The 57671-nt window shown below is 27.1% G+C and carries 51 protein-coding genes and 1 other annotated feature (1 of these 52 only partly in view); of the genes, 9 read left to right on the forward strand and 42 right to left on the reverse strand.

Translation table 11 applies throughout. From position 1 onward, the window contains the following. Positions 1-134: 134 nt before the first annotated feature. From BLP75_RS11665 to BLP75_RS11700, 8 genes are all read right to left on the reverse strand, one after another. The gene (locus tag BLP75_RS11665) at positions 135-356 is read right to left on the reverse strand and encodes a helix-turn-helix domain-containing protein (protein WP_092726273.1); all 222 of its coding nucleotides are present in this window, start codon (positions 354-356) and stop codon (positions 135-137) included. Between the two features lie 10 nt (positions 357-366). Next, the gene (locus tag BLP75_RS11670) at positions 367-855 is read right to left on the reverse strand and encodes a DUF2975 domain-containing protein (RefSeq protein ID WP_092726274.1); all 489 of its coding nucleotides are present in this window, start codon (positions 853-855) and stop codon (positions 367-369) included. A gap of 266 nt (positions 856-1121) precedes the next feature. Continuing rightward, complete coding sequence (gene aroA, locus BLP75_RS11675) at positions 1122-2381, reverse strand: 3-phosphoshikimate 1-carboxyvinyltransferase (protein ID WP_092726275.1); 1260 nt, start codon at positions 2379-2381, stop codon at positions 1122-1124. Then, positions 2374-3483: a 3-dehydroquinate synthase gene (gene aroB, locus BLP75_RS11680; protein ID WP_092726277.1), complete on the reverse strand. Its 1110-nt coding sequence runs from the start codon at positions 3481-3483 to the stop codon at positions 2374-2376. Before aroB ends, aroA begins: the two co-directional genes overlap by 8 nt. Further along, on the reverse strand, positions 3471-4640 hold the full coding sequence (gene aroC, locus BLP75_RS11685) for a chorismate synthase (RefSeq protein ID WP_092726278.1): 1170 nt from the start codon (positions 4638-4640) through the stop codon (positions 3471-3473). Before aroC ends, aroB begins: the two co-directional genes overlap by 13 nt. A 303-nt stretch (positions 4641-4943) precedes the next feature. Then, positions 4944-5543: a flavodoxin family protein gene (locus tag BLP75_RS11690; protein ID WP_092726279.1), complete on the reverse strand. Its 600-nt coding sequence runs from the start codon at positions 5541-5543 to the stop codon at positions 4944-4946. Positions 5544-5555: 12 nt separating this feature from the next. Beyond that, positions 5556-7328 (reverse strand): GAF domain-containing SpoIIE family protein phosphatase, encoded by a 1773-nt coding sequence (locus BLP75_RS11695; RefSeq protein WP_092726281.1) that lies wholly within the window; start codon positions 7326-7328, stop codon positions 5556-5558. Between the two features lie 27 nt (positions 7329-7355). Beyond that, positions 7356-7829, reverse strand: a complete 474-nt coding sequence (locus BLP75_RS11700) for a hypothetical protein (RefSeq protein WP_092726283.1) — start codon at positions 7827-7829, stop codon at positions 7356-7358. A 115-nt stretch (positions 7830-7944) separates the two neighbouring features. On the opposite strand from BLP75_RS11700, the gene BLP75_RS11705 reads away from it, so the two are divergent. Beyond that, positions 7945-8418 (forward strand): hypothetical protein, encoded by a 474-nt coding sequence (locus BLP75_RS11705; protein ID WP_092726285.1) that lies wholly within the window; start codon positions 7945-7947, stop codon positions 8416-8418. Positions 8419-8568: 150 nt separating this feature from the next. On the opposite strand, the gene BLP75_RS11710 is transcribed toward BLP75_RS11705, so the two are convergent. From BLP75_RS11710 to hpt, 5 genes are all read right to left on the reverse strand, one after another. Beyond that, entirely contained in the window at positions 8569-8739 is a 171-nt protein-coding gene (locus BLP75_RS11710; protein WP_092726287.1) for a hypothetical protein, read from the reverse strand. A gap of 201 nt (positions 8740-8940) precedes the next feature. Continuing rightward, positions 8941-9156, reverse strand: coding sequence for an alpha/beta-type small acid-soluble spore protein (locus BLP75_RS11715; protein WP_092726289.1), 216 nt, complete (start codon positions 9154-9156; stop codon positions 8941-8943). Between the two features lie 103 nt (positions 9157-9259). Continuing rightward, positions 9260-10486 (reverse strand): BaiN/RdsA family NAD(P)/FAD-dependent oxidoreductase, encoded by a 1227-nt coding sequence (locus tag BLP75_RS11720; RefSeq protein WP_092726291.1) that lies wholly within the window; start codon positions 10484-10486, stop codon positions 9260-9262. A 26-nt stretch (positions 10487-10512) separates the two neighbouring features. Continuing rightward, positions 10513-11418 carry a phosphatase PAP2 family protein gene (locus BLP75_RS11725; RefSeq protein ID WP_092726292.1) on the reverse strand — a complete coding sequence of 302 codons (906 nt, stop codon included), beginning with the start codon at positions 11416-11418 and terminating at the stop codon, positions 10513-10515. Positions 11419-11616: 198 nt separating this feature from the next. After that, positions 11617-12141 (reverse strand): hypoxanthine phosphoribosyltransferase, encoded by a 525-nt coding sequence (gene hpt, locus BLP75_RS11730; protein WP_092726293.1) that lies wholly within the window; start codon positions 12139-12141, stop codon positions 11617-11619. Positions 12142-12504: 363 nt separating this feature from the next. On the opposite strand from hpt, the gene BLP75_RS11735 reads away from it, so the two are divergent. Beyond that, positions 12505-13581, forward strand: coding sequence for a pyridoxal phosphate-dependent aminotransferase (locus tag BLP75_RS11735; RefSeq protein WP_092726295.1), 1077 nt, complete (start codon positions 12505-12507; stop codon positions 13579-13581). Positions 13582-13668: 87 nt separating this feature from the next. Here the strand turns inward: BLP75_RS11735 and BLP75_RS11740 are convergent, their stop codons facing one another. The 15 genes from BLP75_RS11740 to uppS form a co-directional block, all read right to left on the reverse strand. Then, positions 13669-15330: a methyl-accepting chemotaxis protein gene (locus BLP75_RS11740; protein WP_092726296.1), complete on the reverse strand. Its 1662-nt coding sequence runs from the start codon at positions 15328-15330 to the stop codon at positions 13669-13671. 233 nt (positions 15331-15563) lie between these two features. Next, the gene (locus BLP75_RS11745) at positions 15564-16760 is read right to left on the reverse strand and encodes a dicarboxylate/amino acid:cation symporter (protein WP_092726297.1); all 1197 of its coding nucleotides are present in this window, start codon (positions 16758-16760) and stop codon (positions 15564-15566) included. Positions 16761-17001: 241 nt separating this feature from the next. Beyond that, the gene (locus BLP75_RS11750) at positions 17002-17394 is read right to left on the reverse strand and encodes a YkvA family protein (protein ID WP_092726299.1); all 393 of its coding nucleotides are present in this window, start codon (positions 17392-17394) and stop codon (positions 17002-17004) included. 65 nt (positions 17395-17459) lie between these two features. Then, entirely contained in the window at positions 17460-18464 is a 1005-nt protein-coding gene (asnA, locus tag BLP75_RS11755) for an aspartate--ammonia ligase (RefSeq protein ID WP_092726301.1), read from the reverse strand. A gap of 115 nt (positions 18465-18579) precedes the next feature. Further along, positions 18580-18834 (reverse strand) — a binding site (T-box leader). 296 nt (positions 18835-19130) lie between these two features. Next, positions 19131-20186: a PTS sugar transporter subunit IIC gene (locus BLP75_RS11760; protein WP_092726303.1), complete on the reverse strand. Its 1056-nt coding sequence runs from the start codon at positions 20184-20186 to the stop codon at positions 19131-19133. A gap of 106 nt (positions 20187-20292) precedes the next feature. Continuing rightward, on the reverse strand, positions 20293-21672 hold the full coding sequence (locus BLP75_RS11765) for a cation:dicarboxylate symporter family transporter (protein WP_092726305.1): 1380 nt from the start codon (positions 21670-21672) through the stop codon (positions 20293-20295). 263 nt (positions 21673-21935) lie between these two features. Then, a complete protein-coding gene (gene ptsP, locus BLP75_RS11770; protein ID WP_092726307.1) occupies positions 21936-23648 on the reverse strand; it encodes a phosphoenolpyruvate--protein phosphotransferase in 1713 nt (570 codons plus the stop codon). A gap of 153 nt (positions 23649-23801) precedes the next feature. Next, the gene (locus BLP75_RS11775) at positions 23802-24062 is read right to left on the reverse strand and encodes an HPr family phosphocarrier protein (protein WP_092726309.1); all 261 of its coding nucleotides are present in this window, start codon (positions 24060-24062) and stop codon (positions 23802-23804) included. Positions 24063-24206: 144 nt separating this feature from the next. Continuing rightward, positions 24207-25418, reverse strand: a complete 1212-nt coding sequence (locus tag BLP75_RS11780) for a patatin-like phospholipase family protein (RefSeq protein ID WP_092726311.1) — start codon at positions 25416-25418, stop codon at positions 24207-24209. A 330-nt stretch (positions 25419-25748) separates the two neighbouring features. Further along, positions 25749-26093, reverse strand: a complete 345-nt coding sequence (locus tag BLP75_RS11785; RefSeq protein WP_092726312.1) for a hypothetical protein — start codon at positions 26091-26093, stop codon at positions 25749-25751. Between the two features lie 66 nt (positions 26094-26159). Beyond that, the gene (locus tag BLP75_RS11790) at positions 26160-27890 is read right to left on the reverse strand and encodes an Eco57I restriction-modification methylase domain-containing protein (protein WP_242872424.1); all 1731 of its coding nucleotides are present in this window, start codon (positions 27888-27890) and stop codon (positions 26160-26162) included. A gap of 94 nt (positions 27891-27984) precedes the next feature. After that, complete coding sequence (locus BLP75_RS11795; protein ID WP_092726313.1) at positions 27985-28890, reverse strand: patatin-like phospholipase family protein; 906 nt, start codon at positions 28888-28890, stop codon at positions 27985-27987. Positions 28891-28983: 93 nt separating this feature from the next. After that, positions 28984-30639, reverse strand: a complete 1656-nt coding sequence (locus BLP75_RS11800) for a putative bifunctional diguanylate cyclase/phosphodiesterase (RefSeq protein ID WP_092726315.1) — start codon at positions 30637-30639, stop codon at positions 28984-28986. Between the two features lie 211 nt (positions 30640-30850). Continuing rightward, positions 30851-31717, reverse strand: a complete 867-nt coding sequence (locus tag BLP75_RS11805) for an N-acetylmuramoyl-L-alanine amidase family protein (protein ID WP_092726317.1) — start codon at positions 31715-31717, stop codon at positions 30851-30853. 112 nt (positions 31718-31829) lie between these two features. After that, a complete protein-coding gene (gene uppS / locus BLP75_RS11810) occupies positions 31830-32474 on the reverse strand; it encodes a polyprenyl diphosphate synthase (protein ID WP_092726319.1) in 645 nt (214 codons plus the stop codon). A gap of 249 nt (positions 32475-32723) precedes the next feature. Here uppS and BLP75_RS11815 point away from each other — a divergent pair, with 249 nt between their 5' ends. From BLP75_RS11815 to BLP75_RS11825, 3 genes are all read left to right on the forward strand, one after another. After that, a complete protein-coding gene (locus BLP75_RS11815) occupies positions 32724-33191 on the forward strand; it encodes a DUF4358 domain-containing protein (RefSeq protein ID WP_092726321.1) in 468 nt (155 codons plus the stop codon). A gap of 165 nt (positions 33192-33356) precedes the next feature. Then, on the forward strand, positions 33357-34733 hold the full coding sequence (locus tag BLP75_RS11820) for an MBOAT family O-acyltransferase (protein ID WP_092726323.1): 1377 nt from the start codon (positions 33357-33359) through the stop codon (positions 34731-34733). Between the two features lie 14 nt (positions 34734-34747). Next, the gene (locus BLP75_RS11825) at positions 34748-35908 is read left to right on the forward strand and encodes a DHHW family protein (protein ID WP_092726325.1); all 1161 of its coding nucleotides are present in this window, start codon (positions 34748-34750) and stop codon (positions 35906-35908) included. Positions 35909-35950: 42 nt separating this feature from the next. Here BLP75_RS11825 and BLP75_RS11830 read toward each other — a convergent pair whose 3' ends face one another. Further along, positions 35951-36469, reverse strand: a complete 519-nt coding sequence (locus tag BLP75_RS11830) for an amidase domain-containing protein (protein ID WP_092726452.1) — start codon at positions 36467-36469, stop codon at positions 35951-35953. A 34-nt stretch (positions 36470-36503) separates the two neighbouring features. Continuing rightward, entirely contained in the window at positions 36504-37142 is a 639-nt protein-coding gene (locus BLP75_RS11835; protein WP_170139181.1) for a DUF3298 and DUF4163 domain-containing protein, read from the reverse strand. Between the two features lie 178 nt (positions 37143-37320). Here BLP75_RS11835 and BLP75_RS11840 point away from each other — a divergent pair, with 178 nt between their 5' ends. Beyond that, entirely contained in the window at positions 37321-38307 is a 987-nt protein-coding gene (locus tag BLP75_RS11840; RefSeq protein ID WP_092726329.1) for an LCP family protein, read from the forward strand. Between the two features lie 87 nt (positions 38308-38394). Here the strand turns inward: BLP75_RS11840 and BLP75_RS11845 are convergent, their stop codons facing one another. Next, a complete protein-coding gene (locus BLP75_RS11845; RefSeq protein WP_092726331.1) occupies positions 38395-40083 on the reverse strand; it encodes a family 10 glycosylhydrolase in 1689 nt (562 codons plus the stop codon). 287 nt (positions 40084-40370) lie between these two features. Here BLP75_RS11845 and BLP75_RS11850 point away from each other — a divergent pair, with 287 nt between their 5' ends. Both BLP75_RS11850 and BLP75_RS11855 read left to right on the forward strand, forming a co-directional pair. Next, positions 40371-41504 (forward strand): hypothetical protein, encoded by a 1134-nt coding sequence (locus tag BLP75_RS11850; protein ID WP_092726332.1) that lies wholly within the window; start codon positions 40371-40373, stop codon positions 41502-41504. Positions 41505-41523: 19 nt separating this feature from the next. Beyond that, positions 41524-42549: a glycosyltransferase gene (locus BLP75_RS11855; protein ID WP_092726334.1), complete on the forward strand. Its 1026-nt coding sequence runs from the start codon at positions 41524-41526 to the stop codon at positions 42547-42549. A 32-nt stretch (positions 42550-42581) separates the two neighbouring features. Here the strand turns inward: BLP75_RS11855 and BLP75_RS11860 are convergent, their stop codons facing one another. The 5 genes from BLP75_RS11860 to BLP75_RS11880 form a co-directional block, all read right to left on the reverse strand. Further along, positions 42582-43721 (reverse strand): C40 family peptidase, encoded by a 1140-nt coding sequence (locus BLP75_RS11860; RefSeq protein ID WP_170139182.1) that lies wholly within the window; start codon positions 43719-43721, stop codon positions 42582-42584. A gap of 146 nt (positions 43722-43867) precedes the next feature. Continuing rightward, the gene (locus tag BLP75_RS18405) at positions 43868-45181 is read right to left on the reverse strand and encodes an N-acetylmuramoyl-L-alanine amidase (protein ID WP_092726337.1); all 1314 of its coding nucleotides are present in this window, start codon (positions 45179-45181) and stop codon (positions 43868-43870) included. Positions 45182-45347: 166 nt separating this feature from the next. Next, positions 45348-46052: a sugar phosphate nucleotidyltransferase gene (locus BLP75_RS11870; protein ID WP_092726338.1), complete on the reverse strand. Its 705-nt coding sequence runs from the start codon at positions 46050-46052 to the stop codon at positions 45348-45350. Positions 46053-46072: 20 nt separating this feature from the next. Beyond that, positions 46073-47002, reverse strand: coding sequence for a DMT family transporter (locus tag BLP75_RS11875; RefSeq protein WP_092726340.1), 930 nt, complete (start codon positions 47000-47002; stop codon positions 46073-46075). 16 nt (positions 47003-47018) lie between these two features. Further along, positions 47019-48863, reverse strand: a complete 1845-nt coding sequence (locus BLP75_RS11880) for an NTP transferase domain-containing protein (RefSeq protein ID WP_092726341.1) — start codon at positions 48861-48863, stop codon at positions 47019-47021. Between the two features lie 256 nt (positions 48864-49119). On the opposite strand from BLP75_RS11880, the gene BLP75_RS11885 reads away from it, so the two are divergent. Beyond that, entirely contained in the window at positions 49120-50379 is a 1260-nt protein-coding gene (locus BLP75_RS11885) for an N-acetylmuramoyl-L-alanine amidase family protein (RefSeq protein WP_092726343.1), read from the forward strand. Between the two features lie 32 nt (positions 50380-50411). Here BLP75_RS11885 and wecB read toward each other — a convergent pair whose 3' ends face one another. The 6 genes from wecB to BLP75_RS11915 form a co-directional block, all read right to left on the reverse strand. Then, a complete protein-coding gene (gene wecB / locus BLP75_RS11890) occupies positions 50412-51515 on the reverse strand; it encodes a non-hydrolyzing UDP-N-acetylglucosamine 2-epimerase (protein ID WP_092726344.1) in 1104 nt (367 codons plus the stop codon). Between the two features lie 133 nt (positions 51516-51648). Then, a complete protein-coding gene (locus tag BLP75_RS11895) occupies positions 51649-52944 on the reverse strand; it encodes a UDP-glucose dehydrogenase family protein (RefSeq protein WP_092726345.1) in 1296 nt (431 codons plus the stop codon). Positions 52945-52969: 25 nt separating this feature from the next. After that, entirely contained in the window at positions 52970-53722 is a 753-nt protein-coding gene (locus BLP75_RS11900) for a glycosyltransferase family 2 protein (protein ID WP_092726347.1), read from the reverse strand. A 586-nt stretch (positions 53723-54308) separates the two neighbouring features. After that, complete coding sequence (gene murJ / locus BLP75_RS11905) at positions 54309-55850, reverse strand: murein biosynthesis integral membrane protein MurJ (RefSeq protein ID WP_092726349.1); 1542 nt, start codon at positions 55848-55850, stop codon at positions 54309-54311. 10 nt (positions 55851-55860) lie between these two features. Next, positions 55861-56670, reverse strand: coding sequence for a LicD family protein (locus BLP75_RS11910; RefSeq protein ID WP_092726351.1), 810 nt, complete (start codon positions 56668-56670; stop codon positions 55861-55863). A 206-nt stretch (positions 56671-56876) separates the two neighbouring features. Continuing rightward, positions 56877-57671, reverse strand: partial view of a hypothetical protein gene (locus BLP75_RS11915; protein WP_092726353.1) — the 3' portion only. Its footprint extends 489 nt past the window's final position; 795 of the gene's 1284 nt are visible here — the last part of the coding sequence; its start codon lies off the right edge, out of view; it ends in the stop codon at positions 56877-56879.

Below are 57671 nucleotides of genomic sequence, written 5' to 3' on the forward strand. Positions count from 1 at the left end.
TTGATAAAAATTTAATTTAACGTTCTTTTTCTTACCTGTATCATATTTCTACTTAATATTTGAAAATCCTTTTATACTATTTTGTTAATTATCATTTAAATTTATTCTTTATATAAAAGGTATTTTTAGGTATATTAATTATCCTCATTTTCATCATCTACATATTCTAATATATCCCCAGGTTGGCATTGTAATATATTACATATTTGATTTAAAGTAGAAAATCTAATAGCTTTAGCTTTATTATTTTTTAATATAGAAAGATTGGCCATCGTAATCCCTAATTTTTGAGATAATTCCGTTGAGCTCATCTTCCTTTTTGCCATCATGACATCTAAATTTACTATAATAGCCATTTTTTTCTCCTTATATTGTTTTATCATTTTCATCTTTTATTTCTATTGCCATTTCAAATAACTTGCTCAGAACTACACTTAAAAATCCTATGGCTAATGCTACAAAAGATATTATAACAGATGGTACCAGAGTTAATGCGTAAAAATACATATCAAATAAGTAATATAATCCAAATTGAACTACATTAAAAATTAAAACTTCACTAAAGGCACACATTGATATTTTTTTCAAATATAAAGGTATATTAGTTGAAAATGGATCTTTTTTAGCTATTAAACCACATAGTTTCTTTAAATAAATTAAAGCTATTAAATATGGTATTGCACATATATATATACCTATAGATATATTAATTGGCATTTTACTACCAACTACTCCATATGCACTTTTCAATATGGCTGTTATTCCTAATGGAGTAAATAAAAGCAGTATAATAGTTAGTGCAATCCCGATTAAAACAATTTTGTCTAAAATATTTTCAGCATACTTTTTATTCATTTTAACTACCTCTTTTTCTAATTTTAAATATAAAATTTTTAATTTTTTAATAATTAATATTAATTTGTATAGTTTTTAACATAAATACAATATTAATTTTATAAGTGTATTTTATCACTTATTTTTTTGTTTAGCAATATTTTTTTATTGTTTTTCAATAAAAAATATATTTTTATTAGCATTTCATATCAGCTATATATTAGGTAGTTTTGCACAAAAATTAGCCATACTTTAATTAAACATTAAAATATGACTAATTTTCACCGTTATTTTGACAGTTGTTTTAATAAATCAAAATATCCAGGGAATGATACATTTACACAATCTTCATCATCTAATTTCACATATCCATCACTAATTAATTCAGCAATAGAAAATGCCATAGCAATCCTATGATCTTTAAAAGTTTCTATATTAGCTCCTTTTAACTTAGTCTTTCCTTTTATAACCATTCCATCTTCAAGCTCTTCTATATCAGCACCCATTAGCTTCAAATTATCTACCATTACTTTTATTCTGTTACTTTCTTTGACTTTTAATTCTTTGGCATCTTTAATAATTGTAGTTCCTTCAGCTTGTGTCGCTAAAATGGATATTACCGGTATTTCATCAATAAGTCTTGGAATTATATCTTTATCAATTATAGTTGATGTTAAATTTGGACTATATCTGACTAATAAATCTCCTACTAGCTCTCCACTAACAAATCGTTCATTTAATATTTCTATATTTCCATTCATATTTTTTACTACGTCTAGTATCCCAGTTCTTGTTTTATTTAATCCTACATTTTTTATAATAACCTCTGAACCTTCACTTATTAAAGCTCCTACTATTATAAATGCGGCTGAAGATATATCACCTGCTACATTTATATCTTGGCTAAACAATTCATTAACTGGATTTATAGTTATACTTAAATCTTCTACTGATATATCAGCGCCAAAAGACTTAAGCATTATTTCTGTATGATTTCTGCTTTTTACTTTTTCATGAATAATACTTTTGCCATCAGCATAAAGACTTGCAAGTATTAATGCTGATTTAACTTGAGCTGAAGCTACTTGCATTTTATAATCTATGGCTTTTAAGTTACCACCATATATCGTTATAGGCGTATAGTTGGCATCATCATTTCCTTCAATATTACACCCCATAAGCCTAAGTGGATCGGTTACTCTTTTCATAGGTCTTTTAGCTATAGATTCATCTCCTACTAAAGTAGCTTCAAAGTTATTACCTGCTAATATTCCGCTTATTAACCTTATAGTAGTTCCTGAATTTCCTACATCTAATATATCACTTGGCTTCTTTAATCCATACAGACCATTTCCTTTTACAAATACATCTTTGTCATTTATTTCTATTTCTACGCCCATTTTTCTAAAACAATCTATAGTACTTAAACAATCTTGACCCATTAAAAAATTACTAATTTTGTTTTTTCCTTTTGATATTGATGAGAACATTATAGCTCTATGAGATATAGATTTATCTCCTATAAGTTCAAAACTCCCTCTAAGCATTATGACACTCCCTTATTACGTTTAGTATTTTACATTCTTCTATATCATTAACTACTTCCACTTTACCTAAATCTGTAGGAAGTATTAAATTAATTTTTCCAAAACTATTTTTTTTGTCACTCTTCATTAGTTCTAGTATATCTTTTGCTAAAAAGCTTTCATCTTCAGGGATTATAAACCCTAGTGGAAGGTTATAGACATTTGATACTTCTATGAATTTTTTGTAATAGTTTTCATCTATTAATCCATCATTAATAGATAATTTAAATGCCATATTCATTCCAATATTAACTGCTTCTCCATGACTTATTTTACAAAGCTTTTCTACTCCATGACCAAAAGTGTGACCGAAGTTTAGTATTCTTCTAAGCCCACATTCTTTTTCATCTTTTTCTACTACTTCAGCTTTTATACTTGCACATTTTTTTACTATATTGTATAAATATTTTTCATCTCTACTTATTATAAATTTATGATTATCAATTAAATAATCTAAAAAATCATAATCATAAATTAAAGCGTACTTTATTACTTCAGCCATTCCACTTATAAATTCCTGCTGTGGTAAAGTTTTTAGTGAAGATATATTTATATATGTAAACTTAGGTTGATAAAATGATCCTATTATATTTTTTGCATTTCCTAAATTGATTCCTGTTTTACCACCTATAGATGAATCAACTTGCGCTAATAAACTTGTAGGAGCCTGTACAACATCTATACCTCTCATGTAAGTTGATGCGATAAATCCAGCTAAATCTCCCACAACTCCACCACCAAGAGCTATAATTAATGATTTTCTAGTTAATCCTATTTTTAAGCAATGATTCATTATATCTTCATATACTTTTAAGGATTTAGATTCTTCACCTGGTTTTACAACATATTCATGAATGTATTTTGTATTTATAGATTTAACAAGTTTATCAGCTTGCTTAATATATAAATTTGAATCAGTTATTATTAAAACTTTATCATATACTTTACATATATCTAAGTCATTTAATTTTACATCTTTATTGAAATAACAAACTGCGTCTTTAAAAGATGTAAAGTCATTATCTATTACGATATTACAAACTGAATTTATTATTTTTTCCATCCTCTTTCACCTAGCCTTTTTATATATGAGTTATAATTAGAATTTATATCTCGTAAATTATCGCCCCCAACTTTATCTAAAAAGTACTTACAAATAACAAATGCGACTACATTTTCACAAACAATACTACATGCTGGAACTGCACAATTATCAGATCTTTCTATACTTGCAGTATAGCTTTTTAATGTATTTACATCTATTGAATTTAATGGTTTATATAGTGTAGGTATTGGTTTCATAGCACATCTAATTATTATTTCATCCCCAGTTGTCATTCCACCTTCTATTCCACCAAGTCTGTTTGTAGCTCTTTTTATACCCGTATTTTCATTGTAATAAATTTCATCCATAACTTTTGATCCTACACTTTTAGATACATCAAATCCAATACCTATTTCTACACCCTTAATAGCCTGAGTACCCATAAGATGCATCGCTAGCTCTCCATCAATTTTCTTATCAAACTGGGTATATGAGCCTAAACCTGGAATAACATTTTTTACCCTTATTTCTATAATTCCACCTAAAGTATCTCCATCTTTTTTTACATTATCAATTTCTTTTATAATTTTTTCTTCTAAACTTTTATTTACGCATCTAACTTCACTATTGTCTACATGTTTTTTTATATACTCAAAATCATATATATTGTCATCACTTATACTTCCTATTTGTACAACATGAGATATAAATTCTATACCAAAGTTTTTAAGAATTTGTTTACAAATAGCCCCAACTGCTACTCTACTTGCTGTTTCTCTTGCACTAGATCTCTCTAAAACATTTCTAGCATCTTCGAAATCGTACTTCAAGCAACCAACTAAGTCTGCATGACCTGGTCTTACATTACTTACTTTTTTACTTTCTAAATCTATATCTTCCATTGGATTCATATATTTAGACCAATTTTCATAATCTTTATTTTTTACTTCTATAGATATTGGTCCACCTAGTGTTTTCTTCCCTCTTACGCCTCCTAATATATTTATTTTATCTTGTTCTATTTTCATCCTAGCCCCTCGGCCATATCCACCTTGTCTTTTTTTAAGTTCATTGTTTATTTCATCTATATCAAGTTCAATATTAGCTGGAACTCCGTCTAATATTGATATTAAACTTTGTCCATGTGATTCTCCACTAGTCAGATATCTTAACATATTACCTCCCATTTTTTTGTTTTATTATGTAAAAAGTCGCTTAGATCACGTCTTCAACGACTTTGTCCGTTAATTAAAAATATATTTTTTATTTTTACAACGGTATTGGCATAACTATAATTCATAGATTATTAATAGTTTCTGATGTATTATAGTGTACTTAAGCTTAAAAAAGCTGAATTATAACTTTCCTCATACTACTAATTCTAAATTCTTAGCTATCCATAATTAAATGTATAGCAGTTTAGGATTACAATAGGAAGAAATTATATTCAGCTTAAATAAAATTGATTAAATATAAAACTATTCTGAAACAGTATCATTTATATCTTTTATATAATGTTTTAAGTTTTGTCTTAGTTTTTTTCTAAATTCTATATTTTCTTCATATTCTACTTTGTCAGTATTATTTAAATGCAGATTATAAAGTAACTTATTATTTACACTTTTAAAAAAGAAATCCATCACTGTTTGGCCACCCATAAATTGAGTCTCATAATTTTGAGATCCTCCTACAGCTATATACATTCCTATACGCCTTTTATTTCTATCTATGGATGGTTTATTTAATACATATTTACTTGCATATATAGCTTGTGTTCTATCAACTACTGTCTTTAACTTTGCAGAAATACAATCAAAATGTACTGGACTGACAATTATAACACCTTTTGCTTTATCAAACATTTCATACATAGGTGTCATATCATCTTTTATTCTACAGTATCCTGTTTTATCACAAAATCCACAAGCAGTACAATAATCTATGTTCATATCATATATATTAAATATTTGACTTGTTAAATTATTTTCTATTAATACATTATTTACTTCATTAGCAATTTTAAAACAATTTTTATTTTTTCTAGGACTTCCATTTATTATTAAAATCTCTGGATGCATACATTATCCCCCTTATTTATCTTTTAGCATAACTACTAGTATATCATCATCATAACTATCCTTACCTGCAAATTCTTTTAACTCTACCTTTAAATTATCTATTACATGTTCTGGTTTAAGGTTAAAGTTTTCTTTTAAGAAACCTTCTAGTCTAGATGTCCCATACTCTTCTTTCGTTGTATTCTTTATTTCTAATACCCCATCTGTATACATACATATCATAGGATATTTATTTATTTCAAAAGTATTGTTGTCATACTCAGCATCATCCATTATCCCTATTGGAATTCCTTTTTTACATTCAATATCTCTACATACCACTCCATTTTCCTCTATTATTATAGGACTGTAATGACCAGCATTAGAAACACTCATAACATTTTTTACAGTATTAACCTTACTTATTAAACAAGTTGTAAATACACCCATTTTATCAAATTCATCATAAAGCATACTATTTAAGTTAGTCATTATTTCTCCTGGAGTTTCGTATTGATTGCAAAGTACTTTAAAAGCCCCTTTTATCATTGCTACTACATAATTTGATACCATACCATGTCCCATAACATCTGCTACTATATAAAATATGTTTTCTTCATCAACTCTCATAGCATAGTAGAAGTCCCCACCAACTACTCTTGCAGGTCTATGATAATAAGTTAATTCTTTTTGTTCATTACAGTCTAACTGACTTTTATCCATTATAAGTTTTTGCTGTTGACTTAGTATATTAAGCTCATTAGCTAATACTCTATGCTTTACTTCTTCTGCATTGTATTGATAAAGTTTCATTCCAACAGCAACCTGCTTAGCTAAGATACTTAATATATTTAAATCATCATTAGTATAATTTCGGCTATTAGCACATACTATACATCCGATTATTTCATTTTTATCTTTTAATTTGTAATAAATATAACTTTCTATTTTACTACCATCTTTACAGTTTACTCCAACATTATTACTATAAGCTCCCATTGCTTCTTGAGATAAAATACTTTCAACTATAGGGTATACATTTATTTTATTCTTATCTTCTGTGTTATAGTAATTAAATACCTTGTTTCGATATTCTTGCTCATTTATTATTATTATAGCTTCTTTACTGTTTGTTATATTACAGGCCTGTTTACTTAAATGTTCTAAGAATCCATTTATATTTTTATTTAAGTATAGCTTTCTAGTCGCTTCATTTATAGAAGATATTGCACCTCTAAGTTTATGTACAAGCAATTGAGTATTATTGTTTTTTGTAGTTATTTCTATAGATAAACTTATCAAAGATGCTACTGATGATATAAAGTCTATATCTTGATCTGTAATAAAATCATTAGCCGTTAAAAAGCATGTCATAAATCCTACTACTGCATCATTTATTATAAAAGGAAATACAATACGGCCTATATATCCTTCTGCTTTAGCTAACTCTCTTTCTTCTTTTGCTCTTTCATCCTCAAATATGTTTTTTATATAAATTATCTTCTTTGTTTTAACTGCTTCATGAACATATCTTGGATATTCACTAAAGTCTATTTTAACCCCTCTTGGGCTATTCATTGGAAATACTTGTGGTATATATTCTAAAGTTTCCGAACACACTAAATAGGCATGTTGGTAGTTATTTTTATAAAATAAGTTAACACATGCCTTGGCTGGATGTACCACTTCAAGCATCTTCTCTACGATTCTATCTTTTATGCTAAAAAAATCTGTTGATTGAGTTACCATAGCAGATATATCTACTAAATTTTTCATCTTGCTAACATCATTATTAGAGTTACCCATATCAGCACACCCCCTAGTTTTATTAGTCTATTTTATATTACTATATATATCTTTTATAGTAAATACAAAAACTACTATAAAACTAAGTATTATAGCTATATTAAAACCAGTTATTAGCCCTATTAAAAGTAGTGTTATCAATACATTTATACCAGCTCTACTTTTTTGGCTGTCTATATTTATTTTAGGTAATTCAATATTATTTTTGACATTTTCTATACTTTCTTTTATCTGTTTTTCAAGTTTTATTTTATATATCAGATAAGCTATTTCTATAAAAAACATTCCTATGCCAAAGACTAAGTTAATATTAAAAGCTAAAATAAGCAATATAATTGAAAACATTAATTTTATGCATTTAAAAAATAAGCTATCTATTTTTAATGTTATGTTTCTAATTTCCTTACATTCATCTCTTAATCTATAATCACTAGATGGCATTCCTTTCATCTTCGTTTTTACTATTTCTGAATAAAATAACTTAATTATACCATTTATCATTAAAAATCACTCCTTTTACATATATTTGTAATTTTTACAATTATAATATTTTTTATACTTGTCAATAATAAAAATATTAAGTATTTTAAGTTCATAAACAAAAGGAGTGTTTTACATGCAGATTGAACAACTTGATCTTGAAACACGTAGTAAAATTTATAGTTATACAAAGAAAGTTCTTAGAAAATATCAAAAAGGAATTATAACAGGAAAACTTACAGCTGATAAATTTGCAGATAATATATTATCAAATGGATCAATAAATGATATTTTAGATGAGCAAACTTTATGTGAAGAAGATTTTAAAACATCTTACATAGACTATATACAAACCTTAATACACATACAAAACGAAAATTTATCAAACAGTAAAAAAAGAAAAAACAAAACTGTACCTGATAAGCCAACTATTACCCAAAAAATTCAACTAAAAAAACTATTAGAATCTACTGGATATTCTTTGTCAATACCATTTGAATATCTAACTGCTGATGATGTTGATAATATTATTAAATACGTAGGAACAGGCTTTATAGATTTAGGTAATGAAAGAATTTTCAATTATGTAAGTAAGTCTACGATTAGTTGATATGCAATAAGTGTTTCAAAACTATTTAAATATATTCTACTTAAGAGTTATACTTATTTAACTCTATTTTAATTAAATTAAAATTTAATAAACATAAAAAAGAGTATTTCTTAAAATTATATTTAGAAATACTCTTTTTATATATATTTATTATCCTAGTGCTTTTTCTAATTTTGATAGATGTTGTATTGGATAATATCTTAGTAGCTCTTTAAACTCGCTTACACTTAATCCTTCTGTAGTTGTATAAATGTGAATTTTTTCATCTAAATCCGCATTTATAAATTTTGTTTTTATTTCTTCAAAGTTTACAGTAGACATATGTACCACTCCTTATGTAATATATTTCTCATTTATTTTATCCATATAAACAGATTTTATCCAACGATAAATATTTTAATTCAATTAATTATATTTTAATTTTAATAATTTTAATATTTAGCATCTACTTAAACACAATAAAAGGAGCTAACTATTAGTTAGCTCCTTTTGTTATGTTTAAACATATAATTAATCTATTTATTATTGTTGTTTCCCAGCCATTTGTTGTTCAGCCATTTCAACTAATTTTTTAGTCATGTATCCACCAACATATCCATTTTCTCTAGCTGTTAAGTTTCCTTTGTCCATTTGTTGGTAGTTAGACATACCTAATTCATTAGCTATTTCTAATTTCATTTGATTTAATGCTTGTTTAGCTTGTGGTACTGCTTTTTGATTATTATTGTTGTTTGACATTGTTGATTACCTCTTTTCTAATGTATTTTGTTTCTTGATAGTATTATATGAATTTATCATTTTTTAATCCGAGGTAACTTTTTCCTTACTTACTAAATACCAACTAACAATAATATCCTGCTAAATATCCTGTTGAAAACGCAATCTGAAGATTAAATCCGCCTGTATATGCATCCACATCTATAACTTCTCCTGCAAAAAATAAACCTTCAACTAACTTAGATTCCATTGTACTTGCATTTATTTCACTTACTTTTATCCCTCCAGAAGTTATAATAGCCTCTTCTATAGGTCTATATCTTTTTAATGTAAAAGTTAAGCTTTTAAGTAATTTAACTAGATTCTTTCTTTGCTCTCTAGATATTTGATGTACTACGGTATCTGGATCTATATCACTTAGTTTTATTATTATAGGTATTATTTTTTTTGGTAATAAATCATCTAATGCTTTTTCAAATTTTTTATTAGTATACTTTTGGAAATCCTTTTGAATTCTTTTATCTAATTTTTCCTCATCTAATGCAGGTTTTAAATCTATAACTATTTTATAGTTTTCCTTAGTAGTATCTTTCATTCTACAACTAGCTGACTTAATAACTGGCCCATCTAATCCATACTTTGTAAATTCTAACTCACCAAAATCATCATAAACTTTTTTGTTTTTGCTATTATATACTGAAATTGATATGTTTCTAAGAGCTAATTTTTCTAAATCTGATACATAATTTTCTTGTACTTCCATTCCTATTAAAGAAGGTTTTATATCTGTAACAGTATGCCCTAAAGTTTTAGCAAACTTATATCCATCACCAGTTGAACCCGTAAGAGGATAGCTTAATCCTCCTGTAGCTACTATTACAGAATCACACTTTATTTCCTTTTTATTATTAAGTATGACTTTTTCAACCTTATTGTCCTTAGATACTATTTTATCTACTTTTGTATTTAAAAGTAATTTAACTTTTTTATTATTAATTTGCTTTTCTAGAGCATTTGCTATGTCATGAGCTTTATCACTTTCTGGAAACACTCTTTTTCCTCTTTCTGTCTTCGTTTTAACACCCAAACTATTAAACATTTCTATAACATTAGTATTAGTAAAAGTGTAAAAAGCACTATATAAAAATTTACCATTTTTAGGTACATTTTCTATTAATTCTTCTATTTCACAATCATTAGTTATATTGCATCTACCTTTTCCAGTAATCAATATTTTTCGCCCTACTCTATGATTCTTTTCAACCAATACTACATCTAGTCCTCTATCTGCTGCTACAGATGCAGCCATCATGCCAGCTGCACCAGCTCCTATTATAACTACTTTTTTCAAACTTACACCTCTTTATTTTCTGTTTATTAATCTAAATTTAATAGCTGGAACATAAATGGAACTCCTGCCATTGCATAAAAAACTACTACCGTATATCTTATATAATTAAATATTACATCATTAGGTAAAATGTACTTTAATCCAAAATAGACTAATCCTAATGTTATTAATCCTATTAAAAATCTTGTTATATCTCTTTTTATTTTATCTGATTTATGTGTATTTAATTTTATATTTTTACTAAACTGTATCTTTCCTTTAGGTATATAATCTGTTTTAAATTGTATAAATTTATCTTCTACTATATATCCTAAAACATATCCTGTTAAAAGCCCAAATATTTTTATGTATTCATTACTATTTACTATAAATATACTTAATATAAATACAACCAATAATATTATTAATATCCAATATTTCTTAGTGCTGTCAACATAGTCAAATATTTTACATAATAATATTGTAAATATTACCCCTAGTATCCATCCAAAAAGAACATCTATAGGCCAATGAACAGCTAGGTAAATTCTAGATATACCAACACCTAAAATAACTATTATAGATAATATAGTCAACCATGATTTTTTAAATATTATAGCCAAACTAGTCCAAAATGTTGTGGCTGTTTGAGTATGACCGCTAGGAAAGGAATACCCTGTAGCTGTAGATACTCTCATAGAATCTATACCTTTTATCCCTATTGGCCTTGGGGCTCTAAAAAATTCTTTAACACCTGTATTTAAGGTAATATTACCTACTAATGTAAATAACATTTTTTGTCCGTATTTTTTATTTAAACACCAATACATATAAGCTGTAAAACCTATAATCACTGGTACTTCAGTGCTTATTGTAAAAATTAAAAATATTGAATTTAGTAAAGGAGATCTTATCTCTTGAAAAAATTGTAATATACTTAATTGAATATCCATTTTAATACCCTCCTGATTAGTTATCCCTTTAGTCATTATACATAATTATTTCATATTTATATACACTTGACTATATAATTTTCCAATCATTATTATATTTTACTGTTTTTCTATAATTATCCTATCAATAAAATATATTACAAATAAGTATAAATAAAAAGTCTCTAAATCATAAATAATGAATTAGAGACTTTTTATTTATACTTCTGAAACCACTCCTATATAAGGTAGATTTCTATATTTTTCAGCATAATCAATTCCATATCCTACTATAAATTTATCTTCTATAACAAACCCTACATAATCAACTGGTATATCAGCTTTTCTTCTTTGTGGCTTATCTAATAAAGTACATAATTTTAATGATTTTGGATTTCTTGTTTCTAATGCTGCAACTAAATTACTTAATGTTAAACCTGAATCTATTATATCTTCTACTATTAATACATTTTTACCTTCTATATTAACATCTAAGTCTTTTAATATTTTTACAACTCCAGAACTCTCAGTTGAACTTCCATAACTAGAAACACTCATAAAATCTATATTAACATCTAAGTTTATTTTTCTTATTAAATCAGAAACAAACACACTCGCTCCTTTTAATATTCCTACTACTAAAAGTTCTTCTCCTTTGAAGTCATTCTCTATTTGCTTAGCTAATTCACTTACTTTCTCGGCTAATTGTTCTTCAGATATCATTACTTCTGTAACTTTGAACATATTATTCCTCCTAAATTTACGTATATTATTATACCCATAGTATAACATATATCTATTAATATTAGAATATTTTTATTTAATTTTTAATAATAATTCGTAATATGTATTTTAATCGTATATATACATCTATATTTTATCCTAATTTTTATAAAAAATTCACTGCTTAAACCGTCAGGTGAATGATACACTTCATTACGCTAGCAACTTCGTTTGTTGTTTGGCAATATCATCAAATCTATAATTTGTAGATTCTGTATTTAGATGATAATTTATAAGTTTATTATGCTAAGTTTAATCATTAACTCCCTATTATATTGTATTTATATTATAATGAAGATGTATAAACTAATTAGGAGGTACTTTATGAGTGTAAATCATGGAGCTAATTTATATGACTTATCTAAAAAATATGGTTTTTCAAAAGATGATTTTTTAGATTTTAGTTCTAATATAAATCCTTTTGGAGCGTCTCAGCTTGCAAAAGAAAATATAATAAATAATATAAACCAAGTATCTATATATCCAGATCCTAGCTACGTAAATTTAAAGGCTTCTATTTCTGGATACTGTAATTGTTCTACAGAAAACATAGTTCTAGGGAGTGGTGCTACTGAGCTAATTTCTTCATTTATAGAAACTATAAATCCAAAGAAAGCGTTACTTCTTTCACCTGCTTATTCTGAATATGAAAAAGAATTAAAGAAAGCTGGTTGTGTAATAGAAAAATATTATTCGAAGTCTGAAAACAATTTCAAAATAGAAGTTAGTAAATTAATTGAAACTATAAATAGCAATAAATACGATTTGGTAATTATATGTAATCCAAATAATCCAACAGGATTTGCTTTTAATTGCAATGAAATCTCACTATTATTAAAATCAATTTCTTCATTTGTAATGATTGATGAAACATACATAGAATTTACTAATACTACAGAATTTTCTTCTACTAACCTAGTTGATAATTTCAGTAATTTATTTGTAATAAGAGGAACTTCTAAGTTCTTTTCTACACCAGGAATAAGACTAGGATATGGTCTTATATCTAACTCTAAAATTAGAGATAATATTAACTCTCATTTAGACTTATGGAATGTAAATATTTTTGCTTCTTTAATGGGAGAAGTAATGTTTAAGGACTTAAATTTTATAAATAATACAATTGATGTTATGACTAATCAAAGAAATTTATTAATAAATGAACTTAGTAAATTTAAGAATTTAAATGTTTATGATAGTCAGGGCAATTTTATTTTATGCCAAATAAAAACTAAAAATATAACGGCTAATGAACTTAGAGAAAAATTAATACCTAATAGAATAATAATTAGAGATTGTTCTTCTTTTGATGGATTAGATGAGTACTTCTTTAGAGTATGTATTTTAAAACCAGAAGATAACTTACTTCTTTTAGATAAATTAAACGAAATTTTAAATTAAATATAAAGATTATAATAAATAGCATACATATTTTTTCTAGGACATGTATGCTATATTTTTTAATACTTATATAAATTTTAAAATAATTTACTTTAATATAAAGCTATCTATAAGGGACTTTAACATTTGTGCTTGCCCACTTAATTCTTCACTAGCAGCTGCACTTTCTTCAGATGTAGCTGAATTAGTTTGTACTACAGCTGATATTTGATCTACTCCTAATGTAACTTGAGATATTGCATTAGCTTGCTCTTCAGAGGCTGTAGCTATTTTATCAACTAAAGTTATAGTTTGATTTGTTTTTTCAATTATTCTTTCTAATGACTTAGCTGTATTTGCTAAAATTTCAGTTCCATTATCTACAGCTGTTATTGAATTTTCAATAAGTAGCGCTGTATTTTTAGCAGCTTCAGCCGACTTAGCAGCTAAATTTCTTACTTCATCAGCAACAACTGCAAATCCCTTACCAGCAGACCCAGCTCTTGCTGCTTCTACCGCAGCATTTAATGCTAATATATTTGTTTGGAATGCGATATCATCTATAGTTTTTATTATTCTACCTATTTCGTTAGACGTAAATGCAATTTCATTCATAGCGCTAATCATCTGTTTCATTTGATTATTTCCATCTTCAACTTCTTGACCAGAACTTAAAGTTAACTCATTAGCTTCTTTAGCATTGCTTGCTGTAGTTTTTATTTTTTCCGATATATCAGCTATTGTTGCAGATAGCTCTTCTATAGAACTAGCTTGCTCTGTAGCCCCTTGCGATAACATTTGTGATCCACTTGCTACTTGTTCAGAAGCAGCTTCAACTTCTTCTGATGCTGAATTTATTTGAGACATAGTCTCACTTAGATCAGAGGTTATCTTGTTTATAGAATTTCTAATATTTTCGAAAACACCGACATACTCTACTTCTGTTTCAACATTAAAATTACCCGCTGAAACCTCATCTAAAACACGAACTGAATCTTTTATAACTAAATTAATTCTATCACTCATTTGACGAATACTATCTGATAAAATACCTAATTCATCTGCTGATTCATAATTGACTTCTATATCAAAATCTCCCTCTGCCATCTTATTAGCAGCTACTTCTATCTCCTCAATTGGATTTTTTAAAAGATTTGTTATATATACTGCTATAAATAAACCAATTGCTATTGTTGCTATTCCTAAAATTATTGCTATAAGAACGACATTTTTTACAGTATTCTTTATATCTTTATGAAAATTTTCTCCATCCATTCTAGAGTTATCATAAAGAGCTATCGATGCTTTTGAACTTTCATCAAAAATAGCCTTATAAGATGGTGAGTTTAGGTTAGATTTAGCTCCTTCTAAGTTTCCACTCTCTAAAAATGAGTAAGTTATATTAGCCTGCTCCTTTAATTTATTTACTGCATTTTCCATTGCATCTACATGACTTTTATCTCCTACATAATTTTTACGAACTATATCAAGTCTTTCGTATGCACTATCTAAATTTTTTAAAACTTCATCTTTATATTCTATACTACCTTCTGAAAGTACCTCACTTACAAGACACCTACCAATTGAGTTTACTTCTCTACGTACTCCCATAGCTTCACTTGTTACTTCATAAGGCCCACTAAATATTTCATCAGTTAGAGTTCCTAAATGTATCAGCTTTAATACGGTATAAGAAATAGTAAATATTGAAACTAATAATACTAATATAAAAGATAACCTTAGCTTCCTTCCAATTTTTAAGTTTTTCATATATCTCCTCCTATTAATTTATAATATAAATGCATCGTTACACATAAACTTTGCATAAATAACTTCTATATTATAGCTAGATCATATTTTAAATTATATTTTCAAATTAAATTTTAAGAATACTATGCACTTATATATATACGTAATAAAGCAATATTTCTTTAGTTTCTACAAAAAAAAGACTAATCTCTAAATTGAGATTAGTCTTTTGAATTTCAATATGACTCGACTGATTAAGCCGCTTTCGAAGATTTCTTATTCATCTTATTGTTTATGTGATCTACAACTGCTGCTATGGCATTATCTCCTGATACGTTAGCGGCAGTCCCAAAACTATCTTGAGTTAAGTATAATGCTATCATTAAACTTGCTAAACCACCATCTGAAGGTATACCTATCATTGGTAAGAATGGTAGTGCACTCATTATTGCCCCTCCTGGAGCTCCTGGTGCTGCAACCATTGCTATTCCTAACATTAATATGAATGGGAACATTGTTCCAAAACTATGATCCATATTATTCATCATAAGTACTGCTACAGCAAATGATGTAACTGAAATTATACTTCCTGATAAGTGAATTGTTGCACATAAAGGTACACAGAATTCTCTTATTTCTTTACTTACACCATTGTTTTTAGCACATTCAACGTTAACTGGTATAGTAGCTGCTGAAGATTGAGTACCTACAGCTGTTAAATAACCAGGTACTTGATTCTTTAACATTTTGAAAGGATTCTTTCCTGTATAAGCACCTGCTGCTGTAAATTGTATTACAAGATAGATTAAATGTAATGGTATTACTACGAAGAATACTTTCCAGAATACACCTAATATATTCCAAACTTGTCCTGCTGCTGTGATATTTGCAAATGTACCTGCTATATATAATGGTAATAAAGGTATAATTACTGTTGATAATACTTTTGTAACTATTTCTTGGAATTCCTGGAATATATTATGTAAAGTTTGCCCTTTTCCATTATTTCTAAGAGCAGATATTCCTAGACCCATTGTAAATGCAAACACTATTGCTGCTGTTACATCTACCATTGGTTCTAGTGGTATTGTAAAGTATGGTGATAACATTCCTGCTTCAGGATCCCCTATTTGTGCTGCAACCCCTGCATCTATAAAAGATGGGAATATTATTGATGCTACTAAAAATGCCATAGTTCCTGCTATAATTGTTGAACCATAAGCAATTCCTGTTGTTATCCCTAATAACTTACCAGCCCCTGTAGCTAAATCAGCTATACCAGCTGTAACAAATCCTATTATTATAAATGGTATAACGAATTTTAAGAAGGCTGAGAATAAAGTACTTGCAGTTACCAGAATTTTTGTTATAGCTTCTGGTGCATAACTACCGATTAAAATACCGACTATGATACCCATAATTAACTTAGGAACTAATCCTATTTTCTTCATGAAACTTCCCCCTTATGTTGTTATTTGTCTTTCATAGTCTATATTAAAGCATTTTCCGCCATTCGTCAACGTTTTCCTTCCATTTTCCTCCTTTAAGGTTAATTTTTTGTCATTTTAGTTATTTTTTTTTAACACATTTTTAATCTAATTTTAATATTCAGAATTTTCTTTTTTATGATTTTTTTGTCGAATTTTATTATATTTTTTGTTTTTTTAATAAAAAAAGAGCAGTTTTATTTTATTACTGCTCTTTTTCATCTTTTACACTAAATTTAACACCCTTTATGATATTAGGGTTATTTTCTTCTTTTATTATTTTTTTATATTTCTCAACTTCTTCATTTATTATTCCTAAGCACCATATAAATACAAATATATCATCTACTAATCCAAATACTCCTGTTATAATTTCAGGTATCAAATCTATTCCTGATATCATATATAAAAGAGCTACACCAAAAGCAAATATAACTTTAAATTTGGATATTATACTAACTCTTCTATCAGTTATAAAGTCAGGAATTTTAAATACATTTACGATAAAAAGTAATCCAAATTTAGATTTTCTAAATCTCACTAAAACTTTTTTTAATTGGTCTAATAATATATCTATTACTTTTATAATTTTATTCATATACCACCTCATAAAAGTTTAATTTAATACTTATTATAACCTATATGAAGCTTTCAATAAATATATTATAATAAATGAATTCCAGCTTCTTTACATTCTTTAACCATCTCATTAGGCCAGATTCCAACTTGAACTTCACCAATATGAGCTTTATTTAAGAAGTACATGCATATTCTTGATTGCCCAATACCTCCACCTATAGTATAAGGAAGCTTTCCTTCTAATAAGGCCTTGTGATAATCCAACTCTCTTCTTTCATTACATCCCGACATTTTTAATTGCTTATCTAAACTTTTTTCATCTACTCTTATTCCCATAGAAGATAACTCTAGAGCATTATCTAAAACAGGGTTGTAGAAAAGTATATCTCCATTTAATTCCCAATCATCATAATCAGGACTTCTTCCATCATGTTTCTCTCCAGTAGTTAATACCTTTCCTATTTGCATTAAAAATACTGCACCTTTTTCTTTTACTACCTTATTTTCTCTTTCTTTTGGAGTTAATCCTGGATACATATCTAGTAATTCTTGTGATGTTACAAAAGCTATTTTTTCAGGTAATACTTTCTTTATTTCTGGATATATACTGCATACATGATTTTCTGTTGCTTTAAATACATCATAAATTTTTTCTACAACTTCTTTTAATGTTTGCATGTTTCTTTCTTCTTTATTTATTATAAGCTCCCAATCCCATTGGTCTACATATATAGAATGTATATTGTCTAACTCTTCATCTTTTCTTATAGCATTCATATCAGTGTATATCCCTTTGCCAACTGGGAATCCATATTTTTTAAGAGCCATTCTTTTCCATTTAGCTAAAGATTGTACTATTTCAGCTTTCTTACCCATATCAGGAACCTCAAAGCTAACAGCTTTTTCTATTCCATTTAAATCATCATTAGTTCCTGTTTCCGGTAATACAAATAATGGTGACGATACTCTTGTTAATCTTAATGATTCACCTAATTTATTTTCAAAGAAATCTTTTAAATCCTTTATCGCTTCTTGAGTTTGTATAACTCCTAAACTTGTTTTATATTGTTCTGGTATTATTAAGCACATATTTTATACTCTCCTTATTTTTTATAATTTGAGTATGACGTCATACATTTACTAAATTTAGACTTGGCCTTAGTCTTTTTTAAATATAAAAAAACCTTTCGTCTCTATATAAAAATATAGGGACGAAAGGTTTAACTTCCGCGGTGCCACCCTGGTTAGCTTAAAAAATAAGCTCCACTTATAACGCAGCGAGATTTACTCTCAGTGCATTCCAATTTGATAACGGTTTGGTTCCGACTAAGCCTACTTTAATAAATTTCGGTTAGTAACTCCAGGATGTTCTTCAATATAGACTTCGTATTGGACTCTCACTACCACCAACTCGCTGGGACTACATTACTATATTTACTCTTCCTTTCACAGTCTTTAAAACTTCTTTGTGATTTTATATAATAATAATCTACTTGATTTTATATGTCAAATTATTTTTGACATTTTCAAAAAAAACATATTTTTTTTAGTTATTCTTTTAATGATTTAAGTTAATTTAAATTAACTAAAACCATTATTATTTTATTATTTTTAAATAAAAATCTTATTTAACTATATTTTCTAAAAATTTTTAATTTTTTTCAAATATTAAGTTTTTTATTATCTTAATAATTATTTATATGTTATATTTTATAATTCGTAACATTCTTAATTTTATTTTTTATATTTTTTTAATTATACAATATTGCTTTCATCATCATCGTTTATTGTAGAATTACCTCTTATTTGATCAGCAGTTACAATTTTATAGTTTTTAAATATTGCATACCCTATAAATCCAGCTATTATACTGACTACCATACATCCAATAGCTGCTATTGCAACCTTACCTGCAGGGTTATATGCAAACATTATTGCAAGACCTGCTATTGGTGTCGCAGTACCTGGTGTATTATTAACTAATCTCATCAGAGATACTATAATACCTGACATTGCCCCACCTATAAAGTTTGTAACATACACAGGTATTGGGTTTGCTGATATAATATCTGATTGTGTTAACGGCTCTATTGCAACAGATATAGTATCTTTTTTTGAACCAAACTTCATTTTTGAGAAAAATACATAGTTCATAAATGAAGAACCAAACACAGATAATGCACCTATTGCCATTGGTAAACCTGTTAATCCTATTATAGATGTAAGTGCCATTGAACTAAGTGGCGCTGTAGCTACAACTGTTATAAGTCCTCCAAGTATTATACCCATAACTATTGGACTAGCATCCGCTGCCTGTATTAAAACTTGCCCTATTTGAAGTAAAGTATTATTTACTATAGGATCCATTCCCATTGCTATTGCTCTAGCTACAGGAGCTCCAACTATTATTATTACGATTAAATCAAGACCTGCTGGAACTTTCTCTTCAAATAATTTAACTAAGAATGAAGTTATATAACCTGCTATAAATCCTGGAAGTATTCCAAATCCTGATACAGAAAGTCCAACTAGAACTGCATAAACAGGTGATACACCTAAAGCTAGTGGTACTAATATACCTGCAGCTACTCCTCCTAATGAACCATTCGCAGCTCCTACACTTTCTAAAAATTTAATTCCTAGCACTTCTCCAAAGAAAGAAAAGTGAAAAGCTTCAACTAAGAAACTTGCGCATGCTGCACTTGCTAATGCTCCCATAGCTTTCATACCATGAGGAGCTTTGTAACTAAATAGTGTAAACAGAGCCAGAACAACTAAAAGTAATCCTGTACCCATTAATATTTGTACCATAAAATTTCAGCCTCCTAAAATGTCTATTTATGTTTATATTAGTTTTTACACTATTTAATTACTTATTCTCTTTTATCTAAATCTATTTAATTTTTCTACTGTAAATTTATGCACTTTTTTCATTTAAACCTTTTTTGTCTATTTTTCCTAATGAATTTGAAACTACAACAGCCGATGTCATAGCTCCATTAACATTTAACATTGTACGTCCCATATCTAATATTGGATCTATAGCTAAAATTCCACCTGCTAATGGGAAATATGCACCCATTCCCATACCAGATATAACTACAGACACAGCCATTGTAGCTGTTCCTGGAAGACCTGCTATTCCTAAAGATCCTATTGTTACAACTACAACTAACATAACATAGAAGCTAAAATTCATATCAATTCCAGCCATATTAGCTATAGTTACTGCCATTAATGCTGGATATATTCCTGCACATCCATTCATCCCCATATTAGCACCTAAACTTGCTACGAAACTAGCTGTTCCTAATTCTATTTTAAGCTCATCATTTAAAGCCTCTATAGTAACCGGAAGAGTTCCTAAGCTCGAACGAGATGTAAAAGCTAACATTAAAGGTTTAGATACTTTCTTTAAATACGTTATTGGATTTATTCCATTTAAAGATACTATTAATAAGTGAATTAAAAACATTATAAATACACTAACGTATAACGCTAATATAAATTTAGCTACACCTACAATTGCATTTAATCCATTTTCAGCTATTGTATTTGCCATTAAAGGTACTACTGCATAAGGCATAAGTTTTATAATAGTTATAGAAACACTAACTATTATTTTATAAAAAGCTTCTACTAAATTTATAAAAGGCATTATAGTTTCTAGATGTTTTTTTCTAAGCCTTTGTATTGCTAATCCTATAAAAGTTGCAAATATAACTATAGCTACTACATTAGCATCTGCCATTGATTGAACTGGATTTGAAGGCAAAAGACCACGTAGTGTATCTACTACAGAAGTTATCTCTCTCATTTGTTCAGTAGTTTTAACTACCTTATCTCCAACACCTAATTTAAATAAATTTCCTATTATTATTCCTATTATTGTTGCAACTGCTGTTGTGCCTAATAAAGCTACTACTGTTTTAGATGTTAATTTACCTAAATTTTCACCTTGATTCATATTCATTATAACTTTTATAATTGATACTAGTACTAATGGTACTATTAACATTTTTAATAGATCCATAAATCCATAACCAATTAGTCCATACCATTTACTTACTTCATTAATCCAAGTAAGTTTAGATGGATCTGTAGGAAACTGGGCTACTACTTGAATTAAAAAACCAAGTCCTATACCTAAAAAGATTGAAACTATCATTAATTGGGTAAATTTAAATTTTCCTTTTAATTTATTTATTAAAAAGAATACTCCTACTAATGTAGCTAAAAATATTACGGTTTTTATATCCGTTATCATTATAAATTGTGATAAAAATGTACTATCCATGATATTCCCTCCTATTAATTATCATTTTGATAATAATATATTATCATTATCAAAATGATAATACAATACTTTTCTTACTTTTTTATAAATTTATTTTGTTATTTTTTTTAATTTTATTTATATTTTTAGAAAAAATTTTAGAAAATATACATTTATGTTTATTAATATGAATAAATTGAATTGTTTATCTACAATTATAATTTAGGTATGGTTTAATTATACGTAAAAAAGACTACCTCTTAGAGTAAGGTAGTCTATCTATATTACATATTGAAAGTTTTGTCTACATGATTTTTTATTTCTTCAGCAGTTCCCATAGTTAATACTTCATCTGCGAACTTTTTCATATCCTCATGATTTACAGAAGTTATAAATTTTCTAGCTGGAAGTATAGATATCGGACTCATAGAGAATTCATCAAGACCAAATCCTAATAGTATAGGTATCATTCTCTTATCTCCTGCTGATTCTCCACACATTCCTACCCATTTACCTTCTTTATGAGCATTATCTATAGTCATTTTTATAAGTCTAAGTACTGCTGGGTTAAATTGGTTATAAAGATGACTTATTTTTTGGTTCATTCTATCAACTGCACAAGTATATTGAATTAAATCATTTGTTCCTATTGAGAAGAAGTCAACATGCTTAGCTAATATATCAGTTATTATAGCTGATGATGGTATTTCTATCATCATACCAACTTCTACATCATTAGCATATGGTATACCTTCAGCATCCATTTCAGCTAAAACTTCTTTTATAACTTCTTTAGCAGCTAATAATTCTTCTAAAGATGATATCATAGGGAACATTATTCTTAATTTCCCATGTACACTTGCTCTATATAAAGCTCTTAATTGAGTTTTGAATATATCTGTTCTATCTAAGCAAAGTCTTATAGCTCTATATCCTAAGAATGGATTCATTTCATGATCCATTTGGAAATATGGAAGTTCTTTATCTCCCCCTATATCTAATGTTCTTATAACTATAGGTTTTCCATTCATTCCTTCAAGTACAGCTTTATAAGCTTCATATTGTTCTTCTTCACTTGGGAAGTCATCTTCTTTATCCATATATAAGAATTCTGTTCTATAAAGACCAACACCTTCTGCGTCATTCTTTATTAATCCTTCTACATCATTAGGACTTCCTATATTACCTGCAAGCTCAACATGTCTACCATCTAAAGTTATAGAAGCTTTTCCTTTTAATAATTCTAAAGCTTTTCTTTCTTCTTCAAACTTAGTTTTAAGCTCTTGGTATTTTACTTTAGTTTCTTCATCTGGATTTACTATTACTTCACCAGTATCACCATTAAATACTATGAAGTCTCCATCTTTAACCTTAGAAGTTATATCAGTAAGACCAACTACTGCAGCTATTTCTAATGTTCTAGCCATTATAGCTGTATGAGAAGTTCTTCCTCCTATATCAGTTAAGAATCCTAATACCATTTTCTTATTCATTGTTGCAGTATCAGAAGGAGTTAAATCATGTGCTATTAACACTACTTCCTCATCAAGCCCTGCTAAATCAACTACTTTTACACCTAATATATGTCTAAGTACTCTGTTTGTAACGTCTTTTATATCTGCAGCTCTTTCTCTCATGTACTCATTGTCCATTGATTCAAACATAGTTACAAACATTTCTTTTATTTCATTTAATGCAAAAGCTGCATTTATTTTTTCATCTCTTATTTTAGCTATTGCAGAATCTATTAGTTCTGGGTCTGCTAAAACTAATAAATGAGCTTCGAATATCTCAGCTTCATGTTCCCCTAATTCTTGGCAAGCTTTTTCCTTAACTCTAGTTAATTCTTCTCTTGAAACCTCAACAGCCTTTTGTAATAGAGTTACTTCTTCTTCAACATTTTCGATATTTTTTCTTTCTATAATTAATTCGTTATGCTCAACTACTAATGCTTTTCCTAGAGCTATTCCCGGAGATGCTCCTGTTCCTTTGTACATAGGTACTCCCTCCTAATGTTTAACTTTTTTTAGATTCAAATATATATTCAATGTTTCTTTACTAAATTGTCGATTTGTTTTTGTTAATTTATTATTAAGTCTATACCAAACAAAACCTCGGGATAAACCGAGGTTTATTTATATAATTATGGATTATTCTCCAAATCCACCTTCAACTAATTCAACTAATGCAGCTACTGCAGATTCTTGATCTTCTCCGTTAGCAACAACTGTTAATTCATCACCTTGAGCTAAACCTAAACTCATTATTCCCATTATTGATTTAGCATTTACAGTTTTTCCTTTAGCCTTAACTTCTACTACAGATTTGAACTCAGCAGCTTTCTTTACGAACATTCCTGCTGGTCTAGCATGTAATCCACTTGCATTCTTTATAACTACTAATTTTTCCATTTGTGAAACCTCCAATAAATTTATTCTTAAAGTATTTATTTACTTTATTAGCTTTTAATCTATATCCTTAAAATTCCTTGTATGGTTAGTTGTTCCATTTTTGTCCAATGGTGCATTTTTTGTCCCACTCTAGGAATAATTAAGCTAACCTTGATTTTTGAAATCTTTCAAGAAGTAATTTGTCAAAAGTTTTGACATTTTGTTCTTTTGCAACGATATAATTGGTCTAATTTCATTGTTCAACGTTAAAATTTTACTCGTATTGATATTTTTATTTACTGCGTCTATGACTTTATTAAAATCATATAATTGTATTCTATTTATATTATTTTCTTCAAGTTTTTTCTCATATATGCAGTAAAATAAATCCTTATATGAAAAATCCTTATCTAGATTTAAAACCTCTCCCACTTTAGGAATTACTACTTCCATTAAAGTTCTTAAGGATGCATCTTTTTTTATACCTAATAAATTAGAAACGTCCTCGATGGTTTGTTTATCTAATCTCCTGAATTTTTCAAAGCAGTATTCATCATCAAACTTATAATCCACATTAAAGTAATATTTAGTTCCTTCATATCTATTATATGCTTTCATAGCATCGAAATAACCTAATTTTATATTTTTTTCTACGCTATCTTTATCTTTATTTAAAGATCCTCCTAAATATTCCGATGGAATTATAGTTTTTACATTAATATCTTGATGTTTATTTAAACTTATTTTTCCCAAAAAGTCATCTATAAGCCTTATAACTACAATATCGTTATAACCTTTATTTTCAAGTAGACTTATTGGCATATTATCAAAAAACATACCATCTAAATAAAGTTTATCATCCATTCTATCTAACTTAAATATAGGCAAACTTGAACTTGCTATAAGATAATCAGTTAATCTTCCTTTTGGTATATCCTCTAAATATAAAGGATGAGGATTAATTTTTTTATCCCAATGAACAGTTACCAACCCAAAATCTTTATTAGAGCTTCTTATGGATTCTTCATTTAAAGTCTTTTCTAATAATTGTCTTAAAGGAGTTATATCTATTCCTTCATTTTTTCTAGCTTTATTTATCAACCCAATTACTGCATTGAAATTTTTAGCTGTGAAGTCTATGTTTTTGTATTTTTCGTAACTTTCTTCATCAATATTCATAAAATGAGTATAATCATAAGTTAACCAAATATCTTCCATAACTTCTATATCATTTTGTAATATATAAGCACCATTTAATGCTCCTATTGAAGTTCCAGCTACTCCTTGAAACTCTATACCTAGGTCTCTTAAGGCTTTATAAGCACCTATTTGATAAGCACCTTTTGTTCCTCCACCTTCTAATACTAAACCTTTCATACATATCACCTGTTTTTATTTAGAAAGATATATACGTTTTCAATACTAGACATTCGATTTCCTAAAGGATAAAATTTATAAATCATTTTAAAACACCTTAAGAATAATGCATAATATTTTATAATACTTTTTAGGATAGAAATTCCTTTAATTAAAATATATTACAACTTTTATGATTTTTCAAGTCGAAATATAAGTTTTATTCAAATTTAATTTAATATTTTGATATTTTCCACCAAAATTGTATAATTAAATTTAAGTATATTTTATCATAAAGTAACTAAAAAAGTATATACCTTTCATTTTTTTTATATTAGTTTTGCAAATTAATTATTTAATTTGGTTTATTGATGGCACTACTTTAACTGCTTTATTAAATAATTTTTGCTCTATTTTTCCTAAATTCATGCTTCCCATTATATAATTTTCTGGATCAATTAAGTACATTCTTTTATATCCATTTTTAAAAAATGTCATACATACACTTCTTAAGTCTTCCATATTTTCACATTCGAAAATTGAAGGTCTTACTATCAAGTTATATTGATTTAATCTCATACCTTTTATGCTCTGTTTATATTCACTTAAAAATTTTTGAGCATCTTTACTACTTATATATCCACTTACATCAATATAAATAGCCTTTTCAGTATTTGAAACGTTCATATTTATCATATTTAATCCCCCCTATAATACTTCTTTAATTAATTTAATTATATGAGTATTAAACAGTATTAGTGATTAAATAGACAATGACAGTTTTACTAATTTATCAATTTCACTTTGAAATTTATTTATTAATTCACTATTATTTTCACTTTGTTTTAAGACTTTTATAATTTTTATAGATAAATCTTCTATTTTTTCATAATTTTCATCTTTAAATATTTTTATTTTCATTACTTTATTAGGATAATAATCATATATATTTTTACTTATTTTTTTTCCAGTTATTTTAAAATATTTTTCATATATAGAAGAATTAAGTATTCCTACTAAATACTCATAAGAAAACTCATTTTTATACTCATCCTTAATATAAAAAGAATATACATCTGCACTACAATAATTAAAATTATAGTCTATTGCAAATCTGTTTTCTTTGCATTTATAAGGATACATTATTTTTACTTGTTCAAATAAAAATTTTTCCCTTCCCCATTGAAGTTCATACCATTTCCTAATATTTTTTTTACACTCTCTCCTATTTAATAATTTTTCTTTATATTTACCAATTATCTCCTCAATTTCAAAAGGATATTCTTCTTCATATTTTATATCATTAGAATATATTAATTTCTTTTTACTATGTTTGACTATGTATTTTGATATATCCTTATTTTTTATCCAGGATTTTAAGATGCTTTTATCTACCTTATCTACTAATTCACTTTGACTATCAATTATAAAGGCTTTGTCACACCCTGATATAATACCTTGAAAACTAATAGCTATTTCATCTAATGTATAATTACACTTTTTATGTATATTCTCTAAGAATAGCTTATCATCTTCATTAACTATTAACCATTCTTCATTTAAATATCCTTGTTTTATATTAATTTTTTCAAACAATTCCCCTCTAACTAATTCATTTAAGTCTATATTGTTGTTTAGTTGGAAAGTTTCATCTTTAATTTTAAAAAAGTCTATGTTTTCATCTATAGTTTCTTTTTTAAATGTTAATATGCAACTACAAATTCCTATATTTCTAAATATAGAGCATCCTAAAAAATCTACTATTTCCTTTATATTTATATTTTTACTTATATAATATCTTAAATATTTACCCGAAGGACTTTCTAAGAAATATCTAGGTGTTATTATACTTCCAACTCCATTTTTATCTAATAAGTCTATTATTTTTTTATAAAAGCAGTAATAAAGATCTGATTTATCTTTATAAACTTCTTTATAAATTTTCATTATTTCTTTCTTATAATCATTATTAAGTTTTTTATGACCTACATATGGTGGATTTCCTATTATATAATCAAATTTTTCATTCCATTCATAACATAAGCTATCACAACAATATAAATTAAATTTTTCTATATTAGAATTACACTGCTTATCTTTTAAACTTAATTTTAATATTTCAATAGCATTTGAATCTATATCAGCTCCATAAATACAATTTGTTATTATATGGCTATGAATATTATCAATATTCCAATAATCATATCCATATAACTTACTCAACTCAAATAAATTTGTTTCAATAAGCTCATATAAAGTGTCATACACTTCCAACAGAAAATTTCCACATCCACACGATATATCAAGTACTTTAGGAGATGGATTTTTTAGTATATCATGATGTTTCAACGTATTTTCTATAATATATTTTACAATAAACTTAGGTGTATAATATATTCCATTTCCCTGTCTAACTTCAATACTCAAATTATTTTCGTAATTTTTCGATAATTTAAAATTATCCTTTCTTACAATCTCTATCTCTAGCCCCATATTCCCCTCCAAATAAAGCAACTTATCATTTGTTTATTTATAACTTTATTTAAATCTTCTCTATTGTAAATCTATTATATAAATTATAGCACAATTATTTGTTCCAATTTTCTTGTATCCATTTGAAGTGCTTTGTTATATCATAATTATTACCTAAATCTGTTAAATATTGTAAAGACTCACAATCATCCATTCCGATATCTTTATCTATTCTAGGGTTGATTCTCTCATAATTGTCCTCTAACAACATCTTAGAAAATATTTGGCTCATTTGGGCATTTCCATCTAATGTCATCGATATAATTGGAAAATCTGGGTTTTTACTTATAATCCAGTCTAACGCTCCCCAAGATGTTGTGTCCTGTTTTATACTATTAAAATTATATCCTGTTCCTAAGGATAGTAATCTTATATCCTCCTTATATTTTCCTATCTCTTTAGACATTGAATGAATCACACATGCCAATCCTGGATCTGTAGCTATTATTCCTCCATCTATATGATTTTGATATGTTGGAAAAAATACAGGTGCAGCGCTACTTGACATTGCTACATCTATAACTCTTGCATTCTCTGTGGGAGAGTTAGGTATATTATTATAAAAGATAGGTTTCCATTCACTAGTTTCACTTCCAATGTAAAAACTTGGTATAACTACTAATTTCCCTAAATCTTTTAACTTTAATTTTTCAGGAAAAACACTTAGTAAAAGCTCTTTTAAATTTGCATTGTTATACTTAGGTCTTAACATTTCAGAATATGATTTATCAAATATATAATCTACATTTTCTTGAGAATACAACTGACTTACTTCACTACAACTTAATCCATACGCTAGACCTAATGCTATTAAACTCCCCGTTGATGTTCCTCCTATCATATTAGTATTTCTTATTATATCTGGCATTTTTTTTTGTATGTTCTCAAATATGCAGATGCTTAAAGCTCCTCTTAGGCCTCCTCCATCAAAAGAAACTATATTAAAATTAGAGTTTTCCATTATCTTACCCCCATAATAAAAATACACTTTAGTGTATATCTATGCATAAAAAAATAGGATGTTTCCATCCTATTATATATTTGATATCTTTAGTTATTTTAAAAGTTTTTTATATTCATATATTTCTATTGGCTTTGAAAATGCATATCCTTGAACAACTTCACATCCAGTAGACTTTAATACCTCTACTTGATTTCTATTTTCTACACCTTCACATACTGTACTTAAACTTAAATTTTTTGATAAGCTTAAAATTGACTTTACCATAACCTCTGTTCTCTCATTATTTTCTATATCTAATAATAAAGATCTATCTAATTTTAATACATCTATAGGTATATCCTTTAAATTGCTCAAATTTGAATTTCCAGTTCCAAAATCATCCATGGCTACCTTTATGCCTAATGATTTTATATCAGTTAATTTTTTGTTTATAAAATCAATATCATTTAATGCGGTTGTTTCAGTTATTTCTACTTCTATTAACTTTGGGTCTACTCTATACTTAGTAAGTATAACTTTTAGATTTTCTATTAAATCTGGCTGGTATAATTCAACTCTTGATAAATTGATTGCAACAGGAACTACGTTTATACCTTCTTCTGTCCATTCTTTTATTTTAGAACAAACTTCTTCAAAGACCCACTTTCCTATATTATTTATAAACCTTGTTTTTTCAGCTATAGGTATAAATGCCATAGGACTTATCATTCCTATAGTTGGATGTTGCCATCTTATTAAAGCTTCTGATCCCACTATTTTTTCATTATTAATATTAAATTTAGGTTGATAGTGTAATATTAACTCATTGTTTTTTATAGAAGAAAACAGATCTTGCTCTAACTGCATAAGTCTTTTCTTTTCTTGACTTAACTTTTCGTCAAATATAGCATAATTTTGGTACCTATATTCCTTTGACTTTAATCTAGCCATATCTGCGTTATCTATTATTTTTTTTATATTAGATTCTTCCTGTATATCATAAATTCCTATAGATAAATCTATATTTATATCTATATCTGAACTTGATATGTTTCCTATTTTATTAGTTATAGTTTGGGCTATATAGGGAATTTTTTTTTCTTTATTATATAGTTCCATTATAATTCCAAAAACATCACCTGTTAACCTACCATAAACTATCCTATCTCCAAAGTATAATTTTAAATTTTTAGAAATACACTTTAGAATTTCATCTCCTGTTTTATATCCATACACATCATTTATTAATTTAAATTTATCTATATCAAAACTTACCATTATACAATTACTTGATTTTCGATTTTGTAAATAACATTTTGCTTCCAAAACAAATTTATCATAATTTATAAGTTCAGTTAAAGCATCTTTAGATATTGCTGATTTAATTTGCTTAGAATTATATTTTTTTGTTTCTTTTATAATTAAATATATTAATACTATACATGATATAAGAATTACTATGATACAACTTACTATTCTTTTTATATCTTTTTCCTCTAAAAATATAAATCTTAGGTTGTTTGCACCTTTAGTTTCATTTTGTCCCTTAATTACTCCAATATATCTTTTATTTTCTTTTGATGAATTCCCTACATTTTTATTTAACTGGATATTTATCGATTCTATATCAATAGAGTTTTGATATTCTGTATTTTTCATAATCGCCCTAGTATGTATTAAAAAAAATACATTTACTAATAATACTATAACTAAAAAGGTTACAATATATACGGTGTTTTTTTTCAACATATTATTAAATTTTTCCATAATAATTCCCCTATAAATTTTTTGTTTATTTGTTATTTACTGGATATTTTAGATATATAATGTATTATAATTTACTAAATAAGCTAAATCAATGATTTTGATAAAATTTGCAACCGGTTCCTCATTATAATTATTTTTATATTTTTTTATTATTTATATATTATAAAATATAAAAATAATGCATAGCATGTTTTTATGCTATGCATTATTTTTATTTACTATGTTCATCTAAAAAAGTTAATACTCCTTGGGCTATGCCTTCAGATAATTGATTTTGGTATTTTTCATCTAAAAGTTTTTGCTCTTCTTTATAATTACTTATAAATCCACATTCAACTAATGCTGCTGGCATAGTTGTATCCCTTAAAACTTGGAATATATCTTCTTTAGTGCCTCTATCTCTCATTTTTATATATGATCCAATCGTATGTTGTATAGTTTCAGCTAAATGCGAAGACTTATCATTAGAAGGAGCATTAGCTCTATAGTAAGTTTCAATTCCATACGCACTATCTCCTCCAGCTTCTGCATTCATATGTATAGAAACTAATACATCTGCATTTTGAGTTTCTGCCGTTTTTACTCTTTCTGATGCTTCTACAAATTTATCTTCTGTCCTAGTAAGTACAACTTGTACATCATTTTGCCTTGATAATATGCCTGCAACTTTTTTACTGATTTCAAGAGCCAAATCTTTTTCATATACTTTTTTCTCTGACTTATTATTTCTAGTGCTATATCCTTTATTTCCAGGATCTTTACCTCCATGACCAGGATCAACAACTACAGTATATTTTTTTTGAAGTCCATCGGTTTGCTCTTCTTCTATGTTAAATTGTTTTTGGGCTTCTAATGATTTCTGTTTTTCTATCTCAGCTTGCTTTTTTGCTTCTATATTTTTTGCTACAGTAGATATACCTGTAGTCGCTTTAACCATCCCAAACATAAATATACCTATCATACTAAATAATAGTATCAACTTTTTTTTATTAATTCTTTTTTTTCTCTTCTTAGTAATTTTCCTCTGTGATGTGTTTTTGACTTTTGTTTTGTTATTAACTCTTTTTTTGGTTGACATTATTGTACCTTCCCCTAAATTATTTACAATAAGTGTATTTTATCACCTAAAGTGGGATATTTCAACATATGTCATCTATTATTATATATATCTTGTTATTAAAAATTTAAATTTATCCTCCTAATGTTATATCTTGTTTGTTGTACCAGCTAAAAGCATCTGGTATATGATTTTCATTAAATGCAGGCCAGTAGTCATCAACAACATAGAAATCCGCATAAATAGATTGAACTGGTAAAAATCCACTTAAACGTCTTCGTCCTCCCCATCTTATAATTAAATCTAATCTCGAAATATCAAATGACTGTATGTTTTCTTGTATATTATTCTTATTTACCTGTTGAGCTTCAGCCAAAGTATTTAAATCCCAGTGCCATCCATAATTAACTAATAAATTTGCTTTTATTTGCCCTTCTTTTGGCTCACATCTTTTAGTGTATGGTAATAACTCCTTTGGAAACATTGGCGATTTGGTATTTCCTATTACTAAAAGAGCTGCACCCTCATTTATAAGTAAGTTTGCTGCATCTACACATGCTTTTGTAAATGCTTCAGTCTGATATGATGGTCTTTTTGTGTTATCTGTAGTAAATCCATAAAAAGTAACTTCATCTACACCTAAATCTCTACACTGTCTATATGCATAAAGACCTGGATCCAATCCACTTTCATATCCTTTTTCTTTTGTCATTCCTTGATTTTGAGCCCATCTTCTATTTCCATCTGGTATTATACCTACATGTTTTGGTATTCTCATATATTTTCACCTCTCTATATTGGTGATTATTTACATTTTTTAAGAATATTACTCCATGTTTATCAAATAATAATTAATAATATAGTTTATTGTATTGATTGCTTTAATAAAAAAAATATAGTAGACTAATAATTAATAGTTGCCATAATTTTATAAATTTTACATTTTTTACATCACGGATGCAAGTTATATATCTGTAATTATAAATTTATGGTTTTATATATTATAAGTAATTACTAGGAGGTTCTTATGAAAAAGTCAGTAATATTATTGTTTGCTTTAATATTAACGCTAGGTTTAATAGGATGTTCTAAAAAAAGTGAAGTAAAGGATATTCCTGTTAGTGACATCAAATCTGCAATAAATACTGAGTCACTTTTACCTATACAACCTATCGCAGATATTGATGCTAAAGAATTCCATGCATTCGAAAAGGTAAAGGATAAAATTAAAGAAGGCTTTGTAATTCAAGCCCTTATAAATGTAAAATTACAAGATGTATTTGTAGTTAAGACAGATGATGTAGATTCTGTAAAAAAAGCAATAGAAGATTATAAATCTAACTCTTTAAAGCTATTTGGTGATGGGTACGGTGGAGAAGAAAACGTAGATGCTGTAAATAATTCTATTTTAGAAAGTAAGGGTAATTATGTTTACTTTATAGCTACTAAAAATGCTAAAGATATTGAATCTAAAATTTTAGAAATTATAGAATAAATTTTTAAAGATGTTTTAAAATACATTCATTTGACTATTTTAAAACATCTTTTCATTTGATTAAATTATATATAATTTAAATATGTACATAGTATTGTGAAATACGCTTAAATTTACAATACAGTATAGCTTATATAAATTTATTTTTGAGGGGTTGGTGATATTTTGGTTTTTAGCAGTATTACATTTTTATTTTATTTTCTACCTTTGGCTTTATTTTGCTACTTCTTATCTCCAAATAAATTTAAAAATTTTATTTTATTAGGCTTTAGTTTGATTTTTTATGCATGGGGTGAACCTATTTATATTTTAGTAATGCTATTTTCTTGTATAGTTGACTATATAAATGCAATATTAATAGATAAATATAGAGGTACTTTAAAATCAAAATTAGCACTAATTTGCTCTATCTCAATAAATTTAAGTGTATTGGCATTTTTTAAATATACCGACTTTGCTATATCTATATTTAATGATGTATTTTATACTAACTTCGATTTATTAAATATAGCATTGCCTATTGGTATTAGCTTTTATACATTTCAAACTATGTCCTATACTATTGATGTTTATAGAAATGAAGCTCCTATTCAAAAAAACATTATTTCTTTAGGTGCTTTTGTTACCCTATTCCCTCAGTTAGTAGCTGGACCAATTGTAAGATATTCTGATATAGCTTCACAACTAAATCAAAGAGTTCACAGTATAGATAAAGTCTACGATGGAATCTATAGATTTATTTTAGGACTTTCTAAAAAAGTTATTTTAGCTAATAATCTAGGCATTATTTGGACTAATATAAAGTTCTTGCCATCAAATTCTATATCAACATTTACAGCTTGGCTTGGTATCATTTGTTTTACACTTCAAATTTACTTCGATTTTTCCGGTTACTCTGATATGGCTATTGGATTAGGTAAAGTTTTTGGTTTTAATTTTTTAGAAAATTTTAACTATCCCTATATATCAAAGTCTATTACTGAATTTTGGAGAAGATGGCATATATCTTTAGGCATATGGTTTAGAGACTATGTTTATATTCCTTTAGGGGGTAATAGATGTTCAAAGTCAAGATGGTTTTTCAATATATTTGTGGTATGGTTCTTAACAGGATTATGGCATGGCGCTAGTTTCAACTTCATTATATGGGGACTTTATTTTGGATTAATTTTAATTTTAGAGAAACTATTCCTATTAAATTTACTAAATAAAATCCCAAAGTTTGTTAATCATATTTATGTTATGTTTTTAGTTATAATAAGTTTTGTTATTTTTGATATTACTAACATAATGGATATGTTTAATTACTTTAAATCCATGTTTAGCTTTAATAATATTTTAATTGATAAAACTTTCTACTATTACTTAGTACCAAATATCTTTCTATTAGTTTTTGCTATCATGGCATCTACACCTTTTATAAAAAATCAGTTAAATAAATTTAAATTATTAAGGTTTATAACATTAATCTCTGGGTTAATATTATCAACTGCATTTTTGATAGATTCATCTTTTAATCCATTTTTATATTTTAGATTTTAACAGGAGGAGAAAAAATGTTTAATAATTTTTTAAAATATTTTACTATTATATTGTTTTTCACATTTATCTTCACTGTACCTATAATTACTTTGTTTACACCAGATAAAAAAATTAGTGAAATTGAAAATAAAATACTTACACAATTACCCAAATTGAGCTTTAAAAATATACAAGACAAAAGCTTTATGAATAATTTTGATAAATATAGCTCTGATCAATTTCCTTATAGAAATCAATTTATAAAATATAAAAATGCTTATTCTTATATTATAGGAGTAAGGGAGTTTAGAGATGTATATATAAGTAATGATGAGAAATATATGGATAAATTTATATATAATAATAATATAATAGACAAAAATATTTGCCAGGCAACAATTTTATCTAAATATTTCCATGATAATTATAAAATAAAGTCGACACTTATGGTTATACCTACATCTATTGCTTTTTATAAAGATGCTCTTCCTTCTTGGACTATAAGCGATGATCAAAAACATACTCTTGATTACATAAATTTAAAGGTAGAAGAATTATCTAATATAAATTCAAAGAATGACTATAACAATTTTATTAAATTTTATTCACCTTATAATATATTAAAAAAATATACTGATTTACCTATATATTTTAATACAGATCACCATTGGACTCAGCTTGGAGCTAGAATAGCTTATGAGGATTTATACAATAAAAATATCTCTATAAATTCAATTTATGATGGATATAATAAAGTTTCTAGTAATTTCTATGGAACTTATTACTCCAAGGCTATGATTCCCAATATAAAAGGTGATGACTTATACGCATATAATCAATTCAATAATTTTAAGGTATCAATTGATTTTACTAAAAATTTTAACACTCTTTATGATAATGATAGATTAAAAGGGAAAAATAAGTATCAATTTTTCCTACATGGTGATCCTGCTTTTGCTGTAATAGAAGGAAATACTAATAAAAATAATGAAATTTTAGTTTTCAAAGATTCATTTGCTCATAGCTTTATTCCTTTTTTAACTTCTAACTATAAAAAAATTCATGTTGTAGATCCTAGATATTATCATATAGATGTAAAAAAATATCTTTCTCAAAATCCTAATATTAAGGAAGTTTTATTTATTAGTAATATTCAAACATTTAATTCTAGTGAACTTTATAATTTATTAAAATAAAAAATGCTTCTATAACTCAAGTTATAGAAGTATTTTTTTTTACTAATAATAATATCCAAGTATTTTTATATATCTTTTTTCACCCTGTTTTAAGCTTAAGGGATAATCCTTTAAATTATAAGTATGCTGACATATAAGGTAATCTAGTAAGTATTCTCCATCTAATATTATATCTGTAACTATCATTGTATGGTATGCTTTGCCTTCAAACACTAACTGGACTATATCACCTAATTCAAGTTCATTATAATTAGCTATCCTTGCATAAATTCCAAAATTATAACTATTTTCTGTATTATTTCCTATTATATATTTGTAGAAAGGTTCTGCAGCTGTCCATGTAGGTGTTCTTACTTCATCACTATACCAATACCATTTTTGTATTACATTGGTTCCAAAATTATCAAATGGTATATTGCCCGCTTTTATACACTGCGATATATAATTAGTACAATCTCCGCCATAATTTTCATAATTTTTATACATTGGATTATAAGATAATGCCCATTTACGTGCATAGCTAACAGCTTTTTCTCTGTCATATTCATTTAAGTTTTTCATCTTATCCCCTCCCTGTATAGTAACCTTATATGCCCTAACTCCATATATTATTAATGGTATATTCACTTAGAATTTCCTCATATTCTGAAAATAATAATTTAAATTCTACTACATGAGAAATACTTTTACTTATCTCATAACTAGAAAAACAAAGTACAATTCCATCTTTTTCTATATAGAAATTTTGTTCACTACATATTCCTTGAAAGTTTTTTTGTATATCTTCAGGACTATATCTTTTTATTAAATATTGAAATTTTCGATATAATTTATCATTTATTATTTTTATATAATCTTTATCACCATTAAATAAATCAGATAATTTTATTTTCTTAGATTTGTCTAGATCATAATTATAGCAATTAATATAAGTAATATCGTATAATCCTAGCAGTTGTGAGAATTCTATAGGTATACTAATAATATTATTTTTATTTAAAGTGACTCTATACTCGGTTATTACATGTAATATATTTTCAGTTAAAGTAAATATATTTATATTTGCTTCATCACTAGCTACATCTTTAAATGTTATTATGTCTTCGTATACAACATTATTTATTAGATTTATTATATTGCTATATACACTTTCTTCATTTATAATTGGATAGGATAAATTACATTTTACTAAACTTGTACTTTCATCTATAACAATTTTGTCAATGGATAACATATAGATCCCCCTTATCATATTAGTCTTTATTATTAATATGTATCTTAGATGTAATTTGTTATAAATATTAAGCAAATGTAAGTTATACTATTTTTGTAAAAGTTTAGTATTGAATATATTGTAATACTCTAATATAATAAGTATATTATTCTAAAAATAAAAGAAAGAAGGGATTATTTTGTCGAAGTTGAAAAAGCTAGTAATAGTTCTAGCTGTGCTTGTTGTAGCCTTCCCAGCGGCGGCTTTTGGTTATGTATATATGAAATTAAATAGTATACATGATTCCAGTGTAGATAAAAATATATTAGGTAAAAATAATTATAGGGCAGAAAACGGAATAACTAACGTTCTTCTAATAGGAACTGATGGAAGACCTGGAGAAACTTCTTCTAGATCCGATGCAATGATGATACTTACTATAGATGGTAAGAATAAAAGTCTTAAACTTACTTCATTAGCTCGTGATACTTATGTTGATATACCAGGACATGGTAAACAAAAGCTTACTCACGCTTATGTATATGGTCAAGAAAGTTTATTAATTGAAACTATTGAGAAAAACTTTGAATTAGATATTCAAAATTATGCTACAGTTGATTTCTACTCATTTATGGATATAGTAGATACTTTAGGTGGAGTAAGTGTTGACGTTCAACAAAATGAAATTGCAGAAATGAATAAGTTTATAAAATGGGATACTTATAAATGGAATACTAATCCTAATAAAGGACCTATGAAACTTATAGAAAATCCAGGTGTTCAAACACTTAATGGATATCAATTATTATCGTATTCTCGTATAAGAAAGAATGATTCTGCCTTTGAAAGAGATAGAAGACAAAGAAATGTAATACAAGGTTTAATCAACGGTGTTAAAGATTTACCTGTAACTAAATACCCAAGTTTAATTGATACTATACTACCTTACCTTAAAACTAACATGAAGCCAACTGAAATAATAGCTTTAGGTGGTAAAGTATTAAGTATAGGTAATAATGAATTAAAACAAATGGAATTCCCTATAGATGATGACGTTCACAGTACTGGTCATATAATAAACCATCAAACTGGATGGGTACTTGAATTTGTTCCTGATTCATTAGATATATTACATGATTTTATATTCTTAAATATAATGCCTGAAGATAATCCTAAATTAAAATAAAAATAAAAACTTCTTAAGTTATTAATAATAATTTAAGAAGTTTTTTATAATCTAAATAAAAAAAGCTACTTAAACAGTAGCTTTTTTCTATACTAGTCTTCCATCTTGTAGGAATTTGTATGTTATTCCATTTATTATTAAAGTCTCATTTGAAGCCATCGCTCCTCCTGATTTTAACCAATACCATCCATTATAATCTTTAAACCATTGATTTTCTAGCATTCTTCCACTAGGCTCAAATCTATACCATTTTCCACCTACTAATACCCATTCATTTGAAGCCATCGCTCCTCCTGATTTCAACCAATACCATGTTCCATTATAATCTTTGAACCATTGGTGTTCTAGCATTCTTCCACTTGATTCAAATCTATACCACGTTCCACTTAATGATACCCATTCATTTGAAGCCATTGCTCCTCCTGATTTCAACCAATACCATGTTCCATTATAATCTTTGAACCATTGATTTTCTAACATTCTTCCACTTGATTCGAATCTATACCATTTTCCATTTACCAATACCCATTCGTTTGATGCTCTACTTCCATTTGATTTTATCAGATACCAGTTATTATTCTCTTTTATCCATTTAGGCTGATTTGATGGTGAACTGTAAAGTTCTTTCATGTCATTTTGTAATTGACTGTTATTGACTATATCTCTAGCTGAGAAATACATACTACCTTTTATTGTACTATATTTTCTATTTAAAGATACTTGTTGTTTTATTTCTCCCGCTACATCTTGGTAACTATAATCAGCTTGTCCTCTTTTATATACACCTTGTCCTATGTATAAATCTACATTACTTCCTTTTACTTCATTAGCCCACCAACTAACTAATTTAGAATAATCAGCAGCTGAATTTCCTATGGGCCAATATATTTGTGGTACTACATAATCTACAAGACCTTGTCTTATCCATGCTCTTGTATCTGCAAAATGATCTGAATAACTTTCTTGACCTCTTGTATCTGATCCAGTAGCATCACTAGATTTATTTCTCCATATTCCAGCTGGACTAACACCAAATTCAACATTTGGATTAATATTTTTTATAGATGCCTTTACTTCTCTTAATAAAGAGTTTACATTTTCTCTTCTCCAGTCGCTCTTGCTCATTCCATTTCCATACTTATTATATGTTGCATTATCATTCATTCCATCTCTATAGAAATAATCATCAAAATGAACGCCATCCACATCATAATTTTTAACTACCTCTGACACTGAGTCCACTATATGTTGTCTTACCTCTGGTAAACCTGGATTATATGCTAAAGCCTTATACTTTCCATTGTTATGCTCTAAAACCCAGTCTGGATGTTTTCTAGCTGGATGATTAGATGATAGTCTATTTAAGTCTGTTGTATCTGTTGTCACTCTATAAGGATTAAACCATGCATGAAATTCCATACCTCTATTATGAGCTTCTTGTATTAAAAATGGAAGTGGATCATATCCTGGATCCTTTCCCTGAGTTCCTGTTAAATACTCTGACCATGGATTTATGCTTGATTTATAAATCGCATCACCTTTTGGCCTTACTTGAACTACAACTGTATTTATACCTGATCCTTTTAATTTATCTAATAAATCGATATACTCTTTCTTTTGTTGAGCTTGATTATTTTTTGTTGATGGCCAATCCATATTATAAACTGTAGATATCCATGCTGCTCTCATTTCTTCAGAGCTACTTGCAGAAGCTTCTACACTAAAAGTTGTAAATATCATTAATAATGATAAAATTATCGCTTGTACCTTCTTCATTTCATTCCCCCTATTTTATTTTTTTCTTCAGTTTTCTACAAAGACTTACAATATAGAGTATACATAAAGAAAATATGCTAGTCAATGAATGCTAATAAAGGAATTTAATGTATTTAAAGCAAGAATAAAATTATCACATAAATTTATTATACTTTTTTAAAATATAGACTGTTATAAGGATTTATAGTAATATATTATATGACTATTATGGAAAAGAAAGGAGAGAGCTTTTTTGTCTAAAATATGATTATTAGCTTGATTTAGTCATAAAAGCAAATCAATTCATTATGATTATTGATAATATAAAAACTAAATATCCTAAAATTGTATATTTATTACTTAGCGCACTTATCTTTATTTTAATTGCTAAGTCTTATTTATTCTTTGTATACGTAGTTAATTTCAATGGAGAAATCCCAAACAATATAAACTTTGTATGTGTATGGGGATTTAGATTATTTTTAATAAGTTTAATACTATTTATTAAATGGGACTTTTCTGAAATATTACTTTTAATAATCGGACTAGTCATAACTCTTTTAACAAGAAATTCTTTATTTCTTGCATTCTTTGTAATGGGGGTATATTGTAGAAATAATAAAATATCTAATGAATATTTAGTTAAAAATTATTTATTTATCACAGCAATATTTTTCTTAGGTATGATTTTATTAAATGCATTCAATATTTTACCTAATGGAGTTGATGTTCACTATAGAGGAGATTCTATAAGAAATGACTTTGGATTCGGTAACCCAAATTCTCCATTTTTAGCGGCATTACCATTATATGCTGGTTATATTTACTTAAGATTTGACAAGTATGATATTTATGATAGAATTTTGCTTTTAATAGCCTCTTTTGTTATTTATTTTCAAACATATAGTAGAACTGGTCTTATAACTATACTTGCTATATTATTATTTATAGAGATAGTTAAAAGAGTTGACATTAGGAAAAACAAGTTTGCAACCTCTATTTTAACACTGTTACCGTTAATAATAACTGCTTTATCATTCTTTACTGCTAAATTTTTAAATAACAATTTCTTCAATGAAATACTATCTCATAGACCAGAATCTTGGGATATATATATTAAAAATATTAAATTATTTAGAAACCCACATTACTATACACTTAGAGAAACATATCCTTTAGATAACTCTTATATTTTCTCTTTTGTATTGTATGGAGTTATATTTACTATACTTTTACTAGCACTATATACTTACTATATGCGTAAAAATTTATTAGAAAATAATGCTAAAATAATAGCTATATGTTCAATATTTTTAATATATTCATTTGGAGAAAATATTTTATTTAATATTGGTTTAAACTTTACATTAATACTAGCTATAAGCAGTGTTTCTTTTAGGAATTTTTTAGGTCCTAAAAAAAGTATCTTTCAAAGAAAATAAATTTAAATAGGAGGAATCTATGTCAAACATAAAAATTAGTATAATAGTTCCTATTTATAATGGGGAAAAATATATATCAAATACTCTAGATAGCATATTAAATCAAACACTTGAAAATATAGAGATAATAGCTATAAATGATGGTTCTACTGATAACAGTAAAAGTATATTAGATTCTTATATCAAAAAATCAGATAAGATAAGAGTTATTCATCAAGAAAATAAAGGTGTATCTGCTACTAGAAATAATGGAATATTATCTGCAAATGGAGAGTATATCGGATTTGTAGATGCCGACGATTTAATAGATCCAGATATGTATAAAAAATTATATGAAAAAGCTATATCTAATAATGCAGATATTGCTATTTGTGGTTTTATTGAAAAAGATTTAAGCGGTAATATATTAAGAGAATACGAATATCAATATTCAGATACAGTTCTAAAAGATAGCGATATTCGTAATTCTTTTAAAACTTGTTTGAATACGAAAAGAGAGCCTCTAGGCGGTGCTCCTATTTGGAATAAAATATTTAAAAAAAATATATTAATCGAAAATGATATATTAATTGATGAAAGTATTACAGTTGGAGAAGATTTTTGCTTAAATATACGTTGCTTTGATAAGGCCAGAACTGTAGTAGGAACTAAAGAAAAACTTTATCATTATATGAATATTAATCCAGATAGTATAATGTCTAAAATAAGCGATAAGAAATTTTACAATTTTATAGATGGCCGAAAAGCTATACTTAAAAATTTAAGTACTTTTGGTTTTTATTCTGAAGAATATTTAAGATTTGAAAATGGAAGAAATTTTGCAAACTTAATACAAATAGCAGATTATAAAATAAAAAATTCAAATAATATAAAAGATAGCTATAAAATATCAATGGATATTCTAAAATCCGACGATTTTAAATCCTCTATAAAATTAAGTGATAATAAATATTTATCTAAAAACTTACAATTAATTAAAAAGATTTCTCAAGCTAACTTAAATTTTATCATCTTTATAATTTTATATTTAAGAGCAAAAAAATAAGTAAGGTTAAAACCTTACTTATTTTTTATTATTTAATTTATAACACGTCTTGCACTAAAGTAATTGTTATTATAGTAATTCGATGTTAATTTGTCTATTCTAACTGTTTCACCCGGTCTTGGAGAGTGTATAAATTCTGAATTTCCTAAATATAAACCTACATGATTTATAGTTGTTCCATTTGAAGCGAAGAATACTAAATCTCCAGGTTTTAAGTTTGACCTACTTATGGCCGTTCCAAAATTACCCTGATCTCTAGATACTCTTGGTAATGTTATATTTGCACCTTGCTTGTATGCATATGATGTAAATCCTGAACAGTCAAATGAACTAGGGCCTTCTGCTCCCCATACATACGGTTTTCCTATTTGTTTACGAGCTATATTTATTACATTTTGTACTCTCGCATCTGTACTTTCATCAGTATTATCCTCATAATATTCTCCTTGAGGAGTTATATACTTGCTATTAACCCATCCTGTTAAAGAGTTTGAATATTCAACTTTATACCAGTTATTACTACCTCTTTCTATTATCTCTAGATAATTACCAGTATTAACTGATCCAACTACGTCATAATCACTACTCGGACCACTTCTTATATTCAAGAAATCACATTCATTTACTATTGCAATACTTGAAGCATCTTTAGTTATATATGTACCACTCTTATTAAAATCATACCATACGTTGTTAATCTTTAATATTTCATTAGATGCCATTTTACCGCCTGGCTTTAACCAGTACCAAGCACCTTTCGAATCTTGATACCACTCATTAGATGCCATAGCACCACTTGATTTCATCCAATACCATGTTCCATCCTTGTCAAGGAACCATTCACTTGAGTACATTGCACCACTTGTGTAAAATCTATACCAAGTTCCATTTACACTTAGCCACTCATTAGATGCCATCATTCCATCAGATTTTAAATAGTACCATTTATTATTTTCTTGTAACCATCCTGTTTTCTTTGCATTATTTTCATAATAGTACCATTTGCCATTTTCTTGACTCCATCCATTGGCATGCTGTACACTATTATTTTCTACATTGGTTACTGAATCTGCTGATGCAACGTTACCAATTAATGATATCGACCCTGCTATTCCTACAATTGAAGCAGTTTTCAGTAGTTTGTTATCTATATCTTTAAAATTTTTATACATCTTCATTCTCCCCAATATTTAAAAACATTTTTATTTAATTTTACCATATTGTTCTAATATATTCAATTAATAGTATGTTTTTTGTATTGTTGACACCATATTTTTGTTAATTTTAATCGATAATTGATTATTAATATAACTTAATGCTATATTAATTCACCATTTTGATTAAATATATAAGTCTTGTTATCAATAGTTGCACTACCTATAACCATAGAACCATCTTCTCTTAAGTAATATTTCTTATTAGCTAAAGTTAACCATCCGGTTTTCATAGCTCCAGTGTTATCCATATAATACCAAGTATTATTTATTAGCTTCCATCCTATATGCATAGCTCCATCAGAATCTAAATAATACCATGTATTTTTTATGTATTGCCATCCTGTTTTCATGGCACCAGTACTATCTAAGTAATACCATTTACTATTTATATACTGCCATCCTGTTTTCATTGACCCGCTACCATCAAAATAGTACCATATATTACTTATTTTTTTCCAACCTCTTTGCATAGCTCCAGAGTTGTCTAAATAATACCATATATTATTTATCCTTTTCCAGCCAGTTTGCATAGTTCCATTTTCATCAAAATAATACCATAATCCGTTTATTAACTCCCAGCCTACTGCCTTAGTTTTGTCCTGAGGATTATAGTATCTCCATGTTCCTTTATATTTCATCCATCCACCAAAATTATTTTGTATAGTGTTGTAGATTCCATCTGCAACAGCAGTTCCCATTATTCTTCTTTTTTCTGGTGTATCAACAGCTTTTATATCGTTAGCGTTCATATAAGCATGTTCTACTATTACAGCAGGCATTTTTGTTTGTCTTATAACTGCATAATAGTCTGATGTTCCATTTGAAGAATATCTCGACCATACCGGATTATACTTTCTAAGATTTTGAGATGTATTATTTTTTATGCTGTTACCTATATTAGTTGCTAATGTCTTGCTCATCCCACCATTGTTATCTGTTACTGAATGGATTATGTGAGATCCATCTCCATTACCTGTTTGCGTATCGTTATGAACACTTACAAATAAATCAGCTCCTAAACCATTAGCTATAGCTGCTCTTTGTGCTAATTCAACAAAAACATCCGAGTTTCTAGTCATTACAACATTAACACCTTTGTCCTTTAACCTTTTCTCAATCGCTCTAGCTATATCTAAGTTAAGCCATTTTTCTTCAAAACCAAGTTCATCATTAGCTGCACCAGAATCTTTCCCTCCATGGCCAGCATCTATGACGACTGTAAAACCACTTTTAGAATATGCTTGTGCTTTAGTCTTTTGATTTTTAATTTGTTGCTCTAGTTTTTCAACAAGTGCATCTGTCTGTAATTGTTCTTCATCTTCATTATGATATGCCAGTGCATTCACTGTAGTAGATGCAAAAAATAATAATATAAACATATACATTATTGAAAGTTTTTTTAAAATCTTTTTCATACTCTTCTCCTTATTTATATTTTTTATTTATTTGAAACATAATTTAAATAAATTAAATTAGTGCTATTATATTTAATACCCATATTTTTCTTTTATTAATATATTTTGGCGTTTATATATAAGTATAGTAAATATTGTTGTATCTTGTCAAATGCAAAAAAGAAGCTTACGCTTCTTTTTTGTCAAAATTTGTTTTTATATAATTATTTACAAATTCTAAATCATCTAAAGAGTCTATTTCAAAACAATCATCAGAATTTATCTTTCTTATTTGAACATTTAACTTTTCAATATTATCTTTAACGATATCATCCCAATATAAATTTTCAAACTTGCCTGAATTTATAGCTTCTTCTAATTTATCCACTATAATAGTTGAATCTTCTTGTGACCAATATGATACACCGCAAAGTATATATCCTTTATCATCACCTACAACTATATTTTCCACTCTATTATTTTCATCAAATTCTATAATCCATTCATTCTTAAATCCCTCTTTATACCCACTAAAATACGAGGATTTTTTTATATTTTCATCTATAAAATTATTATGTAAATAAACATCTGCATCTATTACATAACTATCACTTAAATAATCTTTGACCAAATACATAGTATATATATTATTGTAAACATCATATTTATCGTTATGAATTAATTCAACTCCGTATTTTTCTTTAATATAATCAAATTTTTCATTTAAATATCCTGTAACTACAATTATATCTTCAATTCCTTTTTCTTTTAAAAATTGGATTTGAGTTTCTAACATTGGTTTGCCATTAACTTTTACTAAGGATTTTGGTGTATCTAGTGTTAGCGGTCTAAGTCTAGTTCCCATCCCAGCTGCTAAAAGTATCGCTCTCATATTTTATTCTCCTTTACGCTTCAATTTTTAGATACCATTATTGAACCTATAATTATCAGTATAGCACATATTACTAACTTTAAAGTAATCGGGCTTCCTATAAATAATACATCAAATAGAATTGCCCAAATAGAATAAGTAACATTTAGGCCTGTTGCCTTTACAGGACCTATGTTGTCAATTGCCGTATAATAAAATATATATGATAAAGTTCCTATTAATGCGGTTGTTATAATAAGAGGCAAAATATTAGATGTAAGTACTATAGATGTTAAGTTTAGACCACCAATAGTAGGCACTATTAATAGACCATAAACCACTGCCGACACTAACTGTCTTATTTGTAAAGCTTGTGTTGGACTTACTTCATCATCTTTCATACCATATGCACAAATCACACTTTCTAAAGACCAACCTATTACACACACAAGTGCGCATATGAACCCTATAAAAAAGTTTGATGTTAAGCTGCCTCCAGGTGCATATCCTAATATAATAATAGCTATTATACTTAAAATTAAACCCATCCATCCTCTTAAGCTTAACTTCTCTTTTAAAAACACATATGCAAAAAATGCTCCTGCTGCTGGGTATATTGCTGAAATACTAGCTGTATAACCTGCTCCAATATAATTTATAGCTAATAAGTATGCTGCCATACCAATTGGCCCCCCAAATAAAGCTGCTATAGCTACAAATCTACCGCTTCGTGTTTTTAATAGTTTAATTGTTTTTAAAAGTTCACCTTTAAACATTGAAAATATCATCATCCATAAGGTTGAAAAAGTATCATGCAAAAATGCACTTATAATAGGTGCTATTAAAATAACTTCTTGGCTTGATACTAATGGTGTTGCACCTAATACAAATCCAGTTAAAACGGTATCAAGTCCCCAGAGCATACCAGATAAAATCCCAGCACTCACTCCAAACTTTTTTATATTGTTCATATCTCATTCTCCACTTTTATAATTTTAATAGATTTTCTTTAGCTCTATTGTATCTATCTATACCATAGCTACCAAAGTCATCACCCTTAGCTTCTTTTATATTAGTCCATAAGCTCCATAAAAAATCTTGACATATTTTAAATATAAGAATTTTCTTTTTATATTTTTCTTCTATATTACTAGTTTGAAAATATTTTTGTAAAAATAGTTCTTCCTCATCTTCACTGAAATCACATTCTATAATATGAGCAGCTAAATCCCACATAGGATCATTTGAACCCGAATACTCCCAATCTATTAAATATAATTTGTTTTCATTACCCTTTATAAAGTTTTCTGGAACTGTATCATTATGACACGGCTTTATTTCTCTATCTAAGTTTTGTAATTGTGATTCTAATTTCATAACTTTATTTCTTATATCTTTATACTCTTCATAGTTTTTTCCGTTAGCTTTTTTTAATAAATCCTCATATTTTATTATTTCACTAAATACATCAAATTCATTTTTAAACTCCAATTTTGAAGTATGAAGTTTTCTAAGTATAGATGTTGTTAATTCCATGATATCTTCTCTTTTGGCAGTTTGTGCATTTATAGTTTCTGCATTTTCTATTAGTTTGCTTATTTTGATACCTGTTATTTCATCAAAGTACAATATATCTGTATCTATATAAAGTTCATTAGCTAATGTGCTATTGTGTTTTTCATTAACTCTATTTATCATACTTTCAGTACCATTACCTGGCATCCTCAATATATATTCTTGCCCACTAATTTTTACTAAGTAGTTTTTATTGGTCATTCCTCCAGCTGGAACTATTTCTTCTATTTCATTTTCTTCAATTTTAAGTATATCTTTTAGTTTTTGTTTTATATTATTTATTTTAATTTCTTGCTCTTTTCTTAATAGTCTACTATAAATTCTTTTTATAAATTTATTATAGTGATTCATAGAATCAATTTCCGACCATACTAAATCATCGATCTTTTTATATCCTATTTTGTACTCTCTACCGATATCCATAAGCATATACTCGTAGTTTAGATATGGATTTTTATTCTCTTTGAATTGTTCTAGCATTTTTTCAAATACTTTATATGATATTTTACTTATACCTATCATTTCTCCATCTATTTTATTAAATTGATGAATATCCTTTGACATTTTATATACATATCCATCTCTAATTTCAACTAAAGCTTCGTCTCCTGATCCACTTTCACTTGTAATAATCATGCAATCTCTATCTTTGCTTTTTAATATTTCTTTTATTGCTCTTTCTTCAAATACCATATCATTTTCAAGTAATAAAAAATCATCATCTATAATGTCTTTTACCATAGATAAAGACATCATAGTTCCACTCCATTTGTACTTGTCATTTTTAACTAGTACTATATTTTTATTTTTCTTTGCATATTCTTCATAATACTCACTTTTATATCCTGTTACTATTACAACTCTTTCAATTCCATGTTCGTTTAATATATCCATGAATCTATCTATTATCTTTTTTTCATCCAAATCTAAAAAAGCTATAGGCATTCCAAATTCTTCTTTTTTTCCAGCAGCTAATATTACTGCCTGTGTTACCTTTTTATTTATCTCTTGATGCATTTTAATCTTTTTATTTTTTTCTTTTTGTATAGATTGTTCTAAATTTTTAAGACCGCTCTCAGTTAACTTATATATGCTTTTTCTTTTTTCTTTTTCTATTATTAAATAACCTAATTCTTCTAGCTCCTTTATTATTCCATTAACACCACCTATAGATAAGCCGGATTTGTCTGCAAGCTCTCTTTGGTTTACGTATTGATTATCATTTATTATATATAAAATCTTATGTAATTTTTCCATATCATACCTCTTATTTTCATTTTTTGAACATAAACTTAATAATAGAATATTACTTATTTTTATAATTGTCAACATATTTAAAAGTTATTATTTATGTTTATGCTATAAATTTAATTAGAAATCTAATTTTTAAAATTTTAACTAAATTCTGAATTGATTTATTTTAATTTAAAACAATATTTTGCCCAAAAAAGCTTGACACTATGCGGATATTCATATACATTGATTAATAATACTAATAAACGGAGGTTTTTAAATGAGTAAAAAATTTATAACTTTTTCAGGTAAATACTTAGTTATCGTATCTTTAGTAACTGGAATATTTTTATTTAATAAAGATTGCTCATATGCTCAGGACTTAGATACATTAAATAAAGGTGTACAAAATAGATCAGCTGAAAGTAAAGCAGTATCTAACTTATATATAGGAAAAACAGCATATTCTCAGTTATCTAAAAGTAACCCTCAAGATACATATAAAATAGTCCTAAATAAATCAGGTAAACTTTCTTTAGATATTTATTCAAGTATTAAGGACTATACATACTTTGTCTTAACTACGGATGATAATAAACAAGTTTTTATGGATAAACAATCTAATAATAATAGCGATAAAGAAATGAAAATAAGTGAATCAGTTTATTTAGATGCAGGAACTTATTATTTAGAAGTTTACGGAAGAACCAAACCTATAACTGCATCTTTCCCTACATATGGTGATTATCATGTAAAATCTAATTTTCAATCTATAGATTCTAATGAAGTTTTATCACCTAATTTAACACCTTTTAATAAACAAATAAATGGTTTATTAACATGGAATTCCGAAACAGATACTTATAAAATAGATATTTCTAAAAAAATGAAAGTAAGAATTGAATTTAATTCATATTTTAATTCATCTATAAAGGTTCGTAAAAGTAATAATGCACTTGTTTGGTCTAGGCTAAATACGTTTGGCGATGAATCTAAACCAATTGATACAAATATATCTTTAGATTTAGAGGAAGGAACATATTATTTAGATATATCAGGCTCCCACCTTTCAGATTCAAATGCTAATGGTAGATATAATTTTACTATTAAAGAAGATTTAAACGGATGGATTCAATCTAATAGTAAATGGTCTTATTACAAAAATGGTATAAAACAAAAAGGATGGCTAAATCTTAATAATAAGTGGTATTATTTAAACAATAACGGTGAAATGCTAACTGGATGGATTGAACTTTCAAATAAATGGTATTATTTAACTATAAGTGGTGAAATGATGACTGGGTGGGTTCAATCAGGCAATTTATGGTACTACTTAAATAATAATGGACAAATGGCAACTGGATGGCAAAAAGTAAATAATTATTGGTATTACTTAAATAATAAAGGGCAAATGATGACTGGATGGCAGAAAATAAATAATATATGGTACTATATGTATGATTCAGGAAGAATGGCTACAAACACAACTATTGGTGGTTGGAGAATTGACGGAAGTGGCGCTGCTACTCAAATAAGATAAATAAAAAATGAACTCCGTAAAGAGTTCATTTTTTATTTAAATTTTTCTATTATTGCATCTACTATATACTTACTAGCATTTCCATCTCCGTATGGATTAGATGCTTTTGACATAGAATTATAAACTTCTATATTAGTTAAAAGTTCTTTTGTCATTTGATAAATAGTTTCTTCTTCTATCCCTGCTAATTTTAAAGTTCCTGCTTCTATTCCCTCTGGCCTTTCAGTTGTATTTCTTAAAACCAATACTGGTTTGCCAAGTGATGGAGCTTCTTCTTGTATTCCTCCACTATCTGTCATAATTATATATGCCTTATTTAAAAAATTATGAAAATCTAAAACATCTAAAGGTTCTATTAATTTTACTCTTTCATGTCCTTCAAATATATTATTAGCAATTTTTCTGACTAAAGGATTTAAATGTATTGGATATATAACTTCTACATCTGTAAATTCTTCTACAATTCGTCTAATAGCTCTAAATATATTTTCCATATTACTTCCAATATTTTCTCTTCTATGAGCAGTAATTAATATTAATCTGTTTGATTTTATATTATCTATATACTTATGGTTATAATCATTTCTAACTGTAGTATTTAGTGCATCAATAGCTGTATTTCCAGTTACATATATTGTATCTTCTTTTTTTCCTTCGTTTATTAAATTTTGTTTTGCAATTTCTGTTGGTGCAAAATGCATATCTGCAATAATTCCTGTTATTTGCCTATTTATTTCTTCTGGATACGGTGAATATTTGTCATATGTTCTAAGCCCAGCCTCAACATGGCCTACTAATACTTGATTATAAAATGATGCTAGTGTGCCAGACAGTGTTGTCGTTGTATCTCCATGTACTAAAACTATATCTGGTTTAACTTTTTTTATAATCTCGTCTAATTGTTGTAATGATTTAGCTGTTATCTCTGTTAATGTCTGACCATTTTTCATTATATTCAAGTCATAATCAGGTGATATATCAAAAGTGCTAAGAACTTGATCTAGCATTTCTCTATGTTGAGCTGTGACACAAACAATACTTTCAATTTCTATCCTTGATTCTAATTCTTTTACTAAAGGTGCCATTTTTATAGCTTCAGGTCTTGTTCCAAAAATAGTCATAACTTTTATTTTCATTTTTATAACCTCATTCTATATTATATTAAATTGCATAAAAAAATTAATTTAAATTACTTTAATAAATTAAAATATTTGTCTTTAAATTTTTAAGTATAATAAAAAGGCACTAATATAAAAAAGTGCCCCCAAATTATCTCCCTATAGAATAATATTCTATACCTAGATTTTTCATGTCTTCAATTTTATAACAATTTCTTCCATCAAAAATTAAAGCTTTTTTCATTTTTTCTTTATAATTAATTACATCATAATTAATTATTTCTTTCCATTCTGTCATAATAAAGCAAGCTTCTGCATCTTTTATAGCCTCGTCTATACTTGTAGTATATTTTATATTTTCTTTGAAAATTTTCTTAGTATTTTCAATTCCAACGGGATCATAAGCTATAACATTAGCTCCTCTATCTACTAAGTATTCTATATTAGTAATAGATGGTGCTTCTCTTAAATCATCGGTACCTGGTTTAAATGTTAGTCCTAATACAGCAACTTTCATCCCCTCAAAGCTTTCAACCAAACGAGATGCCTTTCTAACTAATCTAAGCTTTTGACATTCATTTACTTCTATTGCTGCTTTTATTGTTTTTAATTCATATCCATTATGAGTGGATAACCAGTGTAAGGCTTTAGTATCTTTTGGAAAACATGATCCTCCATAGCCAATACCGGCTTTTAAAAACTTACTTCCTATTCTTTCATCATAGCTCATACCTAATGCAACATCTTCTATATTAGCTCCTACAATTTCACATAAATTAGCTATATCATTCATAAATGATATTTTTAAAGCTAAGAAATCATTAGATGCATATTTAATCATTTCTGCACTATTTCTATTTGTAGCAACTATAGGTTGATTGAAAGGTTTATAAACTTTTTCCAACATTTCCTGTGCCCATAAACTTTCTACTCCTATTACTATTCTAGATGCATTTAATGTATCTTTTACGGCAGTTCCCTGTGATAAAAATTCTGGATTTGATGCTACCTCTACCTTAACATTATTTTTTAAATTTTTCCTTATATACTTCTCTATATCTTGATTAGTGCCTATGGGCACCGTTGATTTAATTACAACTAAAGTATCCTTAGTTATTGAACTTGCAATTTGTTTTGCTACTTTTTTTATGTAATCTAAATTTGCAGATCCATCTTTTCTTTCTGGTGTCCCAACTGCTATCATTATTATCTCTGCATCTTTATATGCACTTTGATAATCTACTGTATAATCTATTCTGCCTATACTATAGTTTTTTTTCATAAGCTCTTCTAAATCCGCTTCGTATATTGGAGATTTACCAGATTTCATAAGTTCTACTTTATTTTCATCTATATCTACACAAACTACATTGTCATGACCAACTTCTGCTAGGCATACACCTGTTACTAAACCTACATATCCAGTTCCAGCAATAGCAATTTTCATGCTTATCTCCTCCAAAAGTATAATATTATATTCTCTTTTTTATTGCATTATATACATAAAAACAAAAAACATATGAACTTTTTAAAAAACCTATATTTTCAACATTTCTATAAGTATTCCAAGTTCTTTTTAATGCTTTAATTTTATTACTTGATAATGAATTCCCAACTATTCTATAATTAACTAAAGCTTCTTCTATTCCATACGCATAATCTTGATTTCTTAAAATCATTAGCCAAGTTGCAGTATCCTGACCTTTTTTAACTAAAGGCATGGTAAAGTCTCCTATAATATCTCTATCAAGTAATACTGTAGAACACCCAATTATAGTATTTTTTAACAAACCATTATAATTTATCTTATTTGGAGCTTTAGCAATTTTATTAGTTTTTGTTCCATCCTCTTTCATATATCTATATGAAGTGAATGTAAACCCTATTTTATTATCTATCATGTAGCTTATTTGCTTTTCTAACTTTTCTGGTTCCCATAAATCATCACTATCGACAAATGCAATAAATCTGCCTTTCGCATTTTTTATTCCTGTATTTCTAGAAACTGCAGCTCCCGAATTTTTATCTAGTTTAATATATTTAATTCGGTCATCATTTTTCATATATTTATTAATTATTTTATACGATTCGTCTTTTGAACAGTCATCTACTAGTAATAATTCCCAGTTATCATAAGTTTGATTTTGTATTGACTCTATTGTCTCTGATACAAATCGTTCTGCATTATATACAGGAGTTATTATTGATACTAAATATTCGTTCATAACCTCTACTCTCCTTATGTATTTTGTGTGTAAAAGTTATATCTTGTTCATTTAATTAAAAATTCTTTCACAGTTTTGTTATCTAGTATTATAAAATACTTATATGTCCTTTCTTTATATTTATCTATTCTTTCTAAATTTATTTTAATAATTAACATTATAGCTAGTTAATTTCAATTATAAAAAAATATCAAAATCAGGAATTTTTATCTGTTCCTATTGAATTTCCCCTAAATAAAACAATCCGCTATAATAAATTTCTAATATACCATGTATACTAGATTTAATTTATTTATAATTTAAACCTTTATTTTTATTATTTTAACTAAGTAGAGAATTATACTTTTGCTATATTTTTATTATTAATTTGTTAGCATTAATTTCTCTTCATTAACTTTTATAGGATTTAAAGTATTTTTTATGCCTAATTGTTTTTATAACTTTTAAATAACTATATATTCTCTTGTTTTTTTCAATACTTCTATTATAATATTATCTTAACAAACATTCAACAAACTATTATGTTATATATAAATTAAATAAAAAATACTGTCTTATTTGCCAGTATTTTTTTACATTTTTCATGTTATTTTCTATTTAATTTAGATTTTATTAAATCTAATACATAACTTGTTTCTTCTATTTTTAATATAGTAATTACTATGATATACACAATCGCACCTATAGAAATTGCTATCCCTAAAGTTATAGCTTCATTTATAAATCCTGTACCTAAAACATTATATAAATTACTATATGCAAAACTTGTTACAATTCCCATAACCACAGATGCAACTATTGATTTTATTGAAGTCACTAATATATTTTTAGCTCCAAAGCTTCCAATTTTCTTTTGCATACTTCCTATAAACAAGAATAGTCCTATAAATGCAGCTATAGTCGTAGCTAATGCTAGTCCTATATATCCTATATATTTAGATAATAAAAGATTTAATGCTATATTAATTACTATAGCTATTGCTCCATTTATCATTGGTGTTTTAGTGTCATGTAATGAATAAAAAGCTCTTGACATAACATTTCTTAGTGAAAATGCTATTATCCCTACTATATAAACCATCAATATATTAGCGGTCATTATTGTATCTCCGGCATTAAATTCTCCTCTTTGGAAAAGTATTTTAACTATCGGACCTGATAATACTATTGTTCCTGCACATATTGGTATTATAAATATAATTAAAACATTCATTGTTTTTCTTATAGATTCTTTAAATGCAACTTTATCATTTGATGCTAAACTTTTAGCCATCATCGGATATACAACTGATAGTATTGATGTTACAAATATAGCAGATACAAATCCATATAATCTATTAGCATAATTAAATGCAGATACAACTCCTTCTCCAAAAGTAGAAGCCAAAGTCCCATCAACTAATGTATTTACTTGTTCTACACCTACTCCTATTAGCACTGGTAGCACTAATATTATCATTTGCCTTACATTTTCATCTTTTAAATTAATAGATGCTTTATATCTCATACCAGTTTTTTTAACTGCTGGCAATTGAAATATTACTTGTGAAGCTAAAGCTAGCAATGACCCTATAATAAGAACATATACATTTGTCTTTGTACTTATTATGATAGATGCTATAATTACAATATTATAAGGTATTCCTATTAATGCAGGAATCATAAAATTGTTATTTAACTGAAGGTAGCTTCCTATTATATTATTTAAACCAATTAATATAACAGCCCATAATATTATTCTTACAAAATTTACAGTTATAGCTAACTTTTCACCAGTAAATCCTATTGCAAATATTTTTACTAAAGGTTCTGTAAATACCATACCTAAAATTACTATTACAATACAAAGTATACTCACTATATTAATTAAATTATTTAAAAATTTATGAGCCTCTTCTGTTCCCTTTTGTTCATTTATTTTGCTGTAAATAGGTATAAGGCTAGTTGCTATTGCCCCACCTATTGCTGCAAATAAAACAGTTGGCATTTTCATTGCTGTTACGTATATATCCGTGTACATACCAACTCCATATGCATAAGCCAAAACTTGCTCTCTTATTAGTCCTAAAAATTTAGAAAAAATAGTTAAAGCCATAATCAGTACCGTAGTTTTTGCTACCTTTGACATAATATACTCCTTATCTATTTACCTTTTTGTATTCATTTTCTAAGTCTATAAAAGTTATATCATGATGTGATACTCTTTTTTCTGGCGGTGGTGGTGTCATAAAATCACCATAATAATAAGTTAAATATTCCTCTGCTTTTTCGGGTACATATAACATATGTCCTTCAAATTCCACTCTTCTAGGTGTTCCAAATACATCCCTTGGAAATAAGTTTCCAAAATCATTTATATCTATACAAAAATTGGTATCTTTTGAACAGTTATTATATATACAGTTTTCCCAAAATTTTAAAAAAACTTGATTTTGAGCTAATGGCATAATAGCTTTTTTAATAAAGTTCTTTGTATTTTCTTTATTATAAATTCCTCTTTTTGTACATTCTGTATATTTTCTTATTTTTATATTCATCTTTTGTAATGATTTATTATTAGGACAATCATCTAATATAAATATATCTACATAAATGCCATGATGTATATTCCATTTTTCTGTACAATCTTGCACAAATGCAGTATTATTCATTCTTACTTTTGGTAGAAACATTTTATATTCTTTATCAGTTTCTTCATCTTGTAAAAAATACTCTTTTCCTAACTCTTTTTCACATATTTTTTTAAACTTTTCATAATCATCTTTAAACATATGTATATCTGCATCATCATCCCACGGTATAAAACCTTTATGCCTTATAGCACCTATTGTCGTACCGTAAGCTAAATAATATTTTATATCATGCTTTATACATATTCTGTCTATTTCTAACAGAATTTCTAGTATTTTAAGTTGGATTTTTCTTTGTAGCTCTTTGTCAACTTTCATATCTAATTCTCCTATGAATTTTTTATAATTCTATTAATAATTTACCCATTTTATAGCATTCAATAAGTATATCATATTAAAACTTTTTATGTCAAACAATGCAATTTAAAGCAAAGTTTTCTTTACCTAATTATTAAAAACTATATTTTTTTAATTTTCCACAAAAAAAGTATCTCTTATTCAGAGATACTTTTTAAATAAATATGTTACCCTAGAGAGTTATAATCATGAGCATGAGCATCACTTCCATAATAACCATATTCATTAACCCAATAATCACCTATTTTCTTATTTCTAACTAGCTTTCCATCATTTCCAAAATAAAATGAATGACTTTCATATCCATAGTCACATCTTATATTCTTCCATCCTTTTACCATTGCACCGCTAGAGTCAACATAGTAATCTTTTCCTATCCATGTATCCGTACTCATTCTACATTCATCAAAATAATACCAAACATTATTTATTTGTTTCCATCCATTAGAATATAAATGTCCTGATGAATTGGCATACATCCATATATATTTTCCATCTTCCTCATCATATATTTTTATCCATCCAGTTCTCATTATACCATTTTCATCAGAGTAATATGTTTGTCCATTATATTCAAACCTAATATCTTTTATCATGTATCCATACGCATTGAAATAATACCATTTATTACCTTCCTTTAGCCAACTATTATTTTTTAAGGAACCTGAAGAACTAGCATAATACCAATCATCTCCATCTGTAGCCCATCCACTTTTAGCCATTATACCATTGTCTTTAAAAAAATAATTAGTTGATCCTATTTCATATATACTATTTTGGACCATCATACCATCTGATTGTAAATAATACCAATTATTATTTTCATTCATCCAACTATTTCTTTTCAATGCTCCTGAAGAACTAGCATAGTACCAATATTCCCCATCATTAGCCCATCCACCTTGGGCCATTACACCATCACTTTTAAAGAAATATTTATTGCCATCTATAATATACGTTTC

The organism is Romboutsia lituseburensis DSM 797 (assembly GCF_900103615.1).
GTDB classification, from domain to species: domain Bacteria; phylum Bacillota; class Clostridia; order Peptostreptococcales; family Peptostreptococcaceae; genus Romboutsia_F; species Romboutsia_F lituseburensis.

Excerpts from the sequence above, each read along its gene's own strand:
- BLP75_RS11665 (WP_092726273.1), bottom strand. The coding sequence starts at position 356 with ATGGCTATTATAGTAAATTTAGATGTCATGATGGCAAAAAGGAAGATG.
- BLP75_RS11670 (WP_092726274.1), bottom strand. The coding sequence starts at position 855 with ATGAATAAAAAGTATGCTGAAAATATTTTAGACAAAATTGTTTTAATC.
- aroA (WP_092726275.1), bottom strand. The coding sequence starts at position 2,381 with ATGCTTAGAGGGAGTTTTGAACTTATAGGAGATAAATCTATATCTCAT.
- aroB (WP_092726277.1), bottom strand. The coding sequence starts at position 3,483 with ATGGAAAAAATAATAAATTCAGTTTGTAATATCGTAATAGATAATGAC.
- aroC (WP_092726278.1), bottom strand. The coding sequence starts at position 4,640 with ATGTTAAGATATCTGACTAGTGGAGAATCACATGGACAAAGTTTAATA.
- BLP75_RS11690 (WP_092726279.1), bottom strand. The coding sequence starts at position 5,543 with ATGCATCCAGAGATTTTAATAATAAATGGAAGTCCTAGAAAAAATAAA.
- BLP75_RS11695 (WP_092726281.1), bottom strand. The coding sequence starts at position 7,328 with ATGGGTAACTCTAATAATGATGTTAGCAAGATGAAAAATTTAGTAGAT.
- BLP75_RS11700 (WP_092726283.1), bottom strand. The coding sequence starts at position 7,829 with ATGATAAATGGTATAATTAAGTTATTTTATTCAGAAATAGTAAAAACG.
- BLP75_RS11705 (WP_092726285.1), top strand. The coding sequence starts at position 7,945 with ATGCAGATTGAACAACTTGATCTTGAAACACGTAGTAAAATTTATAGT.
- BLP75_RS11710 (WP_092726287.1), bottom strand. The coding sequence starts at position 8,739 with ATGTCTACTGTAAACTTTGAAGAAATAAAAACAAAATTTATAAATGCG.
- BLP75_RS11715 (WP_092726289.1), bottom strand. The coding sequence starts at position 9,156 with ATGTCAAACAACAATAATAATCAAAAAGCAGTACCACAAGCTAAACAA.
- BLP75_RS11725 (WP_092726292.1), bottom strand. The coding sequence starts at position 11,418 with ATGGATATTCAATTAAGTATATTACAATTTTTTCAAGAGATAAGATCT.
- hpt (WP_092726293.1), bottom strand. The coding sequence starts at position 12,141 with ATGTTCAAAGTTACAGAAGTAATGATATCTGAAGAACAATTAGCCGAG.
- BLP75_RS11735 (WP_092726295.1), top strand. The coding sequence starts at position 12,505 with ATGAGTGTAAATCATGGAGCTAATTTATATGACTTATCTAAAAAATAT.
- BLP75_RS11740 (WP_092726296.1), bottom strand. The coding sequence starts at position 15,330 with ATGAAAAACTTAAAAATTGGAAGGAAGCTAAGGTTATCTTTTATATTA.
- BLP75_RS11745 (WP_092726297.1), bottom strand. The coding sequence starts at position 16,760 with ATGAAGAAAATAGGATTAGTTCCTAAGTTAATTATGGGTATCATAGTC.
- BLP75_RS11750 (WP_092726299.1), bottom strand. The coding sequence starts at position 17,394 with ATGAATAAAATTATAAAAGTAATAGATATATTATTAGACCAATTAAAA.
- asnA (WP_092726301.1), bottom strand. The coding sequence starts at position 18,464 with ATGTGCTTAATAATACCAGAACAATATAAAACAAGTTTAGGAGTTATA.
- BLP75_RS11760 (WP_092726303.1), bottom strand. The coding sequence starts at position 20,186 with ATGGTACAAATATTAATGGGTACAGGATTACTTTTAGTTGTTCTGGCT.
- BLP75_RS11765 (WP_092726305.1), bottom strand. The coding sequence starts at position 21,672 with ATGGATAGTACATTTTTATCACAATTTATAATGATAACGGATATAAAA.
- ptsP (WP_092726307.1), bottom strand. The coding sequence starts at position 23,648 with ATGTACAAAGGAACAGGAGCATCTCCGGGAATAGCTCTAGGAAAAGCA.
- BLP75_RS11775 (WP_092726309.1), bottom strand. The coding sequence starts at position 24,062 with ATGGAAAAATTAGTAGTTATAAAGAATGCAAGTGGATTACATGCTAGA.
- BLP75_RS11780 (WP_092726311.1), bottom strand. The coding sequence starts at position 25,418 with ATGAAAGGTTTAGTATTAGAAGGTGGAGGAACAAAAGGTGCTTATCAA.
- BLP75_RS11785 (WP_092726312.1), bottom strand. The coding sequence starts at position 26,093 with ATGATAAATATGAACGTTTCAAATACTGAAAAGGCTATTTATATTGAT.
- BLP75_RS11790 (WP_242872424.1), bottom strand. The coding sequence starts at position 27,890 with ATGGGGCTAGAGATAGAGATTGTAAGAAAGGATAATTTTAAATTATCG.
- BLP75_RS11795 (WP_092726313.1), bottom strand. The coding sequence starts at position 28,890 with ATGGAAAACTCTAATTTTAATATAGTTTCTTTTGATGGAGGAGGCCTA.
- BLP75_RS11800 (WP_092726315.1), bottom strand. The coding sequence starts at position 30,639 with ATGGAAAAATTTAATAATATGTTGAAAAAAAACACCGTATATATTGTA.
- BLP75_RS11805 (WP_092726317.1), bottom strand. The coding sequence starts at position 31,717 with ATGTCAACCAAAAAAAGAGTTAATAACAAAACAAAAGTCAAAAACACA.
- uppS (WP_092726319.1), bottom strand. The coding sequence starts at position 32,474 with ATGAGAATACCAAAACATGTAGGTATAATACCAGATGGAAATAGAAGA.
- BLP75_RS11815 (WP_092726321.1), top strand. The coding sequence starts at position 32,724 with ATGAAAAAGTCAGTAATATTATTGTTTGCTTTAATATTAACGCTAGGT.
- BLP75_RS11825 (WP_092726325.1), top strand. The coding sequence starts at position 34,748 with ATGTTTAATAATTTTTTAAAATATTTTACTATTATATTGTTTTTCACA.
- BLP75_RS11830 (WP_092726452.1), bottom strand. The coding sequence starts at position 36,469 with ATGAAAAACTTAAATGAATATGACAGAGAAAAAGCTGTTAGCTATGCA.
- BLP75_RS11835 (WP_170139181.1), bottom strand. The coding sequence starts at position 37,142 with ATGTTATCCATTGACAAAATTGTTATAGATGAAAGTACAAGTTTAGTA.
- BLP75_RS11845 (WP_092726331.1), bottom strand. The coding sequence starts at position 40,083 with ATGAAGAAGGTACAAGCGATAATTTTATCATTATTAATGATATTTACA.
- BLP75_RS11850 (WP_092726332.1), top strand. The coding sequence starts at position 40,371 with ATGATTATTGATAATATAAAAACTAAATATCCTAAAATTGTATATTTA.
- BLP75_RS11855 (WP_092726334.1), top strand. The coding sequence starts at position 41,524 with ATGTCAAACATAAAAATTAGTATAATAGTTCCTATTTATAATGGGGAA.
- BLP75_RS11860 (WP_170139182.1), bottom strand. The coding sequence starts at position 43,721 with ATGTATAAAAATTTTAAAGATATAGATAACAAACTACTGAAAACTGCT.
- BLP75_RS18405 (WP_092726337.1), bottom strand. The coding sequence starts at position 45,181 with ATGAAAAAGATTTTAAAAAAACTTTCAATAATGTATATGTTTATATTA.
- BLP75_RS11870 (WP_092726338.1), bottom strand. The coding sequence starts at position 46,052 with ATGAGAGCGATACTTTTAGCAGCTGGGATGGGAACTAGACTTAGACCG.
- BLP75_RS11875 (WP_092726340.1), bottom strand. The coding sequence starts at position 47,002 with ATGAACAATATAAAAAAGTTTGGAGTGAGTGCTGGGATTTTATCTGGT.
- BLP75_RS11880 (WP_092726341.1), bottom strand. The coding sequence starts at position 48,863 with ATGGAAAAATTACATAAGATTTTATATATAATAAATGATAATCAATAC.
- BLP75_RS11885 (WP_092726343.1), top strand. The coding sequence starts at position 49,120 with ATGAGTAAAAAATTTATAACTTTTTCAGGTAAATACTTAGTTATCGTA.
- wecB (WP_092726344.1), bottom strand. The coding sequence starts at position 51,515 with ATGAAAATAAAAGTTATGACTATTTTTGGAACAAGACCTGAAGCTATA.
- BLP75_RS11895 (WP_092726345.1), bottom strand. The coding sequence starts at position 52,944 with ATGAAAATTGCTATTGCTGGAACTGGATATGTAGGTTTAGTAACAGGT.
- BLP75_RS11900 (WP_092726347.1), bottom strand. The coding sequence starts at position 53,722 with ATGAACGAATATTTAGTATCAATAATAACTCCTGTATATAATGCAGAA.
- murJ (WP_092726349.1), bottom strand. The coding sequence starts at position 55,850 with ATGTCAAAGGTAGCAAAAACTACGGTACTGATTATGGCTTTAACTATT.
- BLP75_RS11910 (WP_092726351.1), bottom strand. The coding sequence starts at position 56,670 with ATGAAAGTTGACAAAGAGCTACAAAGAAAAATCCAACTTAAAATACTA.